This window comes from Vibrio sp. TRT 29B02, assembly GCF_050113655.1.
Classification (GTDB): domain Bacteria; phylum Pseudomonadota; class Gammaproteobacteria; order Enterobacterales; family Vibrionaceae; genus Vibrio.
The window spans coordinates 1-57,671 of sequence record NZ_JBNJOJ010000023.1 but is presented as its reverse complement, the minus strand read 5'-3'; the positions used below and the strand labels follow the sequence as shown (position 1 = coordinate 57,671).

Below are 57,671 nucleotides of genomic sequence, written 5' to 3'. Positions count from 1 at the left end.
TTTCTTGTTCTAACGGTTTAACCATCAATAAAAAAGCCAGCGATACGCTGGCTTTTTAAGTTGTTTGACCGTGATTAAAGAACCGCAGCGATACCTTTACAAAGAGGTAACATGTTTGAACGAGTCATACCTGCAACACTGATGCGGCCAGAACCTACGATGTAGATAGCGAACTCATCTTTTAGGCGTTCAACTTGCTCTTTGCTCAATCCAGAGAAGGAGAACATGCCGTTTTGACGTTCGATAAAGCTAAAGTCTGCATCAACACCTTGCTCTTTTAGTGTCACTACGAATAGTTCACGCATTTGTTGAATACGGTCACGCATCTCTTTCACTTCTTGCTCCCATTCTGCACGAAGTTCTGGGTTGTTCAGAATGTGAGTAACAACCGCACTGCCGTGTGCTGGTGGGTTTGAGTAGATAGAGCGGATAATCGCTTTAACTTGTGAGAATGCTGTAGTCGCGACTTCTTCAGATGCTGCTACGATTGTGAATGCACCGACACGCTCGTTGTACAGGCCAAAGTTTTTAGAGAACGAGCTAGCAACCAGAATCTCTTGGTTATACTGAGCAAAAATACGTAGGCCTTGAGCGTCTTCCTCAACGCCTTTTGCAAAACCTTGGTATGCGAAGTCGAACAGAGGTAGAAGCTTTTTATCCGCAACCAATTTCGCCAGCTCTTGCCACTCTGCTTCCGTTGGGTCGATACCCGTTGGGTTGTGACAGCAGCCGTGCAGTAGAACAACATCGCCTTCAGCCGCTTTTTCTAGGTCGGCTAGCATTGCAGCAAAGTCTTTGTCTTTCGTTTCTGCGTTGTAGTAAGTGTATTGAGCTGTTTCAAGACCAGCAGCAGTGAATACACCGTTGTGGTTTGCCCAAGTAGGGTTGCTGATCCAGATTTTAGCGCCGCCTAGTTGGCGTTTGATAAACTCACCTGCAACGCGAAGTGCACCTGTACCACCTGGTGCTTGTGCAGTTTTTGCCAATTTGTTGGCAACAATCGCAGAATCAGCACCGAAAAGCAGTTTTTGAACTGCCAGTGCGTACTCAGCCGTGCCTTCGATAGTTAAGTATGATTTGGTTTTCTCTGTTTCGACAAGCGCTTTTTCCGCTTTCTTAACAGTTGCAAGAACAGGGGTTTCACCTTGTTCAGTTTTGTAGATACCAACGCCAAGGTTAATCTTTTCAGCACGGGGATCTTTTTTAAATTCTTCAGTAAGGCCAAGAATAGGGTCTGCGGGAGCAGCAACTACTTTTTCAAACATAATCATCGTCCATGTTTATCGAAGGGAGGATATAAGTAACTCGGTTATTTATACCTGTCAAAACGGAGTGAGACAACAACCAATGTAAATAAAATTTCAAAAACAATGCGATTTTGTTGCATTGGCAAATCAAATATATATTTCTATATAAAAAGTCCCTTTAATCAAACGATAAAAGGGACATTAGTCTAGCGAAAATAGAACCACTATCAGGGGATTAGGCGTGCATCAGTTTTTCGAGTTCGTTTTCCTTTGCTTCCATACTGCGATACTTATCTGCTATCGCAACGAATTCGTCTTCAATCGCAAGAAAAGCCTCAACAATCTCGGGATCAAAATGAGAGCCATTCCCTTCAAGGATAATCGATTTTGCTTTTTCATGGCTGAAGGCTTTTTTGTATACACGTTCAGAGATAAGTGCGTCATAAACGTCCGCTAGTGCCATTAATCGACCTGAAATAGGGATTTCTTGCTCTTTAAGTCCATTGGGATAGCCGCTACCGTTCCACTTTTCGTGATGAGTGAGCGAAATTTCTTTAGCCAGTTTTAGAAACGAATTACTACCGAGTTGCTTTTCTGCCATTGATAACGCTTTAGCGCCAATCTCTGGGTGGTCCTTCATGACCTCGAACTCTTCATCGGTCAGTTTTCCGGGCTTGAGCAGGATGTTATCTGGGATACCCACTTTACCCACATCATGGAGCGGTGCGGATTTATAAAGCAATTCAATATAGTTATCGGTCAACAGCGCTTGATGGTGTTCAAACTGTGCCAAATGCTTAGCCAGCGCTCGCACATATTCCTGAGTTCTTAGAATATGTGCGCCTGTTTCGTTGTCACGCGATTCTGCCAAAGCTGACAAACTGACAATCGCGACATCACGAGTTGTTTTCACTTCATCTTGAGAGGATTCCAAACTATCAAGCATTTGGTTGGTCAGTGAGGCCATAGAACCAAGCTCATCATGTTCAAAGATAGGAACGCGGGCAGAAGTGTTGCCTTCAGTCACCGCCAGTAATGAGCATTCCTGAGCACTGAGTACACGACGCATGAGCTTACTCCACTGCACCATGATGGCAATGGTGTAGGCACCCAATACCACTGAGATATAGACAAATTCCTTAATTACGCTGACCTTGCCTGTGCCATCCAACACACGTTGTGGGTTATGTTCAAGCCAGAAAATATCTTTAACAGCGACCATGGCAAGCATGGTTGTCAAAGTGAAGATGAGTAAGCTGATAAGGCCGATCATTTGTTTGACGATCGATTGTCTCTTACCGCTCAATTCAAAATCGAATCGTTCAGACCGGTTTAACATGTCTAAGCTGGTGATTTTCGCATCGAGTTGCAGCAACAACCCGGTGAAAAAGCCGAACAAGGTCATCCCAAACAGAACTTTCAAGTTACTGTCGATAGTGAAGTCGTAGTAAGTGTTATAGAAGGTAGCGAGAATAATGCTGCCAACTAGCATTAAAGTGCTATCGAGTTGCGCGAATCGATGCTCTTTAACCATAGGGTGATTTTGCAGCAGAAAATGTCGCACTAAATAGACGCTACCAAAAGTGATAGAGATATGTAAGAACAGTTCACCAAAGGTCAGTGTTTCCAACATTGGGCAGACTCGTCCACCATAAAGTCCGAAGACGACAGCAGCAAGCACGTAGAGCTTTAGGGTTAAGGGGGCGTTGTAATGTGAGTTAACCATGTTAAGCCTTAATTACGTTATCAATGTGACTAAAACTAGTCGAACAACAGCAAGTTGACTAAAGTATGTATTTGCTTAGTCAATAAAAGACCGAGCATATTATCGATTTGTTTCGATTATTGATACAGTTTTACAACTTTAGCATTAGATTGAGTGAAAGGCTTAAAGCGGCGGGAAAGTAAAACGCACCCAGATAGGTGCGTTAAAAGGAGAGAGTTACTTTTTAAGGTTTAGCTGCGATTCAACCGCGTTGGCCTCGATGTCTGGACTTTTGCTGAGTTTGTCAGCTGCCCATTGATTGAGATGGGATAGAATTGCTTTAACGGCATGCTGCTGCGTGGCTTCTTCTCCTTTTGGTAACTCAAGGTCTTGTTTAGGATGTGAGCCAGTCGCATCTTCAGCAATGTGGAGCCAATCTGGGTGCCAGTAATATGGTTGACCACTTGGTGTTATCCAGCTATGAACGCCATTGCTTTCGCCTTTGTATTCAATGTGTGACGAATTGTACTTTGTCATTATTATCATCCCTTGTAAGGTTATTTGGATCACTTTAACCTGATAAATGTAACAGACTTACTGATATTTAATGTGATGAATCTCTATAAACAGAATGCGCTAAAGCGAATCTTTGTTAGTGAGATGTGGCGAAGCTCATCGATAGAGCTGTTGTGGTATCTTTGCCGCTCACATAAGAGGGTAATATGCATCGCTATCAACAATTAGCAAGTCAACTCAAGCAACAAATTGAAGCGAATACATGGCGTTCGGGCGAGAAAATCCCATCATTAAGAGCGACCAGTAGAAGTTTTTCGGTCAGTTCTGCAACGGTTCTTCAGGCTTATCAAATCCTCGAATCTGAAGGATGGATTAAGGCGCGTCCCCAATCTGGTTATTATGTTACTTCACGCCTTGGTATAGAGACTCCCCAACGTGAAGAGGCATCGATTCGCCCTGAATACCACGATGAGTTGTATGCGTTTTTAAAAAGTAATACACAGGCAGAAACGGCTTTAGGTTCTGCGTTTCCCTCACCGAATCTGTTTCCTATTGCAGATCTCAATCGTCATTTAGCCGCTGCGGGTCGTAAGTTGCCTGCCGAAGCCATTATTCACAATATGCCTCCTGGTAATGAAGCTCTGCGCCGATTGATTGCCCAGCGGTACATTACCGAAGGGATCAATGTATCGCACCAAGACATAGTGTTGACGTCCGGAGCGATGGAAGCTTTGAACTTGAGCCTCGAAGCGGTGTGTGAGCCTGGTGATACGGTAATCATTGAGTCGCCGGCTTTTTATGGTGCACTCCAAGCTATAGAGCGTCTAAAACTGAAGGCGATCGAAGTGGTCGTCGATCCCGAGACTGGGCTTTGTATTGACTCTCTGGCAACAGCGTTAGCAGAGAATGATGTCAAGGCTTGCTGGCTGATGGCAAACTTTCACAATCCAACCGGAGTCTCTCTTTGTGACGAGAAAAAGCGCAAAGTCATAGAGTTGGCAGACCAGCACGACGTCTATATCGTGGAAGACGATGTCTATTCAGAGCTTTACTTTGGTGACGACAAACCTTCACCGATTAAACTGTGGGATCGCAATGATAACGTCTTGCTATGTGGGTCATTTTCTAAGTCTCTCTGTCCCGGATATCGTATAGGTTGGGTCGTGAATAGGGCGCTCAATGAAAAGCTGCAAAAGCAACAGATGATTTCCACACTAGCGGGTAGTGCACCGATTCAGCAGGGCGTTGCTCACTATCTCCAATATGAAAGCTACGACAACCATTTACGTAAACTGCGCAAGCAGCTCAGTCATCGACTGGCGGCTTTCATCACGTCAATTCAGCAAGAATTCCCAGCGGATACTGTGATTTATGAACCTAAAGGTGGGTATTTTGTGTGGTTGCAGTTTTCTCAACATATTGATACCCATAAAATTTACCAACAGTTATGTGAGTTAGGTATCTCTATCGGTTACGGTCAGCTGTTCAGTTCAAAACAGCAGTATCAAAACTGTATGCGCCTAAACATTTCATTTGAGCACAGCGAGACGTTGTCGCAGGCGATAAGGCAGCTTGGCATACTGTTAATGGAACAGAGTAACAACTGATAGGGTGTTTTTGTTTTAAACTGTAGTGCTGCCAAAAAGTGAAGATGTGTTGCAATTGTCCCAATAGTCAAACAAGGGATAAGTTATGGAAAAACAACACTATCGGCATGAGTCTCGGCTACTTATCGTGGCTGTAGTATGCGCGGCGCTGCTAGTATTTGGGCATGTTATTCTGGCCAAATCTTTTGCGCAGCTGGCGTGGACGGAGTACACCGCGGCGGCGATTCCGTTTGTTATGCTGGGGTTATGTCTGTTTGGCATCTACTACGCTGCTAAAGCTAGCGACTGAGCATACCGTCAACGAGACATCTTGGGCCGCCCACAAAATGGGAGGCCTAACTTAACTTAGCTATTATTCTTGTTATTGAGGTGATCGACAATTGCTTGTTTGGCATGTTGCTCGTTCGCCGTTTCCCCGTCTTTCAAATCTAACGGCTGTCTACCGTGCAACCCAGTAATGTCTTCAGCAACGTGTAACCAATCTGGATGCCAATAGTAGGGTTGCTCACCCTGAGGATGGTCCCAGCTATGAACGCCTTCTTTTACGCCATTGTAAGAGAGGTCTTCAATTTTAAATAGTTTCATAATCATCACTCTACTGCGTTGAAGATACTTTTACATTAGCTCTTTTGGTGGTGCTTTTCTAATACCAGCTATGATAAGTAAGTGTTCAAATTTCTATACTTGAATTGCAACTGGCATAAAAAAACCTCCGCGTTGGCGGAGGTTTTTATAGATTGAGTTAACTTCGATGATTAGAAGTTTGCAGAGCGTGGTGTACGTGGGAATGGGATCACGTCACGAACGTTGCCCATGCCTGTTACGTAAGACACAAGACGCTCAAAACCTAGACCGAAACCAGCGTGTGGCACAGTGCCGTAACGACGCAGGTCACGGTACCAGCTCATGTGCTCAGGGTCGATTCCCATTTCACGCATACGTGCATCAAGAACATCTAGACGCTCTTCACGTTGAGAGCCACCAATGATTTCACCGATACCCGGAGCTAGAACATCCATCGCTGCAACTGTTTTGCCATCGTTGTTAAGACGCATGTAGAACGCTTTAATGTCTTTCGGGTAGTTCTTAACGATTACTGGCGCTTTGAAGTGTTCTTCTGCTAGGTAACGCTCATGCTCAGAAGACATGTCGATACCCCATTCAACAGGGAACTCAAACTCACGACCAGAATCCAGAAGGATTTGAATTGCGTCGGTGTAGTCTACCTGTGCGAAGTCTGAAGATACAAACTGTTCAAGGCGAGTAATCGCTTGTTTGTCGATACGTTGGGCAAAGAACTCTAGGTCATCACGACGCTCTTCTAGTACCGCTTTGAATACGTACTTCAGCATGTCTTCGGCAAGCTTCGCTACGTCGTCTAGTTCTGCAAATGCCACTTCAGGCTCTACCATCCAGAACTCCGCTAGGTGGCGACTGGTGTTAGAGTTTTCAGCGCGGAACGTTGGGCCGAAAGTGTAAACTTTGCTTAGTGCACAAGCGTAAGCTTCTGCGTTTAGCTGACCGGATACAGTCAGGAAAGTCTCTTTACCGAAAAAGTCTTCGTTGTAGTCAACTTTACCTGCGTCAGTACGAGGTAGGTTTTCCATGTCTAGCGTAGATACGCGGAACATTTCACCTGCACCTTCCGCATCTGAAGCCGTGATCAGTGGTGCTGATACCCAGAAGTAACCTTGTTCGTGGTAGAAACGGTGGATCGCTTGAGAAAGACAGTTACGAACACGTGCAACTGCACCGATGACGTTAGTGCGAGGGCGTAGATGCGCTACTTCACGTAAGTATTCGATAGAGTGACGAGTTTTTGCCATTGGGTAAGTTTCAGCATCTTCAACCCAACCAACAACTTTAACGTCAGTCGCGGCAAGCTCAAAGTCTTGACCACTTGCTGGAGATTCAACAATCTTACCTGTTACTTCGACAGAGCAGCCTGTTGTAAGCTTTAGTACTTCGTCGTTGTAATTATTAAGATTATTAGGGACCACGGCCTGAATCGGGTCGAAACAAGAGCCGTCATAAATGGCAAGGAAAGAGATTCCAGCTTTGGAATCACGACGTGAACGGATCCAGCCACGAACAGTCACTTCACTGTCTACTGCTAGCTGACCTTTCAAAACGTCTGATACAGGCGCGTAAGTCATGTTTGAAATATTCTCCATTGAGGTAAAAATTCAACCCAATGCGTGATACTCAATAGAATAAATAATGAGCAAACATTGGGTTGGATAGAATTCTATAGATTCAATGGAACATATTACCTTTCAAATATTATGCTTCAACCTTTATTGTCACTTAGTCGAACAAAAAATCCCATTATTCGCCTATTTCTTGCCAGAAAGTGTGAATTGATCGAGTAGAGTCTCAAGATGTTCAGAAAGTTGCTCAAGATTCATACTGATATCGTGGGTCTTAGCCGCAGACTCTGATGTTTGATTGGCATGTCGGGTAATGACTTGTACTTTGTTTTGGACTTGGTGGCTCAGTTCTGCCGTATTGCTGGATTGTTGTTGGATGCTATTGGCATGAGCGAGAGCTTGTTTCATCTCTTGAACGACTTCAGACATAGCATGGGACAATGCTTCAATCTCTGTTGAACGTTCGTGAGCGGTTCCACAGACCGTGTCGACGGAAGCCAGCGAGGCCTCACTGTCTTGCTGGAACTGAGAAATGATTGCTTCGATACTGCTGGTCGCTTCAGCGGTGCGACTTGCTAGATTACGAACTTCCTCAGCAACCACTGCAAAACCACGACCTTGTTCGCCCGCTCGAGCGGCTTCGATAGCGGCATTAAGTGCCAACAAATTGGTTTGTTCCGCGACACCTTTAATGACTTCGAGAATGCTAGATACCTCAGCAGTCTGGTTGTTGAGTTCGACAATGCTATCTTTGACTTGCTCGATATCGGTTACTAGTCCCTTGATCTCATGGCTGGCACTATGTGCTTTCTCAGCACTTTGCTCCGCGATACGCGTGGTGTGCTTGATCAACGATGAGGCGTTTTCGGTCGCTTGTTCAACCTGAACCTGCTGAGACTGCATCTGTTCAATGTTGTATTGCACCTCAGCGGTTTCAGTTTGCTGATTGGTCGCTGCACTGTCTGTCACTTGAGCAACTTGGGTCAGTTCAGATGCGCTACTTGCGACTTTATGCGACGTGGATTGAACCTGAACTAGGCTATCGTTGACGGTGTCCATAAAAGAGTTAATCGCACCAGATAGCTGGCCGATCTCGTCATTTTGCTTACTATCAAGACGCTGAGAGAGATCTTTGGTTTCGCTAAGGCTTTGCATAAAGCCGGAGGTTTTCTGAATCGGTCTAACGATGATTTTACGGATGAGACCCAGAGTGATCAGAAAGCCAACAAAACCGAATGCAGACATGATGGCTAGAGCGATCAGCGCTCGGTCCTTAATGAGGTCGTTAACATGAGAGAGGTTGTATTCGAGACGAATTGCACCTAGGACTTCGCCTTCTGGCGCTATATGACAGGCAACACAGTTGGTGCCGCGATAGTTTTCGCTTGCTTTCATTGGCAAGGCAACAACGATGCCTTTGCCCCAATCGGCAGAGAAAGGTTCTATAACCAACTCACCGTTAAGTGCACGCTGGTCGATATCATCGACAGGTTTCTGGTTCTCTTGACCAGCGCCGTATAACTTACTGACGGCTTCACCGCGCAAAACCCTAACTTGTTCAATACCGTCTTGCGCTAATGCTTTTTGTCGTAAAGTCTCTTTTTGTGCCATTGTGCCCGTTAACATCATCATGTTCAGGCTGTCGAAATAGTTGCTTGCTTTGTCGTGTAGTTGTTCACTCAGCACCGAGTTTATTAACTCTCGCTGCTGTAAATATTGGTAGGTGGTAGATGCAACAAGTACTAAGCCGAAGACCGTAACCAGTGTGATGAGCAATTTATTTGTTATGGATATGCGCATTATCAGAAATAGTATTAATAATTGGAATAGACTTCAAAAAGTCTCGCTTATCTATCGACGGAAGGGAAGACGGTAAATTTTATACTGTGACCTTACTCTCTGTGAGGCTTTTGTAAATGTGATGTAAGGGGACTGTAAACAAGTAATTGACGTGCGACATTATTTCGACGTTCTAGAGGGGTTTTTCTGCGGGCAAGCGATTTCCTTATTGCAATCTGACCTGCAAAGCTTGTCACTACTATACTTATTCCTTAGTATTGCGCCTCTTTCGAAAAGCCTGAGAATCAAAATGAAAACTGAATTATACAAAGAGTTTATGTTTGAAGCGGCACACCACCTTCCACACGTTCCTGAAGGGCATAAGTGTGGGCGCTTGCACGGCCACTCTTTCTTAGTTCGCCTCTATGTTGAAGGTGAAGTTGACCCACATACAGGCTGGGTTGTCGACTTCGCTGAAATCAAAGCTGCGTTTAAGCCTATTTATGATCGACTAGACCACTACTATCTAAATGATATTGAGGGGTTAGAGAACCCGACCAGTGAGGTGCTGGCAAAGTGGATCTGGAACGAGCTTAAGCCGAGTCTGCCGCTTCTCAGCAAAGTAGAAATAAAAGAAACCTGCACCGCGGGATGTATTTACAAGGGTGAATAATCTCCTGATGTAGAGTAAAAAAGCGAAGCTATCTTCGCTTTTTTTGTGCCTGATTTAGGCTATGATTGGCAATGTTGAGTGACCTGTAAGGGATATATATGGCCGTGAAAACCGATCAGATCATGGATAAGAGTCAAGAGATCGCCAAGCAGGCGACTCAGGGAGCAGTGAAAGGGGTCATCCTCTCTCCGATAGATCTAATAAGAGAAGCGGGCAATGAGATCAAAGGGCGAGTAGTGAGTGAATAGTAACACTGTCACTTTGAACTGCTGATGGTTCTTTGACCACTTGGTAGTTAGGCCATTGCAATTGACGTCCTAGTCTATAAGATGGATTTATCTCACTTTGAGATAACGTAACTCAGGAAGGGTTACGCGTTTCCAATGGATTGTCTGTTGTATTAGGACATCTAAATGATTTTCAAGATTACTACACCTATTTTGGAGCCCACTGAAGGGTCGCCCCATCAAGCGGTATCGTCACGCATTTCTCTCTCTTCTTTTTTTGCTTTTCCCCCTCTTAGCAATTCCTTATTGCAGCCATATTCGTTTTCTCGATTTTATTTTTCGTATTGATTCCTGATTAGGACCATTACGTCTGTGCATCTGCACGTCTCAATAAATTTAAATAATTACGGTTTTACAGAAAATGAATACAAAACTTATCGGCAGCGCTTTAATTATCGCTGGCACAGCGCTTGGCGCCGGCATGCTTGCAATTCCTATGGTGCTTGCTCAATTTGGTCTACTTTACGGCACTGTGTTGATGGTGCTTATTTGGTTTGGAACCACATACTCCGCCTTACTATTACTAGAAGCAACCATCAAATCAGGTGGTGGATTGGGGCTAAACTCTATCGCACGTAAGACGCTAGGAAAAGGGGGGCAACTGTTAACGAATGCTTTGCTATACGCACTGCTTATCTGTCTGTTGATGGCTTATATTCTTGGCGCCGCAGATCTGCTCGTTCAGGCGATGAAAGTGGTTGGTGTCGAGCTCAGTTTTATCCATAGCCAAATCGTTTTCACTCTTACAACAGGCTTAATTGTTGCTTGCGGTACAGGCGTGATAGACAAGCTAAATCGTCTGCTATTCCTTGTGATGGTTGTCAGTCTATTGATGACATTGGCAGTATTACTACCTGAGTTTTCATTTGCCAATTTGAGCCAAGTGAGCAATGAGGATCATCTGGGCCTAATCCAAACTAGCGCAGTACTGTTTACGAGCTTCGGTTTTATGGTGGTGATTCCGAGTCTGGTCTCCTACAACAATGAAGCAACAGATAAACAGTTACGAAATATGGTGATAATCGGTTCGGTCATTCCATTGGTGTGTTACTTGTGTTGGTTGTTTGCGGTGGTTGGTAATTTGCCGTCAGACCAATTAAAACAGTTTGCGAGTGTTTCGCAGTTGATGGCTGGATTTGAGCATCAGGCTCCATGGGTGGGTGGATTCCTTTCTGTGTTCACTGGCTTGGCGTTATTGACCTCATTCTTTGGCGTAGCGATGTCGCTATTCCACCAAAACAGCGATACGTTCAACCAGAATAGAGTCATGACTTACGTTCTGACTTTTGTATTGCCATTAGTTGGTGCTATATGGGCTGCTGACCAGTTCTTATCTGTATTGGCTTACGCGGGTATAATACTAGTATTCCTTGCGGTATTTGTACCGCTGGCTATGGTTTACAAGCTACGTTTAGCAAAGACGTTAGATGAAAGATACACGGCTGAAGGTGGCGCTGTAATGATGATCTTTGGTTTTGTCTTTGGTGGTTTCTTACTGGTATCGCAAGTTATTTAAGCGTACTTAACGTCTAGACAATAAAAAGCCCGAGCAAATATGCTCGGGCTTTTTTCATCAGTAAAGTTTAGCAAATAACTTTAATTGCTAGGCCACCTTGAGATGTTTCACGGTACTTAGCATTCATGTCTTTACCTGTCTCTAGCATTGTTTCGATAACTTTATCTAGAGAAACTGTTGGAGCTGACGAGCGACGTAGCGCCATACGCGTAGAGTTAATTGCTTTAACCGCTGCGATGCCGTTACGTTCAATACATGGTACCTGAACCTGACCCGCTACTGGGTCACATGTTAGACCTAGGTTGTGTTCCATCGCGATTTCAGCTGCCATACAAACTTGCTCTGGGCTACCACCCATCAGTTCGGCTAGACCAGCTGCTGCCATTGAACATGCAACACCGACTTCGCCTTGACAACCTACTTCAGCACCTGAGATTGAAGCGTTACGCTTATAAAGACCGCCGATTGCGCCAGAAGCCGCGAAGTAACGGATGTAGTCTTTTTCAGTCACAGTCTGAATGAACTTATCGTAGTAAGCCAGTACCGCAGGAATGATGCCACAAGCACCGTTAGTTGGCGCTGTTACAACACGGCCACCTGCTGCATTCTCTTCGTTAACTGCGAAAGCAAACATGTTTACCCAGTCAACAACAGACATTGGGTCGTTAGTGGTTTTTTCAGAAGTCAGCAACTGTTGACGTAGTGCCGCTGCACGACGTGGCACACGCAGTGGACCAGGTAGGATACCTTCTGTATTCATACCGCGATCCATACAGTCACGCATTGTCTTCCAAATATTGGCGAAGTAAGTACGTGACTCTTCATCTGAGTGCAGAACCGCTTGGTTTTTCATCACTAGTGTACTGATAGATAAACCGTGTTCTTTACACTGATTCACAAGCTCTTCAGCGGTTGTGAATTCGTAAGGTGTTTTAATCGGGTTTTCTTCTTCTTTGCCGAAGTTTTCTTCATCAACAATGAAGCCACCACCGATAGAGTAGTAAGTCTTTGAGTACACTTTTTCGTCACCGATCCAAGCGTGGATCTGCATGCCGTTTTCATGTAGCTCTAGGTTGGTCGTATGGAAGTTCATACCACCTTCTTTCGGGAACGATACTGTATGACAGTGCATGCCAACAGGAAGGCGCTCAGTTTCTTCTACGCGTGCAATAAAGCCCGGAATAGAATCAATATCCACTTTCTCAGGGGTGTTGCCTGCAAGACCCATGATGATGGCGATATCTGTATGGTGACCTTTCCCTGTCAGTGATAGTGATCCATAAACGTCCACGGTGATTTTAGTGATGTCGCGCAATTTTCCCATTGAGCGTAAGTCATCAATAAACTCTTTACCCGCTTTCATTGGTCCCACTGTATGTGAGCTTGAAGGACCAACGCCGATCTTATAGATGTCAAAAACACTAATCATATCGATTACCTCAAAAGTAAGCCTCCCAGGGGGATAGGGAGGCTTTTTATTATCGTTATATTCTTGGATTAATCAGACTAAATTTAGTCTTTAGATTAAAGAGCGCCGTAGATTACAGAACTAATTGCCGCAAGACCACAGATTGTTGTGAAAATCTGTACTGGAGCAGAAGTTTTGTACTTAGCCATTGCAGGAACTTTCTGCATCGCGAATACAGGCATTAGGAACAAGATAGCTGCAATCATTGGAGCGCCCATTGTCTCAATCATGCCTAGGATGCTCGGGTTAACGATAGCAACGATCCAAGTAGTGATAACGATGAACAGCAGAGAACCTTTTTCGATCTTGCTTACAGGCGATTTAGCGCGAGACTTGATTAGACCAACTAGACCTTCATGTGCACCTAGGAAGTGACCGAAGTAGCTAGAAGTAATCGCTGCAAATGCAACTAGAGGACCCATGTAAGAAATCAGTGGAGATTCATGCACGTTCGCTAGGTAAGAAAGAACAGAGATGTTTTGCTCTTTAGCCAGCGATAGCTGCTCTGGAGATAGAGAAAGTACTACAGAGAACACGAAGAACATTACGAAGCCCATAAGCATCATCGCAGCACCACCAGTGATAGAGTCAGTTTTTTTAACTGCATCTTCACCGTACTGTAGGCGTTGTTCTTTAGAGAACTGAGAAATGATAGGACTGTGGTTGAAAGAGAACACGATGATAGGAATTGCTAGCCATACAACTGTTGGCATTGAGCTCCAGTCTGGTGCTACTTCAATCATCGACGTGTTCCAATCAGGGATAAGGTAGAAAGAAAGAGCAAGAAGGATTGCAACAAGTGGGTAAACCATTGCTGAAGTCGCTTTTAGCATCAATTCTTTACCAAATACCACACCCGCAGTCATTGCTGCGATAAGTGCGCCTGATAGTAACCAACGAGGAATGGATTCCATACCCATTTGGTTTACTAGGAATGAATCGACCGTGTTTGTAATACCAACACCGTAAATTAGAACGATTGGGTAGATAGCGAAGAAGTAAGCAAAAGTAATAAGGTTTGCGCCAGTCTTACCAAAATGTTCTTCAACAGTGTCTGTAATGTCAGCTTCAGGGTTTTTCGCTGATAGTACAAAACGTGCTAGAGATTTATGAGCGAACCAAGTCATTGGTGCCGCGATTAGAGCAAGGATAACTAATGGCCAAAAACCACCAGCACCCGCTTTAATAGGAAGGAAAAGCACGCCAGCACCTACCGCAGTACCGAAAAGCGACAGACACCAAGTGAAGTCTTTGTAAGTAAACTTACTAGACGATTGTGCGGTTGAAGCCGCAGAAGTTGTAGTATTCATTTTGTGATACTCATTTTTGGGAACAGGAAATAAGTCGGGGGCAATTTTGCATAAAAATCTTGCAGGAAAACTAGATCTAAATCATGAATTGATGCGAGCTATGTAATGATATGTCAAAAACAGGTTTTTGCTCACGAAAATGATGTGCTACTAGTGATTTATGCTAATGTGTGACATTAGAAAATCTAATATTGTTATTATTTTGTTTTATCTTTGTCGCAAGAAAACGGTTGCCTTATTGATAGTTAATTTAACTAATGTGAACAGAATATGTTGTTGTATGAGTAAATTAGTATTGATGCATTATATGATTCTGCATGGCGTGAATGATTTGCGCGGTCATTCCCCATATAAAGTGGTGTTGATATGACAAACCAAAGACACGATGTGAAAAATTGTTAACCTTAAATTTCTGACTATGGAGGTGATTTTTATCCAGAATGATCGAAGCAGGGACTTCAAACAGCTCGTCGACCTCATTCGCATCGATCTGGATTTCGTAGTCAGGCGAGATAAACGCTAAAAAAGGCGTGACCGTAAACTTACTAATGGTCACCAGTTCCGGCATTTGACCAAAGATCTCTATTTTATTCCTATCTATACCGACCTCTTCAAAGGTTTCTCTTAACGCTGTCTCTGCTAAGTTCGAATCGGAAGCCTCGTATTTACCGCCAGGAAAACTGATTTGACCAGGGTGGTGTTTGAGGTGTCGTGCTCGGCGAGTAAAAATGATGTTTAATCCGTGCTCGCGTTCAACGAACCCAATCAGAACGGATGCTTTACGAAGATGACTCTGTTTTAGGTGCGCGACTCGTTTTAATGCCTCTTGGTTATAATCGACAGTCTGCAGCAACTGAAAGCGTTGAATAATGTGGTTTTTATTTAGTTCTGACAACACGTTAGCTCCTTCATGTATTTGAAAAAGGCGTAAATATGACTCATGCTTTCTACTATACTCAAACAAGCAAGGATAGCGCTAAATATGAAAGGGATTATCTTCACTGAGTTTATGGATCTTGTGGAGCAAAAGTTTGGTTTAGATGAGTTGGATAGCTTACTTTTAGCTGCGGAAGATAGCGGTGTGTACACCACAGTCGGTAGCTATGATCATCGCAAACTTGTTCGACTCATTGTACACCTCAGTAAACGCACAGGAATATCACCAGAAGAACTGCAGCGTTTATTCGGACAATCCGTTTTTAAGAACCTGTATAACACTCTACCTAATAATTTTAGCCTAGAAGATTGCAAATCGTCTTTTCAATTCATTAAGTTAGTCGAGGACTACATTCATATTGAGGTCAAAAAACTCTACCCAGAGGCTAACCCGCCAAGATTTGACTTTATTAGCCAATCCAACACGGAATTGGTTTTTGACTATGTGAGTGTTCGTTGCATGTCTCATGTCTGCTTTGGTCTTATTGAAGGATGCGCTCAGTTTTACAATGAAGAATTGGCAATCTCTATGGATAAGGTTACAAGTGATGGCAGCCAAGTTAGATTTAAGGTGGAGCTGATTGGACAAGCATAATCAAAGTGGCTCGCCATTGGAGCGTAAGCTGCAGCGTGCGATAGAGGCGCGTAAGCAAGCCGAACAGTTGCTCGAAAGTAAGAGTTTGGAGCTATACCAAGCCAACCAACAATTAGAGTTAGTGTTGACGCAGCTTAAACACCAGACGCGCAGTGACCTCGATAAATTAGAGTTTGAGCAACAGATCAATGAAGCGCTAATTCACTACGGGCGAGCCTTCCTTAGACGTACCTTAGATGATGGTATGATTGCTAGCCTATTAGAGCGATTATCCTCAACGAAAGCCATTGAACGTGCAGCACTTTTTATTGAATCCAATTTAATTTCGACCATCGAGGGAACTGAGTTTGGTCCGGTGTCTGCGCGTGAGATTAGTACGGTAAAACCCTACTCAGTTTGGCAAGGCGATGTGTTGTGTTTGCCGATCGAAATTGATCATAAAACTGCTGGCGAGCTATCTGTGCGTGTCAGCGGCACTGAGATTGACCGGGATTTTATCACTAGCCAGATTACGCTCATTGGCGAACTGCTTTGTAGTGCGATTAGTCGCCAGATTATTGTAACCCGCCATCAAGAAGCACGTGCTCGGGCAGAGGAATCTGAGCGTTCAACTAAAGAGTTCGTCGCGATGATAAATCATGAGCTACGAACCCCTCTAAATGGCTTACTTGGCAGTGCTGAACTGCTTGCCAGCACTCCTCTCGATGAAGAGCAGCAAACCCTGCTTTCTAATCTCAGTCACTCAGGCGATCTGCTGCGCCACATTATCAACGATATTCTCGATTTCAGTAAAATGAATGCCGGAATGATGGAGCTCATCCCTTCACAGTTTACGTGGCAAGATCTGCACGACATGATTAATGGGATTTTCCAGCCAAAAGCTCAGGAGAAGGGTGTCGGATTTACAATTGAACGAGCAACGGAGATGCCTGCGGCGTTTATCGGTGACTTCGAACGAATAGGACAGATTTTGGTGAACCTTGTCGGCAATGCGATTAAGTTTACCGCGCAGGGAGAGGTCAAGTTAGTTGCCAAATGGCAAGCGGGTAGCTTGTGTGTCGCCATTATTGACAGCGGTGTTGGTATCAGTAAGGAATTACACAACAAGCTGTTTACCCCTTTTGTTCAGGTTGATAGGTCGGCAAAACGAAATTTTGAAGGGACAGGCCTTGGACTGGCGATTTGCAAAAACCTTGTTGATCTGATGGCGGGTGAGATCTCTCTGACTAGCGAACTGGGGCAGGGAAGCTGTTTTGAAGTCAAGCTCCCGCTTAAAGTGACACAAGCCGAGCCTCATAAAGAGGCGATAAAGGAGGCGGGACTAAGTAATAAATCGTTCGACAATTTAGCGATATTGGTTGTCGACGATATTCGTATGAACCAAGTCATCATCAATCAGATGTTGAAAAAACTGTCTATTACCCCAGATATTGCCACCAATGGTATTGAAGCGATCAAAGCGGTCGCTATCGGTCACTACGATATCGTCTTCATGGATTGCCGAATGCCTGAGATGGATGGCTTTGAAGCAACGACCTATCTTCGTCAGCAGGAGTGTACCTTGCCCATTATTGCGCTAACGGCAGGGACGACGTTAGAAGAGCGCGAAAAATGCATCCAATGTGGGATGGATGACATCTTAACCAAACCCTATACCGCCAAAGACTTGAAACTGATGCTCGAAAAGTGGACTTGAGATCTGTCCACTTATTCAGTAAGGATTGGAAGTATGCGGCTCAGTTTGTCGAGCGTTTCTTGATATTCGCAATCACACTGACTGTCAGCAACTAGGCCACCACCGGCCCAGACATGCAATAGCCCTTGTTCAGCGACCAGTGTTCGTATTGTGATGCTGGTATCCATTTGTCCATGACGACTGATGTAACCAATGCTGCCACAGTAGGCGTTACGACGATGGGGTTCCAGCTCTTCGATGATTTCCATCGCTCGGACTTTAGGTGCGCCGGTGATAGAGCCTCCCGGAAAGGACGCGCGCAGTAAATCAGCGGCGCTATATTGGTCATCAAGTTGAGCGCGAATAGTACTCACTAAGTGGTGAACGGCGGGAAAGCTTTCAATGTCGAACAATTTAGGGACATGTACAGTGCCAGGTTTGGCAACTCGCCCGACATCATTGCGCAGTAAGTCAACAATCATGAGATTCTCAGCTTGATCTTTTTCAGCATTGGCTAAGTCGTTTGCAGCTTGCTGATCAATGCTAGGGTCATCGCTACGTGGGCGAGTCCCTTTGATCGGTTTGGTCTCGATAAGACGCGCTTTGACTTGGAGGAAACGCTCAGGAGAAACACTTATTATTGCGCCTTGCTCGGTACGAATAAATGCCGAGAAAGGCCCTTGATTGACCTGCTCAAGCTTTTGATAAGCCTGCCACTCACTCCCTTGATAAGGTGCTGTAAATCGCTGTGCCAAATTGATCTGATAGCAATCTCCTGAACGAAGGTACTCCTGAACTTGTTCAAATTTGCCACGGTAGTCCGCTTTGGTCATGTTAGAGCACCAAGGACCAACAAGTGCGAACGGGTTACTTTTTTCTGGTGCGTGTTGGTTCAACCATTGCCAGTGCTTGTCAACATTTTGTCCGACAATACTTGCGTTCTGAAGTTGATGATCGACGATCAGCGCCCAGTCATATAATCCAACCGCCATATCGGGTGTTTTCAGGTCATGCTCCGCCAACACGGGCATGCGCTCGACGCGACGACCCAAGTCATACGCAAAATAACCCAGAGCCCCACCAATAAAAGGGAGCTCTCCATCGTACTCAATATCGGGCAACACGCGTGCCTGAACGTGTTTGATTAGCTCAAACGGGTTGGTGTCGGAGATTTCGATCTTATCGGCCATTTTTATGGTACTTCTCTCGCCCGTAGTAATGATTGTAGCGATGGGCTGTGCGACCAATATGTCAAAACGGCTATCAACATGAGTGGTTGAAGGTGAGCGAAGCAACATTGCCCAAGGCAAAGATTCGATGTGATTAAACAGCGAAACCGCTAGGTCATTTTTATAAGGGATCGGTTTGATTTCTAAGCGATTTGGCTTGATGTTATTCATTTGTTTAATTTGTGACAAAGAGATCGTTGATTACGTGGCGTGTTGAGAAAAGCAAGAGTATCATAATGGCATCAAAGGTCGCTACACCAGTGTTTCGCAAATATAAAATCAATAAGCAAACGCTTGTGTTCGGCTAGAAAAGGAAGCACAAAAATAACGAGGCATGCAATGACCGTAATTCGTCAACAGGATGTGATCAGCAGTGTAGCTGATGCGCTCCAGTACATTTCTTATTACCACCCATTAGACTTTGTCCAAGCCCTAGAAAAAGCCTATCAACGTGAAGAGAGCCAAGCGGCTAAAGACGCAATTGCTCAGATTCTGATTAACTCTCGTATGTCTGCGGAAGGGCATCGCCCAATCTGCCAAGATACTGGTATCGTCACTTGTTTCGTCAATATCGGTATGGCTGTGCAGTGGGACTCTACGGATCTAACGGTACAACAGATGGTCGATGAAGGTGTTCGTCAGGCTTACACTAACCCTGATAACCCACTTCGTGCATCGGTTCTCATGGATCCTGCGGGTAAACGTATTAACACCAAAGACAATACACCTGCGGTTGTTCATATCAACATGGTTCCGGGCGATAAAGTTGAGATTCAAATCGCGGCAAAAGGCGGCGGTAGTGAAAACAAAACCAAGATGGTTATGCTGAACCCATCAGATGACATTGCTGAATGGGTTGAAAAAACGTTGCCAACCATGGGTGCAGGCTGGTGTCCACCGGGCATGCTTGGTATCGGTATCGGTGGTACCGCTGAAAAAGCGGCGGTGCTGGCAAAAGAATCACTGATGGAGCACATCGATATCCAAGAGCTTATCGACCGTGGACCACAAAATGCAGAAGAAGAGCTCCGTCTTGATATCTTCAACCGCGTGAACAAGTTGGGTATTGGTGCGCAAGGTCTTGGCGGCTTAACCACAGTTGTTGATGTGAAAATCAAAACAGCACCCACTCATGCAGCATCCAAACCGGTATGTTTGATCCCTAACTGTGCGGCGACTCGTCACGTGCATTTCACTCTAGATGGTTCTGGTCCTGCTGATCTGACGCCACCGAAATTGGAAGAGTGGCCAGATATTACTTGGGAAGCGGGAGCGAACACGCGTCGTGTTAATCTCGACGAAGTGACACAGGCTGATGTTGAACAGTGGAAAACGGGTGAAACGGTACTGCTTTCAGGCAAGATACTCACTGGTCGTGATGCTGCGCATAAACGTATTCAAACGATGCTTGCAAACGGAGAAGGTCTACCAGAAGGTGTCGACTTCAAAGGCAAGTTTATCTACTACGTAGGCCCAGTTGACGCGGTCGGTGACGAAGCCGTAGGTCCAGCAGGTCCGACAACGTCGACACGTATGGATAAGTTCACAGACATGATGCTGGAAGAAACGGGCATCATGGGTATGATTGGTAAAGCTGAGCGTGGTCCAGCAACGGTTGAGTCAATCAAGAAACACAAAGCGGTTTACTTGATGGCGGTTGGTGGTGCGGCTTACTTGGTTGCTAAAGCGATTAAGAAAGCACGTGTTGTCGCGTTTGAAGACTTAGGTATGGAAGCGATCTACGAGTTTGAAGTGGAAGATATGCCTGTCACCGTCGCGGTTGACTCTAACGGTGCAAACGCTCACCAAATCGGCCCTGATACGTGGAAGGTGAAGATTCAGGAAATGGAATCTCAATCTTAATCACGTTTGTTAAGTTTGTGAGAAATCACAGATTTAATTGGCAGATATTTGACAAAGGTGGAGCAAAAGCTGCACCTTTTGTCTATATACTCTAATTTATTCTTATTCTAAACGTCAGGAGAGCACATGCCTCGCTTTATTCAAATTCTTCAGATAATCATTGCTGTGGTTATCGGCGCATTCGTCGGATATGACCTCATTCTTCATGGCATCAGTATCTTTGATGAAAAATATGTGACTATCACTTGTGCTTTGTTTGTGTTGCTTGAAATCGCACTGTTTGTTGTTTACAAGTTGATTGAAGACGATTAGTGCTCAACCGTAGTTTTACAACTTTAAGCCTCTGATTTTTATCAGAGGCTTTTTTGTTCATCTAGGATTAAGGTTACAATCAGTAAGCTAGTGGTCAGTGTGTATAAAAGAGATAGTGAATGAAGCATATTACTCAAGAAGTGAATGATTTAATCAGCAGAAGCGTCGATTCCCATGTTCGTATTGCCGTAACGGGTTTATCTCGAGCAGGTAAAACGGCGTTTATCAGTTCGCTAGTCAACCAGCTTCTTCATACTTCCACTCACGATAACTTACCTCTGTTAAGTGCTGCGCGTGACAAGCGTTTGGTTGGCGCAAAACGTGAACCGCAAACCAATATGCTCGTTCCTCGTTTTGGTTATGATGAGGCGATGGAACATGTCCTTGCTTTGCCACCGCAATGGCCTGAGCCAACGCGAGACGTCAGTGAAATACGTTTAGCGCTCAAGTATAAGCCAACCAAGAAAACCAAGAAGCTGTTTGGCAATACAGCAAAGTTACATATCGACATTATCGATTATCCGGGCGAATGGCTGCTGGATTTACCCCTGTTGGATATGAATTTTCATCAATGGTCTCAAAAGCAATTTGAGGCGTTAAAGGGGGGGCGTAAAGAGTTGGCCGAGGTTTGGTTAGCGCAATTAGATAAGCTGGATCTTTCAGCGCCACTGAACGAAAAAGAACTCGCTCTCATCTCTCAGAGCTATACGGAGTTTCTTTTCTCATGCAAAGAACAAGGATTGCACTGGGTACAGCCGGGGCGATTTGTGTTACCCGGCGAACTGGAAGGGGCGCCTGTGTTGCAGTTTTTCCCTTGTTCCTTTGATGACAATGCCAAGGTAGCGAAAGGCTCAAACTTGGCTATGTTGAAGGCTCGCTATCAGGAGTATCAGCAAAAAGTGGTTAAGGCGTTTTATAAGCACCACTTTTCAACGTTCGATCGTCAAATTGTGCTGGTGGACTGTTTGCAACCACTTAACGCGGGTTATGAGTCCTTTCACGATATGCGCCAAGCGTTAGAGCAAATCATGCATAGCTTCCGTTATGGTCGTAGCAGCATGCTCAAGCGTCTGTTTGCTCCGCGTATCGATAAAGTATTGTTTGCCGCAACCAAAGCAGATCATGTGACACCAGAACAGCATCCGCATCTCGTTTCTCTATTACAACAAATGGTGCATCCTGCATGGCAAACCGCCTCTTATGAAAACATAGAGATGAATTGCATGACGATGGCGTCAATACAGGCAACGGAGACGGGTTATATCAGTCAGGGTGAGCAGTCTTGCCCTGCCATTCGTGGAACGACGCTTGATGGAGAGACCATGACGGTGTTTCCTGGTGAGGTACCGAGAAAGCTTCCTGCAGCGGATTATTGGCAGCAGCAAGGGTTTGAGTTTACATCATTCAGACCGAGAGAGTGGGGTGGAGATGACCCGTTACCGCATATCCGTATGGACAAGGCACTAGAGTATTTGATTGGGGATAAGCTGAGATGAGTATGTCAGATAAAACGCAACTAAAACAGAAACACGTCTTCGACCAGACGTTTGGCGATGAGTCGTCCCCCATTCAACAAGAACTGACCTCACAGAAGCACTTTGAGCCGCAAGAAAAATTTGTGCCCGTTGAAATTGAAGTCGAACATCAAGATGACCGGACAGAGCAAAATCTAGAGCAAATTATTCGACCCCAAAAGGGTTCAAAGTGGTTTTCGATAGGCTTGTTAACTGCATTTTCAGGCTTGGTCGGGTGGCAAGCGATAGATAGCGTTGTCACTGCGATTCAAAGCGCAGATTGGCTCTCATTGGGGTGGTCAGGGTTTATCGCGACCATCGCTATGTTTGGAATTGGTTCCATTGGACGCGAACTCTATAAGCTGCGTAAGCTACGCAATCACTTTAGTGTACAAGAGCAAAGTGAGGCGTTGCTTGCTGCCAATAGTGTTGGCCAAGGGAAAGCATTTTGTCAGTCAGTGGCGAAACAGTCAGGTATTGGTACTGAGTCACCAAGTTATGACCGTTGGATCAATAGCATCAATGGTTCACATAGTGATAGTGAAGTGCTTGAAATGTATGACGCCATGGTGGTGGCAGAGCAAGATAAAATAGCCACTAAGATAGTCTCACAGCATGCAACGGAATCGGCGGCTTTGGTGGCGATTAGTCCACTTGCCATTGCTGATATGTTACTTGTCGCGTGGCGAAACTTCAAAATGATCGACAACCTCGCAGACGTTTATGGAGTAGAGCTGGGTTACTGGTCTAGACTCAAATTGTTCAAAGCGACTCTGGTCAACATAGCCGCTGCTGGAGCGAGCGAACTGGCGGTTGATGCAGGTATGGATCTGATGTCGATGGATCTCGCTGGAAGAGTCTCTGCCAGAGCGGGTCAAGGATTGGGTGTTGGCATTCTGACCGCAAGGTTGGGGCTCAAAGCGATGGCTTTACTTAGACCTTTACCGTGGAACAAAGAGCGCCAAGTTAGGTTAGGGGCGATCCGCAAGCAAATCGTTGAAAAAGTCGCCGCTATTACAATCAAATAGTGCGAATGTGAAGCAAGTAATATCAGTTTGCTTGACGAGGATCTAGGCTTAGTAGAAACTACTGTCAACTTTTCGTGACACCTTAGTTAGGAACTCATACGTGCGTCTAGAAGTTTTTTGTGAAGACAGACTTGGTTTGACTCGTGAATTGCTCGATATTCTTGCTTCGAAAAACATTGATCTTCGCGGTATCGAAATCGATGTGAGCGGTATTATCTACCTCAACTGTCCGGATATCGACTTTGATACCTTTAGTGAGCTTATGGCTGAAATTCGCCGTATCTCAGGTGTTAATGACGTTCGAAAAATCCAATTCATGCCAATTGAACGCCACAATAATGAGCTGATTTCTCTGCTTAACAACCTGCCAGAACCGGTATTGGCTATCGATTTAAAAGGCAATGTGGATATGGCAAACCACGCCGCGTTGACCCTATTTAGTCGTGAAGAAGCGGAAATCATTGGTCATCAGATCACCTCGTTGTTGCCTAACTTCAATTTCGCTAAGTGGGTTGAAGGTAAGATAACTCGATTGAGAGAAAATATCGTCATCGGTGGTTTGGATTACATGATGGAAATCATGCCTGTCTATATCAGTGATGAGTCAAATGAGTCTGTGCTGGCGAGTACGGTGATGATCATCCGTTCCGTACAGGAAAAAGCGATATTTGATGACTCTTTACCACTACACAATAACCTTGGGTTTGAGCATTTTGTCGGGGTGTCAAATAGACATAAGGCGCTGATTAGCCAAGCTAAGAAGCTGTCAATGCTTGACCAACCGCTACTCATTCAAGGTGAAACGGGAACCGGTAAAGAGATGCTAGCTCGTGCATGTCATAACCGTTCAAATCGCGCTGCTAAGCCGTTCTTGGTTTTGAGCTGTGCTTCGATGCCTGACGATGTTGCTGAAACTGAATTATTTGGTCACGCACCGGGTTCATTCAACCATGAGCAAGGCCATAAAGGTATATTTGAGCAAGCGAATGGCGGCACGGTTTTCCTTGATGAAATTGGGGAGATGAGCCCGCATCTGCAAATCAAATTACTGCGATTGCTACAAGATGGCACGTTTAGACGTGTCGGAGAAGAGCATGAAGTTCATGTCGATGTTAGGGTGATTGCTTCAACCAGACATCAACTGGCTGATTTAGCCGAGTCAGGCGTGTTCCGTGAAGATCTTTTTTATCGTCTCAACGTGCTTACATTACTTATTCCACCGTTAAGGGAACGCTCAAACGATATTGCACCGCTGCTTGAATTGTTTGTTGCTAAGTACGTAAAACAACTAGGCATATCGAAGCCGATCATCGCAGAGGATCTGGCTGACCAGTTAGTGACGTATCAATGGCCAGGTAACATGCGCCAGCTTGAAAACATGGTGCTTCGCGCTTTGACCGAGCTTGAAACGGACGACTTGACGGCGGATCTTTTCCATCTTCCTCAGCTCGAAACTCCGACATCAAATGGGCCGATATTGAGTTTGGATGGTTCACTTGATGAGATCATGAAAGAGTACGAATCTCAGGTGCTAGAACGCTTATATCACTCATTCCCGTCTAGTCGTAAACTCGCCAAGAGACTCAATGTTTCTCACACCTCGGTGGCAAACAAGTTACGTGAATATGGAATAAGAAAAAATTAAATGGAAAGAGTGAGTACCCCTACCCAAGTCTTTGAGTGGGATGAGGACATCGTCGTTCGTAGTGCAGAGCCTATGGATGGAAAACTGATCTCAGATTACTTTATTGCAAACAGAGAGCATTTAAAACCGTGGGAACCCAAGCGAGACGAAGCCTTTTTTGATGAATCCGGATGGACTCAGCGACTCATCAAACTCGCTGAGCTTCATCGAATGGGGCTGGGCTACTATTTGCTGATCCTTGACCGTTCGACAAATGAAATGTTAGGCACAATCTCGTTTAGCAATATCGCTCGGTTCCCATTCCATGCGTGTAATGTCGGTTACTCCCTAGCGCACTGTGCACAGGGAAGAGGCGCGATGACACGAGGATTAAAATTAGCGGTCAATTACATGTTCAACATTCAGAACATGCATCGCATTATGGCGAGTTATATGCCGCGCAATGTTCGCAGTGAAGCGGTATTGGAAAGGGTAGGATTTCAAAAAGAAGGCTTTGCGAAAGACTACTTGCTCATTGATGGGCAATGGGAAGATCATTGTTTAACGTCATTAGTTAATCCGAATTGGACACAAGTATGAGCGCTTCAAGATTAGAACAACAGTTGGCTCTGCTCATGGAGCTTGACCAGCTTAAATCCGTACTGAGACGCACCCGAGTCAAAAGCGCGGAAGGAAGGCTAGAAAATAGTGCTGAACACAGTTGGCATGTTGCTTTGATGGCGATCTTAATGGAAGAACATGCCAATCAACCGGTAGATATTTCTCGCGTGGTGAAAATGTTGCTTCTTCACGATGTGGTAGAAATTGATGCAGGTGATACCTTTGTCTATGATGTTGGCGCGTCGGCACAGCAAGAGCAGAAAGAGCTTGAAGCAGCCCAACGTTTGTTCGGTATGCTGCCAAGTGACCAAGGTCAGTCTTTGCTAGAACTGTGGCTAGAATTTGAATCTGCGACGTCAGCAGATGCTAAATTTGCCAAAGCATTGGACAGGATTATTCCAATGCTTTTGAACTACCATAACCAGGGGCAAAGCTGGCAAGAGCATGGTGTTACACGACAACAAGCGCTAACAGTGAATCAAAAAATAGAGTACGGCTCTGAGGCTCTATGGGAAAAAGCGCAGCAAATTATTAATGATGCGACTCTCAATGGCTGGCTAAAAGCATAACGCTTTAAGAGGAATATTAATGTCATACCAAACTTTGGACCAATACCAAAGAAAATGGATTTTTACTCACCAATCTATGCCAGTACCCGAGGCTGACTTAGAATCAATCAAACCGATGTCGCAAGCCCGAGCGTCTCAGTTATGGAAAGAAAACATCAGTGCTCAAAGTCCTGACTCAGAGCGTTTTAGCTCTAGTGACTGGCCGATGAAAGAATCTAACTGGAAAGAGACGGTGGACTGGATGTCTGCTTGGGAGTCCGATGATGAAGCGTTGCCTGCGGCAGTTGACGCTTTTATTGACTGGCAAGACGACGTTACGGTGTACTTTTGCTATGAGAAGTACAATATCATTGAGACCAAATGGTCGGTGTTTAAGAAGCATTGGAAGAATTTTCTTTTTTACGATGATGGCCCAATTTTAATTGGCCGCCGCCGTGGCGAAGCGCTTTGGTTTGATACCCAAGGCAATGTCAAAATGGGATTTCGAAAATAAAAAGAGCAGCCAATGGCTGCTCTTTTTATGTGCTATATGTGTCACTGTCTCAAAGTCGGGTCTATACTCGTCCCGATGGGGAACTGTTTTAAAAGATCATTGCTGGATCCAATAAGTGCCGGAAAAGTAAAGAGTTTGATCAATGAAATGATGTGATTTTAATCCCAAAAATGAACCTATATTTTGCGTGGATTTGGTATTTTGGTATCATTTTTTAGACAAATTAATTCAATGTGTAGTTTCTACAAACCATAGAGTCTTAGGGAAAAGCAGTGGCCATGAACATATCTAAATTACGCGAAGATTTTTATGCTCATATAAGTGCAATTCAAGCTTACGCGCTTCCGCAATCCAAGCCGACCTTATCGCTGCTGACAGATGAAGAGGTGCGAGAGTTAGAAGCATGTTGGATTGAACTTTCTGTGTGGAAGAACCAACAAGATTAAACACCTCTGCCCCTGTAGTCATATCATTGAATATTGATAACCTCGCGATTTCTGATCGTCGAGGTTTTTTATTGCCATAAATATCAAGTGTTATATTATAACAATTGTGATCTAATCGTTGAATTCTAGAGTAAGAGTCCCCATAGTTATCATCAAGTGGAGCATTATCAATGAATGCAGCGACAGAATTAAAATATCAAGAAACCCAAGTGAGTAAAAATATGGCGGAAGTAAGAGCCAGAGTCGAATTCAAAGTCGGTGCTAACAGCAGTATCGATGCAGAACTTCTTTCTTTCCATGGATTGAAAACCGAAAAAGAGCATGTTGCGGTCATTTTTAAACATGCCGATCAAACTCAGCAAACCCCGCTGGTTCGCATGCATTCTGAATGTCTTACAGGCGATGTATTCCATTCATCCCGCTGCGATTGCGGCGAGCAACTTGATGAGACGATTAATCGCATGGCGGAATCTGGCGGTATTATCCTTTACTTGAGACAAGAAGGTCGCGGTATTGGTCTATACAACAAGATAGACGCATACAAGCTGCAAAGCGAAGGCATGAACACCTACGAAGCGAACAATCACCTTGGTTTTGGTGATGATTTGCGTGATTTTACCGAAGCCGCACAGATGCTAAAGGCACTCGGCATTGATAAAATTCGCTTAGTGACTAATAACCCTAAGAAAGTAAACGATCTTAAGCAATTCGGCATTGAGATCGAACAGGTTGTCAACACTTCTGCTCACGTTAAAGACGGTAACCAAGGTTACCTGAAAGCGAAAATGTCTCACGGTAAGCATAACCTAGACTTGTAATCCCACGAATCACGTATGTTGATAAAAGCCTCACTTCTGTGAGGCTTTTTTGTTTGCTACTTGCAAAAAAATTGTAACTTTGTATTATTCGCATCTAGTAGTGCAAATGATAATAATTAGCACTAGCAATAAAGAATAATTATTAAGCTCAACAAGGATGCTTTTCAAATGAATGTAAAATCTCTATTGGCTCAATCAGTCGCAGCGTCGTTACTGATGGCAAGTGGCTCAGTATTCGCAGCAAATGTAACCAAAGAACAAGTTGTTGAGCACTATGCTGACGTTGCTCATGCTGTGTTTGCCGATTCATTGACTACAGCGCAATCGCTAGAGAAGTCGATCGAAGTCTTTCTGGCTAACCCAACGGCCGAAAAATTCCAGCAAGTAAAACAAGCTTGGCTTGAGTCTCGCGTTCCATACCAACAGTCTGAAGTTTTCCGTTTTGGTAACGCTGTTGTCGATGATTGGGAAGGTCAGCTAAATGCGTGGCCGCTGGATGAGGGCCTCATTGACTACGTATCATCTGAATACCAATACGAACTGGGTAATGAAGGCGCAAATGCCAACATCGTTGCTAATAAGCAGCTAACGATCGGTGCAACAAGGTTAGATGTAGCGAAAATTACACCAGAGCTGATTGCTGATCTAAACGAAGTCGGTGGTTCGGAAGCGAACGTCGCATCTGGTTACCATGCGATTGAGTTCCTTCTTTGGGGGCAAGATTTAAACGGAACTAATGCAGGAGCAGGTGCGCGTGCATACACAGATTTTGTGGTCGGTGAAAACTGTACCAACGGCAACTGTGACCGTCGTGGTGACTATCTAAAAGCCGCCGCTGAGTTACTCGTTCAGGACTTAGAGTGGATGGAAAATCAGTGGTCAGCGGATGTTAAAGGCAACTACCGTGAAGAGTTGATCAACGATTCCGCAGATAAAGGGTTACGTAAAATGTTGTTTGGTATGGGGTCACTTTCTCTTGGCGAATTGGCTGGTGAGCGTATGAAAGTAGCTCTAGAAGCCAACTCAACGGAAGATGAGCACGACTGTTTCTCGGACAATACGCACAATTCACACTACTACAATGAGCAAGGCATCTACAACGTCTACACTGGCACATACCAGCGTCAAGACGGTACATTGTTAGCTGGTCCTAGTATTCACGAACTTGTTGCTCAGAAAGACAAACAGGCAGCCAAAGAGATTCAAAAGCAATTTGATGTCACTCGTGCACAAGTGGGTCAGTTAGTGACTTCTGCTGAAAAGAACAACCAGTTCTTTGACCAGTTGATTGCTGCTGGTAACACGCAAGGTAACGCATTGGTCAATGAAACCATCATGTCGCTAGTGACGCAGACAGCTCAAATTGAACGAGCGGCAAAAATTGTCGGTATCACGAGTTTGAATCCAGACACCGCAGATCACGAGTTTTAATCGCTCGATGACTTAAACCGAAGGGCTCATTAGAGCCCTTTTGCCGTTTTTTTATCTAATGTGTTTTTGAGAATTATTCCCATTTAATCTGTGCGGTTATAGCGCCTTATGAGAGCTATCAGAATGAAGTTGTACTTGAAACCAGTTTTAACCTGTTTGCTAATGCTTAGCACCTCCATGTCATCCTTTGCTTATGATGTAACGTCGGGAGGCAAAACAACGGTCGAGAAAGAAGGCCCCAATGCGTTCTCGCTGCCAGCGGGCAATTTGCCTATGTCAAAACGTCTGGACTTTAGTGTCGGAAACAGTTTTTTCCGTAACCCTTGGGTTCAGGCTCCAGCGTCTACCGATGCACGTGATGGGTTAGGGCCGCTGTTTAATACAAATGGGTGCCAAAACTGTCACATTAAAGATGGGCGAGGCCATCCGCCAGAGGCCAATGATCTTCACGCGGTCTCGATGTTGGTGCGATTAAGTATTCCGCCAATGACTGCTGAGCAGAAAAAGGCGTATATCAAAGATGGCACTATTCCTGAGCCAACTTATGGTGGTCAACTACAAGACTTTGCTCTGCAAGATCAAACGGTGGAAGGCCAAGTAAGAATTACATACCAAGAGGTTCCGGTGACTTTTGCTGACGGAACACGCGTGTCATTGCGCAAACCGAATTTATCGATTGTTGAGTTGGGTTACGGAGAGATGCACCCACAAACGCAAATGTCTGCTCGTGTTGCGCCGCCAATGATAGGTCTTGGATTGCTAGAAAGTATTCCTGCTGCAACACTAAAAGCATGGGCAGATGAGCAAGACAAGGACGGAGATGGTATCTCAGGAAAACTGAATATCGTCTGGGACGTTCGTGGCAATGATTTTGCTATCGGTCGATTTGGCTGGAAAGCGGGACAGCCGAACTTAATGCAGCAGAATGCTGCGGCTTTTAACGGCGACGTGGGTCTAACTAGCTCGCTATTTCCAAATGAGAACTGTACTGCTAAGCAGACACTTTGTCGCGAGTTACCTAACGGTGGTTCACCTGAGGTCAGTGATAACATTCTTGATTTCGTAGAGTTCTATTCACAGCACTTAGCGGTCCCAGCAAGACGTAATATCAACAAGCCGGAAGTTAAATTAGGGCAACAATTGTTTGCAAAAGTGGGTTGTGAAAGCTGTCATAAAACCAATGTAAAGACGGCAACACGCGAAGAACTGCCATCGTTGTCTAACCAAACCATTCACCCATACACTGACATGTTACTGCATGATATGGGGCCAGGGCTTGCTGACAATCGCCCTGAATATCTGGCGAATGGGCAGGAGTGGAGAACACAACCTCTATGGGGTATTGGTTATACCAAAGAAGTCAATGGCCACACTTATTTTCTGCATGACGGACGTGCACGTAACCTGATGGAAGCAGTACTGTGGCATGGCGGAGAAGCTGAAGCCGCAAAACAGAAGGTGTTGCAGTTTAATCAGACAGAACGAGATGCACTGATTGCATTTCTTAACTCGCTATAGGAATTACCGATGAACTATACCAAGCTTGTTTTAGCCTCATCATTTTCGTTGTCACTCTTGGGGTGCCAAAGTATTGGAAATGATGCAAATCAGCCTCAACTGACTGATCACTATAGTCAGGCCGTTTATCAAGTCGAGTTTATGTCTGCGCAGAAGTTTAGAACAGAGGCCGATAAGCTCACTGACTCGATATCAAGCTATTGTGCTTCGACCACAGGTATTGAAGCAGTCAAATCTCAATGGCATCAGACTATGCTGAGTTGGATGGCGCTCCAAGGACAAGAGCGTGGCCCAGAAGCGGCTTTGGCCCAAAGCTGGAACGTACAGTTTTGGCCCGACAAAAAAAATACCACTGGGCTTAAAATGAGTGCATTGATTAAGCAGCCCAATGCTTGGTCAGCGCAAGCGATTGCGCTTCAGAGTGTTACCGTTCAGGGACTAGGTTCAGTCGAATGGTTATTGTTTGATCAAGCCTCTGATTTGACGGGGAATCCTCGAACTTGTCAGACCGCGACGTCGATTGCAGAAAATCTTCAAAGTAATGCCAATAAAATTGCTGACGCATGGACGTTGAACCCATGGGTTGAGCTTAACGAGCAGCAATGGCAATCAGAGTATATTGCGCTGCTGTCTAACCAGCTCGAATACAGCATGAAAAAAATGAGCCGCCCGCTGGCGAATTTTGGTCAACCTCGCCCATATTTTTCAGAGTCTTGGCGCTCTAAAACATCGATGCAAAACCTTCGTGCCAATATAGTAGCGATAGAAAAACTCTATTTTTCCGAGGGCAATGGACTGGATGCCATACTGCGTCAGCAAGACAAATCGGATCTTGCCGATCGAGTGGCTAATCAGTTTGCAATGACCATTGAGACTTGGCCAACGGACATGAGCTTGTTCGATATGTTGCAAACCAAGCAAGGCTACCAAAACGCCTACTCTCAATACAATAAACTAGAGCAATTGCAATATCTGATTCATGAAGAAGTCGCGATTGAACTAGGCGTAATTATAGGATTCAACGCAACTGATGGTGACTGATAGTACTCGTCGTAAATTGCTAAAGGCGGCTCTATTTGCAGCGGCTTATCCGCTTGTTGGATGTGTTTCTACCAAACCGAAAATGAAGCAACCCTCTCTGGTTGGGTGCGCAATTGTAGGTCGAGATCGTTACAGTGCAGTGGTTGCAGATTCATATGGTATGCCAATCCACTCAGTATCTCTTCCGCAAAGAGGGCACGGTGTCGCCACTTTAGCGCAACTGAATCACGCCGTGGCCTTTGGACGTCGGCCAGGGACCTTCTTTCAGGTGTTTGACTTTCAGACCGGTGATGTGATCAAACTGAGAGCTGCGGACAGCAACCGTCATTATTACGGACATGGTGTCTACTCAAATGACGGGCAGTGGTTATATGCCACTGAAGGTGAGCGTGGTACCAGCCGAGGCATTATTGGTATTTATGATGTTGCTGCCGGTTACAAAAAAGTCGCTGAGTTTAGCGGGTTTGGCGTCGGCCCTCATGAAGTGATCGTGATGCCAAATGATATCTTGGTTATCGGTGTCGGCGGGGTGCACACTAATGGGCGTGAGCCGCTCAACTTGGCTACAATGATGCCGAGTCTGAGTTACTTAAATCACAATGGCGAGCTTATTGAGCAAGTGGGACTGAGCGACCACAAACTCAGTATCCGACATTTGGCCCACGATGGTTCAGACACGGTACTTTGTGGGCAGCAGTACCGAGGTGAGGCGGATGAATATCCTTCGCTGTTGGCTATGCATAAAGTGGGAGGAGAGCTTGTGCCGTTACAAGCAGAGCCTGAGCAGTGGGCTCGCTTTGATCATTACATTGCGAGTATCGCGGCAACGCAAGAGTGGATTTTAGCGACTTCTCCTCGCGGCAACTGCTACGGCATCTGGTCGAAAGAGACGCACCAGCTGGTTGAGTTGGCTCCACTGCCTGATGCCTCTGGAGTCGTCGTTGAAAGTGATCAGTTTAAAGTGAGCTCAGGTAGCGGTGGTGTGATTAGCCAGTCAGCGCCAGGCGCTAAGGAGATCGTTCAATCTGGCGTGCAGTGGGACAACCATTGGGCGAAACTGAGCGGCTAATTTCTGAAAAACTTAGACACTCCCGTCAGTCTTAAAAACAAGTCATACCGAGCGCTTTCATCTCTGCCATACTTTACCTAAACGTATGGCAGGGATGTGACAATGCGAAGATGGGCTTATTGGTTGATATTATTGTGTCTGACTCCTTCAGCGGTGCTATCTGCCCCTTATTTTAATCAGATAGGATGGTTGAAGTCGGACAGTCAACTGCACCGATTGTTGCAATACCCTGCTGTGGTTGAAGATATTTACCGCAATAACAACGATCAGATGATCTGGTTCGATCTGCAACAAAGTAGCAAGTTAGAGTTTCAGCTAGAAGTCATCGATCTCGCTGGCTTTAGCGCGTTGTTTTCCCGTCAGCTAAGCTATTTGCAGTTTTACCGCAAGAGCAATCGCTGGTACGAGTATGACTTACTTGCGACCGATACCTTACTGCTTTACATGAGTTATGCCGAAGTGGCGAAGACTCGTGGGCAAGACTGGTTCTTTGAACGCAAAATGACGCAACCTCTGCCTCTTCCTCCCAACAGTGCACTAATTGCTACCCACAGAGCGATTGGGCAGCAGCAACTGGGTGAGTTGATCGAAGCGTATACTCCTGACTCTTCAGGTTATCAGGATCTCGTTGACACTTACCTGCATATGGTCAAATACCAAAAAATCGATACGCCAGTGTATCGACAGTCAGGTTTGGTTAAGGTTGGAGATAAGCTGGACAATCGGGATGTACTGCTTCAAAGGCTAGAAATAGTCGACGTTAACCTCTTGGATGTACGCAAGGACGTCAGTTGGTATGACCGTTCACTAGAAAATGCGGTGAAAGAGTTTCAGCGACTACATGGCTTAAAGGCAGACGGCATAATTGGCCCAGAAACCATTAAGTGGATTAACTTACCGATCGAGAAGCGGCTAGCCATTTTAGCGATTAACGCTGAGCGTATTCGTTACTGGCCAGCAGAACGAGACACGATTATCGTGGTCAATGTGCCGAGCTTCCAAATGAAATACTGGAATTCGGGACAAACGGTATTCGAATCAAAAGTAGTGGTGGGTAAAAAGGCTCGTCCAACACCCCTAATGATGACGAAGTTAGATTCCTTGATTCTCAATCCTACCTGGAATGTCCCTTGGAAAATCATGGTGGAAGATATTATCCCGAAAGTGCAGCAGGACAGGGATTATCTCGTCAATCATAATATCCAGATTATTCCCAAATGGGGCTCACAAGAAGTGATAGACCCAAACGATATTGACTGGGAGAACCTCAAGCCAGAGACGTTTCCTTATCGTATGACGCAGCTTTCAGGGAGCGCTAACGCGTTAGGCCTTTATAAATTTAATACGCCTAATCGACGAGCGATATATCTGCACGATACACCAAGTAAAAACCTGTTTGCTGAAACACAACGAGCGTTTAGCTCAGGATGTATTCGAGTTGAGAACGCTGATGTGTTTGCGGATACCTTACTGCAAACACAGGGTTTAGTGATGGATGAACAAGCTCAACAGACACCGAGACCCAATCAGTCGATCCCTCTCAAAAATCGTATACCAGTCCATATCATTTACCAAACGGCATGGTATGAGGAAGGCAATGTCCACTACAGGGAAGACATTTACCGCCTCGACAGATTTAGTTACACAAAGGGATAAACTTGACCAAACCTTTACCGAGGCAATTCGAAACTATTTTTATCAATAGGTTCAACAATTAAGCAAAAAGATCGTGCTCAAGTGCCACCTTGAGCACGTTTTATGCATTTGCACTTCACAACAGAGTTAGGTAGTGTCACCAGTCGACACGTTAGAGCAACAATTATTGTGAAGGTATTTGAAAGTGGCATTATCCCGACGAGATTTTATTAAACTGGCCGGAAGTGGTTTGGTAGTAGCGAGTTGTATTCCTAGTATCGCTTTGGCGAAATACCCAGATCAACCTCGAACTCTTGCACTGACAAACCTCCATACACGAGAAGCGCTTGAAACATGTTATTTTGATGGTACCCGTTACGTTTCACGAGAACTTAACCGACTGAATCACCTTTGCCGCGATTTTAGACGTGACGAAGTCTATCCAATGGATAAGAAACTGTTCGATCACATTAGCTTGATTCAGAAAGCGCTAAGTGTCGAAGCAGAAGTTCAGATTATCTCAGGCTACCGCTCTCCAGCGACGAATGAATCATTGCGCGGTAAGTCAAAGGGTGTGGCAAAGAAGAGCTATCATATGCTGGGTCAAGCGATAGATTTTCGTCTTGACGGTGTCAGTCTGAAGCGCGTGCGAGACGTTTCTAGAGAGCTACAACTTGGTGGCGTAGGTTACTATCCAAGTAGTAATTTTGTTCATATTGACACTGGTCCAGTTCGCTATTGGTCATAGCTTTATCACTAGGGCGCGGGTCGAGTGTTGTCAAAGCGCTTGGCAAATGTCATAGTTCAGCGAGTTAAGACGTTTATCAAGGTTTATTTATGTCACTTAAGTATCAAGTCGTTCCTGTCACTTCGTTTTCTCAAAACTGCTCTATTGTTTGGTGTGACCAAACAATGGAAGGTATCGTTGTTGATCCAGGCGGCGACGTGAAACAGCTCGCGATGCTAATCAAAGAACTTGGTGTCAAAGTGGTTAACCTTGTTTTGACCCATGGTCACTTAGATCATGTTGGCGGTACAGAACCGTTGGCTGATGAGCTAGGCGGTGTAGAAATCGTTGGTCCGCATAAAGATGATAACTTTTGGTTACAAGGTCTTGAAGGGCAGAGCCAAATGTTTGGTTTCCCTTTGACTCAAGCGTTTGAGCCAAATCAATGGCTTAATGACGGCGATAAAATTGTGTTTGGTCAACAGGTTATGAATGTCATTCACACTCCGGGACACACTCCGGGCCATGTTGTGCTTTACAGCGAAGAGGCGAAACTGGCTTTTGTTGGCGATGTTCTGTTCAATGGCTCAGTGGGGCGTACCGATTTCCCGAAAGGGGATTTTGATACCCTAATTAACTCGATTAAGAGCAAGCTATGGCCACTAGGTAACGATGTGCGCTTTGTCCCTGGTCATGGGCCAGAGTCAACGTTTGGTCGTGAACGCGCTTCGAATCCATTCGTTGCGGATGAAATGCCTCTTTACTAACGGAATACACAGAAAAGGTCGCTTATGCGACCTTTTTTTTGGGCAGGAGATTGCCGACTAGCCATTCCATCACTCCTCAGGCTCGGCAGCGGCTAAATAACGTCGAGCAAGGCCGACAAAGTCTTTGGCATCTCTATCAAGGTCATTTGCTGAGATAAAAATATCGTAATCGAAATACTCACGTTGATATCTCATTCGATTAGCTAACATCGCTTGCAATCCCTTAAATTCCTTACCACTTGAGTTTCGATAAGATTGTGAGTCTAAAACGATCTCTTCAAAACGTTCACTTTGATGATGCTGGCGAGCGCCCAGATAGAGCAGGGCGCGTTGACTGAGCAGAATTTCAGTCGCTATTCGCGGGCATATGCTCTCTAAGTAAGGGGAGTAGTGTTTAATCTTAATTCCAATCCAAGGAAGAGGCTGTTGCCATCCCTCCTGATCATAATGGCAGATACCTATCTTTTGAATGTTGTTCCACTTGAGTACCCAGCCACCTTTAAACAGGTGTTGCTGAAAGTGACTGGCTGTCAGGGTAAATTGAACGGTACTTTTTAGCACTAACAAGTAGCCGAATCCGAGCAGACAAAGAACCGCAATCACGGTTAAAACGGCTTGTTGCCATCCTGGCGCATAGAGCATAAGAAACAGGAAGCCGATGACAAAAAGTCCGACTAACCAGCGACTCGTAATCGGTGAAATGAGGAAAGGGTGATTGGTTAAGTGTACCGTTTGCATATTCCACAACCCGTAAGTGTAATACCTCTGTTTATATACTCAGTAGTGACGAATTTGATCACTGGAGAGACTGATTAAATTGTAGTCTGATCCAAGCATATCGCGCATTTTTGTGGCATAAAACCCCCCATGCTCTGTAAATGGGTGCAAAATTTTGGTATAAATCGCGCTTCAAATTTTCACCACTGCTCCGTATGCAGTGAAATGGAGAGATACTCGATGAGACTTGCTCACAAGCGCAAAGTGCAGGCAAAACTGCAAAAACGCATCAAAGCGACAGTTGCAAATGTACAAGCAACAAAGAAAGCTAAGCCTGCAGTTGAGAAGAAAGTAGCTGTAAAACCAGCAGCGGAGAAAGTAGTCGTTGCTGCAACAGCAACAACTGACGTTGCGCTTACTCCAAAGCAGCAACAAGTTCTAGAAATCGTTGTTAGCAACGCAGAAGGCATCAACCCTAAAGGTATCGGTCTGGCAGCAGGTCAAGACGATGCTAAAGCAGCATCTTGGGCAACGGGTGCGCTGAAGAAACTATTAGAAGAAAATCTAGTAGTCAAAGAGCAACTAGCGGGCAACAAAGTTATTTATAAAGCAGTTTAATTGCCGCTGGAAAAATCACTGCAAGCCTAAGTGCTTTGCTGATTAATGTGTATTAGCCTCGACTTATGTCGGGGCTTTTTCATATCTAGTGGTAATTTTATCTGTCCAAGTCACACTTTTTATCAATATATTTATTTTCTATCGCGTACGACTTACTAAGTATATCCTCATAGTGCTGAGTCGATGCCTCAATTTAATACTATGTTTTTAAAGGTATTTATTTATTTATGGACTTTTGGCTACGTATTAATACGTAATTCATTAGTCGAATTTTACGTGTCGCTGTTAAATTTTATCAGTGTTCTCGCTGATTTTATCTTGTTAATAGATGACTCAATCTATAAGTGAAACAAAAGGTACCTAGATGGGTATGACCGTTAAACAAAGGACGTGAACATGAGTCTTATTAAACAATCTCTAAAAAGAGTATTAAAAGTGACGGCGATGGCAGCAGCTCTCGCGGTTATGTCGACTTCAGTATCCGCAGCTGAAAAAGTTTATCGCTTAAAGCTTGCTGAAACTTGGGGACCAAATTTCCCAGTGTTTGGTGACGCAACAAAGAATATGGCGGCAATGGCTGAGAAAATGTCTAATGGCCGTTTGCAAATTCGTATCGACTCAGCGAACAAACACAAAGCGCCGTTAGGTATTTTCGATATGGTTAAGTCTGGTCAATATGACATGGGTCACTCAGGCTCTTACTACTGGAAAGGCAAAGTACCTAACACTCTTTACTTCACTTCTATGCCTTTCGGTATGACACCAGCAGAGCAGTACGCGTGGTTCTACCATGGTGGTGGTATGGAACTGATGGATAAAGTCTATTCCCCTCACAACTTACTCTCGTTCCCTGGTGGTAACACTGATATTCAGATGGGCGGCTGGTTCCAGAAAGAGATCAATTCAGTCGAAGATTTGCAAGGTCTTAAAATGCGTATCCCAGGTTTTGCTGGTGAAATCTTAGCTGAATTGGGCGCAAAACCAACCAACATCGCACCTGGTGAACTGTACACGTCGCTTGAACGTCGTACGATTGATGCGTTGGAATGGGTTGGACCTTCACTAGACCTACGTATGGGCTTCCACAAAATTGCACCTTACTACTACACGGGTTGGCATGAGCCAGGTTCAGAACTTCAATTCCTAGTGAACAAACGTGTATGGGAGGGATTGCCAGAAGATCTACAAGAAATCCTACGTGTGGCTATGCGTACAGCGGCTTACGATATGTACACGCAAGCAACGCACGAAAGTGGCAAAAACTGGGTTTCTATCAAGTCTGAATATCCTGATGTTCAGGTTAAAGACTTCCCACCTGAGGTAATGAATGCACTGCATGAAGCGAATGACCGTCTACTGGCTAAGCATGCTGAGTCTGACGACCTTGCGAAAGAGATTCAGAAATCTCAAGCAGATTACCTAAAACAAGTTCGTTCGTGGACAGATATTTCACACCGTGCTTACCTGAACAGCCAAGCACAATAATAATTAGAATTGCCATGCGTGACGGTGTCACGCATGGTGCTAAGCCCAAGAAAAACCTCTAATAAACGCCATGCCAATCAGCATGGCGTACATTCAAAATTCCATGGAGTAGGGAATGAGAAGCCTAATTTATATCGAGCGAGTATTTAATCGCTTTGGTGACTTCCTCGGATGGTTATCAAGTATATTGTTCATTTTGTTATTGGCTAACGTCGTGTATGACGTAGTAATGCGCTATGCCTTTAATGATGTTTCAATTGCCTTTCAGGAAATGGAATGGCATCTATTCTCAGCGGTTTTCCTACTCGGCATTCCTTATGCCATTAAAGCGGGTGGCCATGTTCGAGTAGACCTGTTCTATGAGCGCTTGTCTCATAAAGCTCAGTCAATCATCGATATGCTTGGAACACTCTTTTTCTTACTACCATTTTGTATCCTTGTGACTTACTACGGTATCGACTTCGCCAAAGAGAGTTACGCACTGGGAGAAACATCGGGCGATCCGGGTGGCTTACCTTACCGCTGGATTATCAAGGCTATGATTCCATTGTCTTTCTTGTTCATGGCTATTAGCGGTATTGGTCTATTTCTTCATTCATTAAACAAGATCGTTAACCCGCATCTAATCTACGCAGAAAAACAGAAGTAAGGAGACAGGAAAATGGTTGGTATTGTAATGTTTTTTGTTGCCTTGTTTGCTCTGCTACTTGGCTTCCCTGTCGCGTTTACCTTTGGTGGTATCGCTCTTATCTTTGGTGTTTGGGCTGAAGGTTGGGATATGTTTGCCTTTATGCCTTACCGCGTTCAGTCGATAATGGAAAATACGGTTCTGATGGCCGTTCCGCTGTTTGTTTTTATGGGCTTGGTTCTGCAAAAAACACGTCTAGCAGAACAGTTACTTGAGTCCATGGGCAAACTGTTCGGTGGGGTACGTGGTGGTATTGCGATTTCTACCGTTTTGGTTGGTGCCTTACTTGCTGCGTCTACTGGTGTGGTGGGTGCTTCCGTGGTGGCAATGGGCTTAATCTCTCTCCCTGTTATGCTCAAGTACAATTACGACAAAGGGTTAGCATGCGGCACCATCTGTGCGTCTGGTACTTTAGGACAAATCATTCCGCCATCTATCGTATTGATTCTATTGGGTGATGTGCTCGGTGTCCCTGTAGGCGACTTGTTTCAAGCAGCGGTTTGGCCTGGTCTCGCCCTCGTAGGTGCGTATGTGGTCTATATCTTGATTTACGCCAAGTTAAATCCAGAAGCGGCTCAACCGATTCCGAGTGATGGTGATATCAGCCGCAAAGAGGAAGTCATTAAAGCGTTAAAAGCGGTTGTTCCGCCGCTCGCTCTAATCGTTGTCGTGTTAGGTTCAATTTTTGCTGGCATCGCGACACCAACAGAGTCTGCGGCGCTAGGTGGTGCGGGTGCTATCGTACTGGCTCTACTATACCGCCAGTTCAGTTGGTCTATGGTCTACGAAGCGTCAAAAGAGACGGTGAAAGTGACGGCGATGGTATTTGCGATCTTGTTGGGTGCGACTGCATTCTCTATGGCATTTACTTACACTGGCGGTGACTATTTAGTCGAAGAGTGGATGCTGCAATTACCTGGAGAGAAGTGGGGCTTCCTCATCATTACCATGCTGGTTATTCTGATCCTCGGCTTCTTTATCGACTTCGTAGAAATCTGTTTCATTATCGTACCGATTCTTGCGCCTGTTGCAGAAATCCTTGGCATCAATATGACTTGGTTTGCGATTCTGATTGCGATGAACTTACAGACATCCTTCTTGACGCCACCCTTTGGTTTCAGTCTGTTTTATCTCAAAGGCGTTGCGCCAAAAGGAGTGACGACAAGAGATATCTATCGCGGTGTAATGCCATTCATCGGCATACAAATCGCGGTATTGATAACCCTGCTTGTCTTCCCACAATTTTACGGAATGTGATCATTTAATTACAGTTAGTCTACAACTCCTGTTAAAGTTAGGTTGCTTGCCCACTAGGGTAAGCAACCTATGTTGTTTTAAAGGGGGAAGGGAATGCCTCTACAAGCCAAGCTGATTGTACTCAGCTTATTGCCACTACTCCTAGTTACGGCTTTGACCAGTTGGATCTCCATTCATCAAGCAAAAACATTGGGTGAGAAAGAGATCCAAATATTTGAAGATGGACTGATTCGTTCAAAAGAAACGGCACTTAAAGACAAAGTGGACTTGGCGTTTGACGCGATTTCGCACATCTACAATGATGAAGAGTTGCCAGAAGAAGCAGCGAAACAACAGGTGAAAGAAGTCTTGACTAAGCTTCGCTACGGTAAAGATAAAGACGGTTATTTCTTTGCCTACGACGAAAGCGGTACCAATCTTGTTCATCCTGTTATGCCAGACCTCGTTGGACAAAATCTATTGCATATTCGAGATAAGAATGGCGACTACCTGATTAAAGCGCTGTTGGCTGAAGCACAGAATGGTGGCGGCTTTCATCAATATTTGTGGCAAAAACCTTCAACAGGGGAAAATGTCACCAAGTTAAGCTACGCCGCATGGTTAGATAAATGGAATTGGATGGTCGGCACTGGGCTTTATATCGAAGATATCACCTATGAAGTCGCCAATCTGAAATCTGAAGTTAACCGCAATATAGAGACGACCTTTTTCTCAGTAATTGTGATTGTGGTGGTTACCGTGGGTGTCATTGTGGTGATTACCTTGGCGGTTAATCTGCATGAACACAAACTGGCTGATAGAAGCTTGAAACAGCTAGCGCACCAAACAGTGATGTTCCAAGAGGATGAGAAGAAACATTTAGCTCGGGAGTTGCATGATGGCATCAATCAGCTTCTGGTATCGAGCAAATGCCATTTGGAGTTGCTGGCGAGCAAAATTGACGATGCCGCATTGCAGCAACACCTTCAAAAGTCTCAGCAGTCGCTGACCACAGCAATTAATGAAGTTCGCCATATTTCTCATAACTTGCGTCCTAGCGCCCTTGATGATATTGGTTTGGAAGCCGCACTTAATAGTTTGTTGCTCGATTTTAAATCACACTCTGGCGTCGAAATCGAAGCGTCACTATCGACTCAACCTGGTAAGTTACAATCCGATGCTGCAACGACGTTATACCGTGTGGCTCAGGAATCACTGACTAATATAGAAAAACATTCACATGCCAATAATGTCAGTGTGATACTGCAGCAAATGGGCAATATGTTGCAACTGATTATCCGTGATGATGGCGTTGGCTTTGATGTCGGAAGCGCCCTTAGGAAAAGCGGTATCGGGCTGAGAAATATGCGCGAAAGGGTTGAATTTATTGGCGGTGACTTCGAAGTAGAAAGTGAGCCGGGGTTCGGAACGGAAATAACTGTGTTACTGGAATTGGACGGATTAGTTTATGGATAAACCGATAAAAGTGGTGATTGTCGATGATCACCAAGTTGTTTTAGATGGATTTATCGCTCGTTTAGAAACTGAAGATGATATTGAGGTGGTTGGTTCTGCCAGCAACGGTGTGGAAGCGATAACAGTGGTCAAAGCTTTAATGCCCGACGTTGTATTGATGGACGTGAGTATGCCACTGATGAATGGGATTGATGCGACAGCTCTAATCAAAGAAGAGATGCCTGATGTAAAGGTGTTAATGCTCACAATGCATGACAATCGTGAGTACATTATGAAAGTGATGCAGGTGGGAGCTGTCGGTTATATGCTCAAGGAAATCTGTGCACGTCGTATGGTTCAAGCGATTAAAACAGTCTATCAAGGATCGACCTACTTTTGTGAATCAGTAACTCAGACCTTGTTTTCTCAACAAGTGATCCCGAGTAGTAAGAAACCCAATCCACTTAGCCGACGTGAAGAGGCGATTTTGAAGTTGGTGGCGGAAGGCAAGAGCAGTAAGGAAATTGCCTCTTTGTTGAGCATTAGCTATCGAACAGTGGAAACCCATCGTCAGAATATAAAGCATAAGCTTGACCTGCATAGTACGGCGGAGCTGGCTAAGTACGCTTTTGAGAAGGGTATTGTTGCCTGATTTGTAATGAACGTAAGTATGCGCGACTGTGGCGAAGTGCAGTGTTAAGGTAAATGTCGATTTTTTAATAGCAGTGCATGTATGTCTCAAATAATAAATGCTCATCAACACTACCACGCTCATGTCTATTTCGATGAGACAAGTCGTGAGTTTGCTCGTCAGTTACGTGAAAAGGTTAAAAATACCTATACGCTGCCGGTAGGACGCTTCAATGAAAGGCTAGTCGGGCCTCATACAATGTGGAGTTTTTCGGTAAGTTTTACCGATAAAGACTTCAACAACCTCATTCCTTGGTTAGATCAACAACGCAACGGTCACTCAATCTTAATACATGGTGTGACGGGCGATGACTTAAAAGATCACACCGATTATGCCGACTGGCTAGGCGATGCGATTGATCTGAATCTTACGATTTTTGCTCTCGACAAATAGGGCTTGTCCATTCGGTAAATAACCTGAGTTGTTCCAATGGCGCCGCTTGTGTAAAAGCGTTCACTTATTTCATCATTGGGCAGAATTGGCAATGGAGCAACTCATCGATGCGTTGTTTACGCACGGTTATTATGTATGGGACGATTTTTTAAATGAAGATGAAGTTGCACAGTTAAGGGAATGTATTCCAGCAGATTGGAGAAATGCTCGAATTGGACGTAACGAAGAAAGGGCACTAGAACGTAAGATTCGTAGCGACAAAATTCAGTGGTTACAGCCTACAATGGGATTTCCAGTCGAATGTTACCTAGCGAAAATGGAGCAGATTCGGCTTGAAGCCAATCGCTACTTCTTCTTAGGTCTTTTCGAATATGAAGCACATTTCGCGAAATACGAAAAAGGCGATTTTTATCAAAAGCACTTAGACAGTTTTAATGGTAATGAAAACCGTCGACTAACGACGGTTTTTTACATGAATGAATCTTGGAGCGAACAAGACGCAGGTGAGTTGGTGGTGTACGATCTGGATGATAATAAGCTCGCTCAGATATCACCAAAGTCAGGACGCTTACTGGTCTTTTTCTCTGAACAGTTTCCGCATGAAGTGTTGCCTACAAACGCGGATCGTTACAGTATTGCTGGATGGTTCCGCGTTAACGGGGTTAAAGACAACCTGCTCGATATTGCCCGTTAATCCTCTAAAAACAGAAGTGACAATTGTCTGCTGTTAACCCATGAACACCTTGTCGACTTGCAAGGTGTTCTTCGCCTTGTTTCCGTCCCATCGTATACCCCTCATCGCGCCACCTTCAACAACAAGTGCTCTCATAATTTCCTCAACTCAAAACGACCGATAACCGGAGTCTAACCAGTTGTAACGCAGGAGGATAATGGATGGTCTATATCGTTGTGATAGCTTCAATCTATCAAGGTGTAGCAATACATTATGCGACTTTAAGTTTTGCCTGTTTTTTTATACAGTATTTTCTTGACGTAGTGAATTGAGTACCTATACTGTTTATAAATACAGTTGTATAGGAGGCTAGTATGTTGTCAGAAACCATTGAACGCGTTAACCGCCTACGTCAACAGGCTTTGTGTGATCCAAAATTCATTCAATCAGCCAAAGCACATGAAAAGGCGCTCAAAGCTCAAGAGCAGCAGAATAGTGCTGCGAAAAAACTCAAATCTAAAGTGAGAAGAGACAAGAGTCTCGCTGAGATCTATCATCAAGCTGAGTTTGGTCAGCGCTCTGATAGCTCGACACACTAACTAAACGCCGAAGCAGCCTAACTGGCTGCTTTTTTGCGCAAAAAAATGGCCGCTTTACAGCGACCGCACAAACAGGAAGTAATGGATATAATAGGTAAGCAATGCGCATTCAGCCATTGATACCTTTATTGAGTCTAGTCCATGATCTTAGTTTGGCGAGCTGTCGTTCTATAAATTGCGTCAATTTCTGATTGGGGCATTGATTTTTCTTCTGAATTTCAATGGTTCCAATACTGTATTTACTATATTTTTTAGGCTATATATCTGTAGTGTAGTTATGAATCCGACGATTATTGTTGTTGATTTGCATTTATTTGGACTAATTCACTGCTATTGATTCCAACCATTGATCGATGACAATGAAAGGTGAGATTTGTTTGCTATGTATGCGATATGCCTCACATCAGGTCTGCCTATTCAAAGTTAATCGTCGTAAAATCCCTTCCTTCTGATTGCGTCCCGTGGAAACAACATGGATAACAAACTTGGCTTGAGCTCCCTGACCGCCATCGTCATCGGTTCGATGATTGGAGCTGGTGTGTTTAGCTTGCCACAAAATATGGCTTCGGTAGCTAGCCCTGCTGCTGTAATGATTGGCTGGACAATCACTGGCGTGGGTATGATCTTTCTTGCGCTCTCTTTCCAAACGCTTGCCTCACATCGACCAAATGTCGACAGCGGTGTTTTTGGCTACGCAAAAGCGGGATTTGGGGATTTTGTCGGTTTTTGCTCAGCATGGGGCTACTGGCTAAGCGCAATGTTGGCCAACGTCTCTTATCTGGTTATCGTATTCAGCACTCTGGGGATGCTATTTGATACTCCGGATAACGTTATTTTTGGTCAAGGCAACACGGTAATTTCGATTATTGGTGCATCTTGCTTGCTGTGGATGGTGCATGCGCTGGTGTTGCGCGGTGTCCAAACTGCCGCATTGATTAATATGGTGACAACGTACGCAAAACTGGTCCCGCTGATGGCGTTTATTGTCTGTACGATGCTTGCCTTTAGTTGGAACACTTTCACTCTTGATTTTACCGGCGTTCATTTTGGTGAGGAGCACAGTCTGTGGTCGCAAGTGAAGAGTACGATGCTTGTGACGGTATGGGTGTTTATCGGCATTGAAGGCGCTGTTGTCGTCTCAGGTAGAGCTCGAAACAGAAAGGACATCGGGCGAGCGACGATTCTAGGGCTGCTTACCGCGTTAGCAATCTATGTATTCGTCACCTTACTTTCAATGGGTGTGGTAAAGCCGGTTGAACTGGCTCAATATCAAAACCCATCTATGGCGCGAGTATTGACGGTCATTTTAGGTCCATGGGGACAATACATCATCAGTATTGGGTTACTGATCTCCGTGTGTGGCGCATTTCTTAGCTGGACAGTTCTTGCGTCTGAAGCGCCTTATCTATGCGCTAAGGAGAAGATGTTTCCTAAAAGTTATGCGCGACTGAACGAAGCGGGGAGTCCGGTTAAGCCGCTGACCTTAACGAATATCTGGATTCAGGTTTCTCTGATCTTTGTCATGTTCGCTGGTAGTACTTACGACACCTTGCTGATTATCGCTTCAGAGATGATTTTGGTACCGTATTTCTTAGTAGGAGCGTTTGTCCTAAAAATAGCCATTGAAGAGAAGAATCGAGGCAGCCTACTTTTGATCGGTCTCGGTGCATCTGTTTACGGACTATGGCTGTTGTACGCGTCTGGTCTCAACTATTTACTGTTGTCCGCAATACTCTATCTGCCCGGACTGTATTTCTACATCAAGGCCAAAAGCGAACAAGGCGTGAATCCATTCGCAGGAAAGGAAAAGCTTGGAGCAAGCATGCTTGGAGTAACAGCGCTGTTCTCGATGGCTCTTCTGTGGCAAGGCAGCCTTAGTCTCGGATTTTGACACTTTCCCCCGCGTTATTGCGGGGGATTTTTTTATCGGCTCTTGGCTGTATAGCGGTATCGTGCGCTTTCCAGCACAGTGAATGCTAAACCCACCCAAATGAGCCCAAAGCTGATGAGTTTTACTTCATCGAAGAGTTCGCCAAATAGATAAACGGCAAGAAGAAACTGGATAGATGGTTCGATATATTGCATCAAGCCAATTGTTGTTAAAGAGGTCAGTCGTATTGCGATCGAATAGAAGACCAAAGGGAGTAGCGTTGCTGGAGCTGAACCAAGATACAGCATAAGAGTCGTCGTATCTGAGTGAAGGGATACGGCCCCAAAAGTAATCTCTTTAACCAGGATGTAGATCGCTGCGATAGGGAGTAAAACCAAGGCTTCGACAAACAGACTCGTAGCCCAATCGAAACCGATTTGCTTTTTCAGCCAGCCGTAGAGTGAGAAAAACACAGCGATCGAAATGGCAACAAGGGGGATCTCACCATAATGAATGATTTGATAAATAAGCCCAATGCATGCCAACAGGAGCGCGACTTTTTTGCCTAGTGACAGGCATTCGCCAAGCAAAATTACCCCAAGCGCCATTGTTACAATCGGACTGATGAAAAAGCCCAGACTTGATTCCATCACTCTTTCATTAGTTAACGCCCAAGTGAACGCAAGCCACGAACAAGACATAACAATAGCGGCAGCAAAGGTATATACGAGAGAGCGTTTATCTAACCAGATAGCGGTTAAATTAGGTAAGTGTTTGTTAGACATGAGGACGATGAGCACGCCGAGAGGAACAGAGGCGATCAACCGTATCGCCAGTAACTCATCGCTCGCAGCGTTGGGTAGGTATTGATAGTACAAAGGCAACAACCCCCATACTACGAAAGAGAAGGCTGCCATTCCGTTGCCTAGACGATGGTCAGACATAATGACCTCATGACAATGAATCGTTAGAAAAATCTATTACCTCTAAGCTAGAGTGTAAAGAAATTAGTCACTCAGTGAGTAATGTTTGGAGCATTGTTCTGTTGTCATACAAGGCTGGTAGAATAATAAGTAATAAAAATGTTAAATTTCAGAGGTGTGGTCAGCAAGACACTCAACTGCCGACTGAGAAACGGGGATTCGCTCTCAGTAGAAAGAGAACAACGGCAATAGGTCTGTAGATGTAAGTCCTTGTATGTTAGATTATTATCACCTTAAGTACTGACTAAATAGGAAGTACTATAATGAATGTATATAGCTGGATGCTGAGTTGTAGGGAGCAAGAGCATGAAGGACTTAGATCAGAAACGGAAATATTACCGTTTAAAATACCCAAAGCGTGCAAGGCCGTTTGTAAAGTTCGCAGATGAAATGTTTCAAGTCACAGAGGTGTCCGAGGGTGGGATAAGAATGGTGATGAACAACTTCACTTCTATGTACAAGGGCTTAACCGTCAAAGGTGTTCTAAACCTCCATGATGAAAACTCAGTGGACATAGAGGGAGCGGTACTGCGTTTTGACAACGACGAAGTGATAATTCAACTTCGCGTTGGCCCAACCTTCAAAATTATGGTCGATGAACAGCGTCATATTAAAAACAAATATCCAGTCTTCTTCGCACGTTTAAGAGAACGAGTTGCGTAACATCAGCGGCATGACTTTTCTCTCTTTTAAGAGATCACACTCTGTTTAATCATCAATCCAGCCATACTGAACCTTGCAACAAACGTTCTCCTATTCAAACCGACCGTCTATAGTTCAAAGCGTTAACTAGATAGAATTATCTATTCTCGCAGTGAATCGTCATAGAGATCAATAGCGTGTCATATATTTTAATTAAGGTGCTCAACTTCGGACTGGATTGCCCGTTTTCAATTCTACAAATATGAGAAGGGGAAGTATTACACAGTTGAGCCAAGTCATCTTGAGTCATTCCAAGGAGCTGTCTCTTATTTCTTATAGTACTAATTAGTTCTTGTTCATTCATAATTTATCAAACTATGTGTCGAGTTGCTCAATATCGATATGCTGAGTGATCTTGTCTTCTTTCTCAACAATAGTCTCAAACTAGACAATGGAAACTGAGATTCTTAGCCCACTAGTCACTGTTGATTCCTATTTGAAACACAATTAAATATTTTTTATAAATCTGATTTTATTATTTTAGCTTGAATAAACTAACAATTTAGATGCTTGGCATTCTAATCTAAAGTTTATGATGCTTGTGGGTGGATTGGAATATTCCGACAATTTTTTACTTTATGCTCTAAATGGCAATTTGGCTGGGATTCTGCGCAATGTATGGGGTATTCGTCACTGATGGTATCTCGGTCGTTGATATAAAATTATTTTTAAATTCAATGGCTTGACGTTAATTCTTTATGCCAATAGAGGGTTATCTAGTTGTTGTTACTATGTTGATACAAAATAACAGAGGCTTTTGGTAATATTGTGTCAAAATTACCTAATATGATAAGACGGCCCAATGAAACTTAACTTTCGAAATCTATCCACTAAAACGAAATCTATCCATTAAAACAGAGTTAATCAGTCTGTTTTTACTAGTATTTCTGACCATTTCACTACTATTTTCCATGTATTGTCAGTATGTAGTGAGTTCGAAGAAAGCAACGCTAATCGCCAGCATTCTCTTGATTCGATTAAAAAATATATGGGAAGAATGTTATCGCAACATACAATATCAGATTGATGTTATTGAAAGCCTCTGCGAGGGATATCGATGAAGCGGACTATACAGATAGAATAGACCGCTGGTATGAGAGTAGTCTGAAAAATCTTACTGACATTGCTGGTAATGCGAAAAGCCAAGTCGTCATTTGGTCAGATTGGTATGGATAGATCAAGAGAGATCACTAAGATGATTTCTTTATCAATCGACAAAGCGGCGGAACTGGTTTTGGAGCTAAAGAATAGCTCTTGAAACATTAGCCAGGTCATCGAAGTGATTAATAACATCTCGGAGCAAACGAATTAAATGTCACTCTTCTCCTTAATATATGCAACGTGTGTAATGAAACAACCTATATCTTAGGTAAGATAAGTCTGAAAATTATCTGTTACTGATACATAATTGTATGACTTTGTTACAATAAAGACATTAAAAGGTAAACGGGTATTTTGTCAGAAAATACTTAACTAAATTGTTGCCTAAGAGTGTATGTTGAATGGTTTAATCTTTGTTTGGTCAAAGTTGTAAACATTCAATGGCCGATAGTTCTGATTGATGGTTTATAGATAACTTTTGATTGGACAGATTTAAGGCGTCTTCCTTCCGATTTTATTAATCGTAAGGCCTCTTAGTAAAATTAAGACAGTGGTGCTAGTTGCATTTCAATAGGGGAAGAGTCTTGAAGCGAATCCTATTATTAGAAGATGACCTTTTTACTTCTAGGCTAATAAAAGGAGCATTGGAAAAGGTTGGATTTATAGTTGTACAATCATTTGATGTTTCCTCTGCTTTTCATGCTGCGGTGGGGAATCATTTTGATCTTGCTATTTTTGATGTTCAGTTACCTTCTGGGTCAAGTTTGGATTCATTTTCTCGGTTAACGAAAATACTCGATTGCCCGGTAATCGTCTATACCGCCAAACAAAGTACCAGAATCGAATTAAAAAGCTTTGAGATGGGGGCATCTGATTTTTTATTAAAGCAGAGAGGAGTGGATATCCTGATAAGTCGAGTTAAGCGACTTGTCAATATGGAAGATACTGAGCAATTTAAAGCTTATCACGAAGAGGAAGATACGCCTTGTTTTGAAATTAATAAGGATCAGCGTACGTTCGAATATAACGGTACTGTGTTGGAGTTGACAAAAAATGAAGCCAATATTTTGTTCTTTATTTTGTCACAGGATAACTTCTTTGCTGACCGGGAAGAATTAAGCTATTCAACAAAAGGGCATGGCTATGATGGTTGGAGTCGGGCGCTCGATCTTGCGATTAGTCGCCTGAGAAAGAAAATCAGTCAACAAACCTGCGGAAAAGTAGAGCTACAGTCAGTCAGGGGCAAGGGATACAAAGTGAATTTCAATAGATAGAAATAGATAGTGAAAAGGCCCAATGAAATACCGATGCGAGGAGCTAACCTACTTAATTGACAACGTCTGCTTTGGGAATAAAGCGGACGCAATGACACTCATCCAAAGTTTAAGAGAAGAGATTTTAAAGTTGGGGCGATGTTGCTCGTTTGGCCACTCATCGTTTGTTCTCATTGATGACATGAGCCGCAGAAGACATAAGTTGGTTGGTAGTTCAGGTTTGTTGGGGCTGTACTCACTTTCCAATCATCTGAGACAAATGGTCTTTATCGACGAAAAATATGAATACAACTATCTGATAATAATGAGTTCGTTGAGATTTTCAATTTATTATCTAGATGAGCTTATTTTCTATCTTCGCCGAGAGATCATCTAAGTACATATGTAATCAATCATGAATTTTCAAGATATAAACGTCCTAATTGCGGAGGATTATCCTCTCAATGCTATTGTGCTAATCAAGATGTTGACACATCTTGGCGCGAAATTTATGCATTATGAGGATGGAGAAAGCCTCGTTTTGCACTATCGAAATAACCGTAACTACGATCTGATTTTTATGGATCTAGAAATGCCTTATCTAAATGGATTTGAAGCCAGCGATTTGATTAGAGAGTTTGATGTCGATATTCCTATCATCGCATGCAGTGCACATTGTTACGATGATATAAAAAATGAACTCAATAATAGTCAAATGAATGGTTGCTTGAAGAAACCTTATACCATCGGAGAATTGGCTGACGTCATTGTTAGGTTTTGCTGATTGCTTATAGATAGGTATTAAATTCGGACTTAACTATTTTGGATGTTTTTAATGTTCGACATGAACTGTTTTTATTAAATGAATGGAACGGTAGTTGGTGTTTAATATGGATATGTTGCAATTATGATACACATCTCTAATTTTAATTCCTATTGTTACATGAATGATACCTTGGTTAGTTAATGGTATGTGAATATCGTTAAATTATTGGCCTGGTTATTTAAATTGAAATTACTCACTTACATCAGTTTCAAGGTTTTATAGATGTCTCTATTGTTAAATATATTTTTTCTACTAGGTAGCGTATCATTGATTAATACCGCTTATGCCGCCTCTATGGACCCAATGTCACAGGAGGATTATCAGTACATAGATAACCTAGGAGATGTGAATATCGCTGTACTGTCCGAAAAAGGGCGGCCAGTTTATCCGACATCTGGACGCGGTGAGTTTTATAACCTTAACGTGACCTATCTGAAAAAAATTGCCAATGAACTCGGTCTGAAGATCGAATTTGTCGAGTTTGAAAATACCTCGCAAGTGATGTCTGCTCTGCATGCAAAGGAAGCGGACTTGATACTCGATTTTAACGATAAAGCGATTAAAGATAAGCAAGGATTGTTCTACTCAGCACCTATATTTAAAAGCACAGTTGCCTATTGGAGTAATAGTTATGTTGACCAAGAAAACTTAGAAAAGCGACCATGGGTGTGCGTTGTTGGAACGGTGTATTGTAATATTTTGGATAGCCGTGGAATAGAGAATGTGACTCGCGTGGCTAACTTTAGACAGGGTACGGAAAGTGTTCTCAAGAGTGACGATAAGATATTTATTGATAGCTATATTAGCTTTGCCGAGTATCTGAACGCGACAGATAATGTCTCCAGCTCTATTTCAACGCCTCCTTGGGGAGGATTTGTTTACGCGCAGATCGTTTCACTCGATGAAAACAAGCGTTTAGTCGAGATCATCAATAAGATTATCAAGCGTTCGATTGAAAGTGACCACCTCATAAACAGCATCAGTCCTTATTATTTTTCGGACATGATTAATAGGGCATTTCGTAATAGCAATTACAGCAATATCATCAAGTACTCATTCGACGACGATACGTTTCCTCTACTTTTTAGGAATCAAGATGGAAGTCTTTCTGGCTATCTCAAGGATGTTCTAGACCTGATATCATCAAGGACGACGCTCGAATTTGAGTATGTTCCCTTAAGGCAGTCTGTGTCAACTTACGATATGCTGGCGTCAAATGAGATTGATCTCGTTCCTTATTCATCGATAACCATGGGCTCCAACGAGAGTGTCGAGTTTACCGACACCTTCATGTCGTTTACTTATTACACTGTCAGCCTCGCACATTCGGCTGAACCCAAAAAAGAGTCGAAAGGCGTTCTGTTATCTGAAAGCAAAAAGCATGTTGACGTGAAAAATCAGTTATTTGGCGAGAGCACCAAAGTGTTTAGGGATTCTAAAAAAATCCTAAGGGCGTTAGAAACGGGTGAGATTGACATCGCTTACATTCGTGAAGATATCATTGAGATGATTATATCGTCTCATGCTGACGACGAGTACTTTGTCGATCGTACCAAACCGATTGTCGTGAATCTGGCAATGGCCGTTTCGTCAGATAAGCTTTCACTCATTAATGTGCTGAACAGCATTTTCAGAACCTGGGATCAAAACGAATTAAACAAAATTAAGAATTCCTATGACCCGTTTAATGTCGTCTATGGCTATGAAGAAAAATACCTCTATCAGGTGACGTTTGGTTTTGTGTTTGTCTTTCTGTTTAGCGTCGTGATTTTCTATTTGTTGCAGAAGAATATGAAGCTCAACGTTATCATCAAGGAGAAAGATGCCGCTGCAACGAGAATCGAAAATGAGTTTTTAAACTCTGTGATTCGTCAGATCCCTTCAATTGTTTTTATCTACGACGGCAGATCCAATATCCGCTACACAAACTGCAGCAAATATTTGAGTAATCAGTGTAATGCTTGCCACATTTCCGAAAGCGGTATGGGCTACAAAAATAAGAAAGTATTTGACGACATGTTCCACAATGATCTGACGATCAATGATGTTTGCCGCACATATAACTGTCCGCTAGACATGGAAATGATGGAGTATGTCAGTAAGAAAATCACGCTCAACGACAAGGAATACATCCTAACGGTCATTAATGATATTACCGAGAAAAACCAACGAGAAAACGATCTGAAGAATGCTAAGAAAAAGGCGGAATCGGCGATTCAGGCACGCGATAAGTTTCTCGCCTCGATGACGCATGAGCTAAGAACGCCAATCGCTGGCATGGTCGGGTTGATTGAAATGCTAGGTGCAAAAATCGAAGATGAAGAGGAAACTTTGCTCATCAACAACATCTCGTCATCAGCAAGACAACTGAATGTTCTGGTGAATGATATTCTGGATTTCTCGAAGCTCGAGGCTGACCAACTCAAGCTTTCCCCTTTTGATTGTGATGTCTTGCGAGAGACCAGTGAGGTTCTGCGCGTCCACAAAATTGCCGCAGATAAGAAAGGCATCCGCCTACACTATGACTTTAAACCTACCAATGTCAGGTTGGTCTCTATTGATGGTCTCAGGTATTCGCAAATACTTAACAACCTCCTGTCCAATGCGATTAAATTTACCGACATAGGCACGGTGACATTAGAAGTTGAACTTAGCGATACATCAATCAACTTTTTGGTGACAGATACTGGCTGTGGTATGTCGACAAAAGTTCTTGCCACTGTGTTTAGTCCATTTGTTCAAGCGGATAGCTCAATTGCACGGAAGTACGGTGGCACTGGGTTAGGTTTGTCCATTGTTTCTGAGTTGGTCGAACTCATGAATGGGCAACTTAATGTTGAGAGTATTGAAAATCTTGGTACTAAGATGTCGGTTTCGCTACCGCATCAGCTCGTTAGCACCTACAAAGGACAGCTCAGCAGCTTGGATATTCAGTTCGGTGACGTGAGTGACAACATCAAAGAGTGGGTCGCTATCTGGTCGACGCTAACCGGCTACCGAGAGTTAGAAATTCCAGATAAGGGACACAGCATTCTGATCACTTCTGACTACAGCAATGTCGACAGTGAGATACCTTTCGAAAGACGTATTGTCTTCAAGGATGGTGTTGAGGGGTTTAAGCAAGTGGAGCAACAACAGATTGTTTTGTCTAATTCGCCGATATTTCCAGACTTACTATTTGAATGCTTGTATCAGCATACAGAAAAAGCCTCGACATTAACGCCCTTAAGATTCGAGCAATTGCAAGGAACGGTACTCGTTGCGGAAGATAACCCTATCAACCAACTTGTGATTCGTAAGCAGCTAGAGCAGTTGGGGCTGACGGTCAATATGGTTGACGATGGTGAAGCCGCTTACCACGCGATCATGGAGCATCCTGATGGCTTTGATCTACTTATTACAGATTGCCATATGCCCAATATGGATGGGTTCGAACTCTCTAGCAAACTGCGCAATGAAGCCAATCTAGATAAACACCTAACCATTATTGGCTGTACAGCAGAGGATTCGAGCATTGTTCGAAGTAAGTCTAATGAATCGGGGTTCGATCATATCTTGTTCAAACCTTATGGAATAGAGAAACTAAGGAATCTATTGGAGGCATGCTTGTTAGATAATGGAACTAAAATCGCCCCTATCACGCATTGGTTAGACAAATACAATGAAGAGGAGGTTGAGCAATTAAGGAAGATTTCGGTAGCGTGCCTATCAAGCGATCTCAAGTTATTAGAAGAGCAGCAAGAGGATTTACCCGCGCTCCAGAAAACGGTACACAAGATCAAAGGTGGTGCGTTAAGTTTAGGCATCGATGATCTTGCCAAGATTATTTACAAGGTAGAACGCTCGATTAAAGGAGGGAGAAAAGTCGAGCTTAAGTCACAGCTAGAGATTCTGGCCGATGTAATGCAGAAAAACATTGCGCTTATCGAGAACTATCAAAGGTCGAAGAAATGAACATACTTATCCTTGACGATAGTCCTCTAGAGCTTATCTTACTTGGCTACAAACTGAAAAATATTGGCTGCAAGAATGTCCACTCTGCGACTTCGGTAGAGAAGGCTATGGCGTTACTAAGCAGGATCCAATTCGACTTAATCATTAGTGACCTCGACTTGCCTGATAAAGACGGACTGATGTTTTTATCGGAGCTAAAGAAAAACCATTATAACAATGCTGTGTGTATCTCTAGCTGTGTTGATGAAGGCATTATTGCTTTAGCGAGCAAGATGGCGACAACTCTTGGCCTTAATGTGGTCGGAACCTTAGTTAAACCTGTCTATGAAGATAGCCTGTGTAATCTTATACAGATGACAAGTGAGTTATTGTCTTGCGCACCAGTGAAGAAGGACCTCGATTTCTCTATAAATGAAGTCTTATATGGTTTAGAGAACGAACAATTTCACAATGTTTATCAGCCGCAAGTTTGTTTTAAGACGAACAAGCTTATTGGGTTCGAAGTATTGGTGCGCTGGCAGCATCCCCTTAAAGGAACACTGACCCCCAACTACTTTATCCCGCTACTAGAAACGAACCAACACACGGACTTGCTTCTTGATGCCGTCATGAATCGACTCAAAGTGGATTTTGTCTATATTCCTGATGGTATGAAAATATCCATAAATCTGACCGCAGACAACTTTATGGAACCCGACCTCGTCGACAAATTGGTTAGCATGGTAGATGAAGTCGGCATGGACATATCTCTATTGACCCTTGAAATCACGGAAAGCCAAATTTTTCAGCCATCGACAACAATGCTAAGTAACATCGCTCGGCTGAGGATGCTCGGTGTAAAAATATCCATCGATGACTTTGGCACTGGTTACTCCAGCTTCGGTAATCTCGTGGACATCCCGTTTACTGAACTCAAGATTGATCGCCAATTTACTAAGCGTTACTTTTCGGACTTGAAGTCGAGGCATATCGTCGATTTAACGACAGAACTGTGCCGCAGAACCGAAATAATAGTTGTCGCGGAAGGGGTAGAAACAAAAGAAGAATTTGAAGCACTGCGTATGCTAGGCGTGGATGTCTGCCAAGGCTTTTACATTGGCAGGCCATTAGCGATTGAAAAACTCAAATCGTTTAAAGTTCTTAGCTAAGCCTATCTAAGGTAAGTTTGATTCTCGTCGCTCTATATGGCTGACGGCGAGAATCAACCCATCGCGTCGTTATCCTGTCATTTGAAATGCATGCGTATATATCTCAACCAATGGCTGAGCTCATTAGGGGGAGGGGAGTTATTAAGAGATGGAACCTTGGAAGGAGATTATTTCGATAATGGATTTGGCATTGTATTTATTTAATATTCTAGATTTGTAAGTACTTACCGTTTTATTGCTCAAAGAGAGAAGTTCAGATATTTTTTTATTAGAGTATCCTTTCGCCAAATAGGACAACACCAACGCCTCGCGGGCAGATAGGTTCGAAGTTTTTTGGGCAGGTATTGCTACACTGGATTCGAACGCGTCTTTGCCCTGACTGACGAGTAATATCGCAGCTCGAATTGTCTTTATATCTTGCGTTTTGTACACCAATCCATTAGCTCGGTTGGTACGAGCGATCTGCGAGTACATTTTTGAATTACATGAAGATATGAACAATATTGCACCTTCAAAACCCAGTGAGCGCAATCTTTTGGCATAGTCGATGCCGCTACCGTTGCTGATTTCAGTATCCAAAATCACAGTTTCGATACGTTTGTTGCGTATGACCTGGCTCGATTTCGCTGCGCAGCTCTCTTTGTATACAGTACAGTTTGGGTAGATGGTTCTAATTAAACTTTCTAACGCTTTTTGAAATAATGGTTGAGCATCTATTAATAGGAAATTCATTTTGCAAAAAATCCTTATTCACTATTATTTTTACTAAAAAAAATAGCTCGCCTAGCAGGGAGGCCGTTTAGCGAGCTTAAAACGTGAAAGCTATTGGGTACTTTCACAAACTGAGTATCTTTTTAGATACTAGTAAGAACGTGATAGGCTTTTGTAACAATAGTGAATCAATAGTGCTTTTATTAAGATTTATATGAATAAGTGTTAATATCGTTTTATCACTTTCGCTACATTTCATTTTTGTGTTTTGTATAAAAAGCAATCTTTGAGGTGACGATTCTTTGATTTGAGGTGACTGTCCCTGAGGGATCCCCACAAAATCATATAGTCGCCTCTTGAGCTTTAGCGAGTTTTATAAGGAAGCTTTCTATACCTTTC

General features: G+C 43.9%; 54 protein-coding genes (1 of these 54 running past the window's edge). 40 read left to right on the top strand and 14 right to left on the bottom strand.

Going from position 1 to position 57,671, the window contains the following annotated elements; genetic code table 11:
• A protein-coding gene (locus ACQEXT_RS14630; protein WP_426952741.1) for an outer membrane beta-barrel protein crosses the window boundary here: on the top strand, positions 1 to 13 show its 3' portion. It extends 641 nt beyond the left edge of the window; the window shows 13 of its 654 coding nt (coding positions 642-654); its start codon lies beyond the left edge, outside the window; the stop codon is at positions 11 to 13.
• 61 nt (positions 14 to 74) lie between these two features.
• On the opposite strand, the gene ACQEXT_RS14625 is transcribed toward ACQEXT_RS14630, so the two are convergent.
• From ACQEXT_RS14625 to ACQEXT_RS14615, 3 genes are all read right to left on the bottom strand, one after another.
• On the bottom strand, positions 75 to 1,265 hold the full coding sequence (locus ACQEXT_RS14625; RefSeq protein ID WP_426952739.1) for an amino acid aminotransferase: 1,191 nt from the start codon (positions 1,263 to 1,265) through the stop codon (positions 75 to 77).
• A gap of 217 nt (positions 1,266 to 1,482) precedes the next feature.
• Positions 1,483 to 2,973 (bottom strand): HD-GYP domain-containing protein, encoded by a 1,491-nt coding sequence (locus ACQEXT_RS14620; protein WP_426952737.1) that lies wholly within the window; start codon positions 2,971 to 2,973, stop codon positions 1,483 to 1,485.
• A gap of 216 nt (positions 2,974 to 3,189) precedes the next feature.
• Positions 3,190 to 3,489, bottom strand: a complete 300-nt coding sequence (locus ACQEXT_RS14615) for a hypothetical protein (RefSeq protein WP_426952735.1) — start codon at positions 3,487 to 3,489, stop codon at positions 3,190 to 3,192.
• Positions 3,490 to 3,674: 185 nt separating this feature from the next.
• On the opposite strand from ACQEXT_RS14615, the gene ACQEXT_RS14610 reads away from it, so the two are divergent.
• Together ACQEXT_RS14610 and ACQEXT_RS14605 are read left to right on the top strand one after the other, a co-directional pair.
• Positions 3,675 to 5,075 (top strand): PLP-dependent aminotransferase family protein, encoded by a 1,401-nt coding sequence (locus tag ACQEXT_RS14610; protein ID WP_426952734.1) that lies wholly within the window; start codon positions 3,675 to 3,677, stop codon positions 5,073 to 5,075.
• Positions 5,076 to 5,160: 85 nt separating this feature from the next.
• A complete protein-coding gene (locus ACQEXT_RS14605; RefSeq protein WP_426952732.1) occupies positions 5,161 to 5,364 on the top strand; it encodes a hypothetical protein in 204 nt (67 codons plus the stop codon).
• A gap of 56 nt (positions 5,365 to 5,420) precedes the next feature.
• On the opposite strand, the gene ACQEXT_RS14600 is transcribed toward ACQEXT_RS14605, so the two are convergent.
• The 3 genes from ACQEXT_RS14600 to ACQEXT_RS14590 all read right to left on the bottom strand — a co-directional run bounded on the left by ACQEXT_RS14600 (position 5,421) and on the right by ACQEXT_RS14590 (position 9,025).
• Complete coding sequence (locus ACQEXT_RS14600; protein ID WP_426952730.1) at positions 5,421 to 5,660, bottom strand: hypothetical protein; 240 nt, start codon at positions 5,658 to 5,660, stop codon at positions 5,421 to 5,423.
• Between the two features lie 170 nt (positions 5,661 to 5,830).
• Positions 5,831 to 7,231, bottom strand: a complete 1,401-nt coding sequence (asnS, locus tag ACQEXT_RS14595; protein ID WP_138971177.1) for an asparagine--tRNA ligase — start codon at positions 7,229 to 7,231, stop codon at positions 5,831 to 5,833.
• A gap of 180 nt (positions 7,232 to 7,411) precedes the next feature.
• The gene (locus ACQEXT_RS14590) at positions 7,412 to 9,025 is read right to left on the bottom strand and encodes a methyl-accepting chemotaxis protein (protein WP_426952728.1); all 1,614 of its coding nucleotides are present in this window, start codon (positions 9,023 to 9,025) and stop codon (positions 7,412 to 7,414) included.
• 289 nt (positions 9,026 to 9,314) lie between these two features.
• Here ACQEXT_RS14590 and queD point away from each other — a divergent pair, with 289 nt between their 5' ends.
• The 3 genes from queD to ACQEXT_RS14575 all read left to right on the top strand — a co-directional run bounded on the left by queD (position 9,315) and on the right by ACQEXT_RS14575 (position 11,480).
• Complete coding sequence (gene queD, locus ACQEXT_RS14585) at positions 9,315 to 9,677, top strand: 6-carboxytetrahydropterin synthase QueD (protein ID WP_171052143.1); 363 nt, start codon at positions 9,315 to 9,317, stop codon at positions 9,675 to 9,677.
• A gap of 98 nt (positions 9,678 to 9,775) precedes the next feature.
• A complete protein-coding gene (locus ACQEXT_RS14580; protein WP_426952761.1) occupies positions 9,776 to 9,925 on the top strand; it encodes a hypothetical protein in 150 nt (49 codons plus the stop codon).
• Positions 9,926 to 10,325: 400 nt separating this feature from the next.
• Positions 10,326 to 11,480 (top strand): amino acid permease, encoded by a 1,155-nt coding sequence (locus ACQEXT_RS14575; protein ID WP_426952726.1) that lies wholly within the window; start codon positions 10,326 to 10,328, stop codon positions 11,478 to 11,480.
• A gap of 67 nt (positions 11,481 to 11,547) precedes the next feature.
• Here ACQEXT_RS14575 and ACQEXT_RS14570 read toward each other — a convergent pair whose 3' ends face one another.
• The 3 genes from ACQEXT_RS14570 to ACQEXT_RS14560 all read right to left on the bottom strand — a co-directional run bounded on the left by ACQEXT_RS14570 (position 11,548) and on the right by ACQEXT_RS14560 (position 15,156).
• Positions 11,548 to 12,909 carry an L-serine ammonia-lyase gene (locus ACQEXT_RS14570; RefSeq protein ID WP_138971179.1) on the bottom strand — a complete coding sequence of 454 codons (1,362 nt, stop codon included), beginning with the start codon at positions 12,907 to 12,909 and terminating at the stop codon, positions 11,548 to 11,550.
• A gap of 95 nt (positions 12,910 to 13,004) precedes the next feature.
• Positions 13,005 to 14,258, bottom strand: coding sequence for an aromatic amino acid transport family protein (locus ACQEXT_RS14565; protein WP_426952724.1), 1,254 nt, complete (start codon positions 14,256 to 14,258; stop codon positions 13,005 to 13,007).
• 289 nt (positions 14,259 to 14,547) lie between these two features.
• A complete protein-coding gene (locus ACQEXT_RS14560) occupies positions 14,548 to 15,156 on the bottom strand; it encodes a CoA pyrophosphatase (protein ID WP_426952722.1) in 609 nt (202 codons plus the stop codon).
• A gap of 84 nt (positions 15,157 to 15,240) precedes the next feature.
• On the opposite strand from ACQEXT_RS14560, the gene ACQEXT_RS14555 reads away from it, so the two are divergent.
• Positions 15,241 to 15,789 carry a heme NO-binding domain-containing protein gene (locus ACQEXT_RS14555; RefSeq protein ID WP_426952721.1) on the top strand — a complete coding sequence of 183 codons (549 nt, stop codon included), beginning with the start codon at positions 15,241 to 15,243 and terminating at the stop codon, positions 15,787 to 15,789.
• On the top strand, positions 15,776 to 17,485 hold the full coding sequence (locus ACQEXT_RS14550; protein ID WP_426952719.1) for an ATP-binding protein: 1,710 nt from the start codon (positions 15,776 to 15,778) through the stop codon (positions 17,483 to 17,485). Before ACQEXT_RS14555 ends, ACQEXT_RS14550 begins: the two co-directional genes overlap by 14 nt.
• A gap of 11 nt (positions 17,486 to 17,496) precedes the next feature.
• Here ACQEXT_RS14550 and pabB read toward each other — a convergent pair whose 3' ends face one another.
• Positions 17,497 to 18,864, bottom strand: a complete 1,368-nt coding sequence (pabB, locus tag ACQEXT_RS14545) for an aminodeoxychorismate synthase component I (protein WP_426952717.1) — start codon at positions 18,862 to 18,864, stop codon at positions 17,497 to 17,499.
• Between the two features lie 168 nt (positions 18,865 to 19,032).
• On the opposite strand from pabB, the gene ACQEXT_RS14540 reads away from it, so the two are divergent.
• The 17 genes from ACQEXT_RS14540 (at position 19,033) to ACQEXT_RS14460 (ending at position 36,169) form a co-directional block, all read left to right on the top strand.
• The gene (locus ACQEXT_RS14540; protein ID WP_138971185.1) at positions 19,033 to 20,556 is read left to right on the top strand and encodes a fumarate hydratase; all 1,524 of its coding nucleotides are present in this window, start codon (positions 19,033 to 19,035) and stop codon (positions 20,554 to 20,556) included.
• A 126-nt stretch (positions 20,557 to 20,682) separates the two neighbouring features.
• A complete protein-coding gene (locus ACQEXT_RS14535) occupies positions 20,683 to 20,868 on the top strand; it encodes a hypothetical protein (RefSeq protein WP_138971186.1) in 186 nt (61 codons plus the stop codon).
• A gap of 119 nt (positions 20,869 to 20,987) precedes the next feature.
• Positions 20,988 to 22,364 carry a YcjX family protein gene (locus tag ACQEXT_RS14530; RefSeq protein ID WP_426952715.1) on the top strand — a complete coding sequence of 459 codons (1,377 nt, stop codon included), beginning with the start codon at positions 20,988 to 20,990 and terminating at the stop codon, positions 22,362 to 22,364.
• Positions 22,361 to 23,410 carry a YcjF family protein gene (locus ACQEXT_RS14525; RefSeq protein WP_426952713.1) on the top strand — a complete coding sequence of 350 codons (1,050 nt, stop codon included), beginning with the start codon at positions 22,361 to 22,363 and terminating at the stop codon, positions 23,408 to 23,410. Before ACQEXT_RS14530 ends, ACQEXT_RS14525 begins: the two co-directional genes overlap by 4 nt.
• 100 nt (positions 23,411 to 23,510) lie before the next feature.
• Complete coding sequence (tyrR, locus tag ACQEXT_RS14520) at positions 23,511 to 25,055, top strand: transcriptional regulator TyrR (RefSeq protein WP_426952711.1); 1,545 nt, start codon at positions 23,511 to 23,513, stop codon at positions 25,053 to 25,055.
• Positions 25,056 to 25,634, top strand: coding sequence for a ribosomal protein S5-alanine N-acetyltransferase (gene rimJ, locus ACQEXT_RS14515; RefSeq protein ID WP_138971190.1), 579 nt, complete (start codon positions 25,056 to 25,058; stop codon positions 25,632 to 25,634).
• Entirely contained in the window at positions 25,631 to 26,224 is a 594-nt protein-coding gene (locus ACQEXT_RS14510; protein WP_426952710.1) for an HD domain-containing protein, read from the top strand. Before rimJ ends, ACQEXT_RS14510 begins: the two co-directional genes overlap by 4 nt.
• Before the next feature lie 19 nt (positions 26,225 to 26,243).
• Complete coding sequence (locus ACQEXT_RS14505) at positions 26,244 to 26,717, top strand: DUF2947 domain-containing protein (RefSeq protein ID WP_138971192.1); 474 nt, start codon at positions 26,244 to 26,246, stop codon at positions 26,715 to 26,717.
• Positions 26,718 to 26,995: 278 nt separating this feature from the next.
• Complete coding sequence (locus ACQEXT_RS14500; protein ID WP_171052144.1) at positions 26,996 to 27,163, top strand: hypothetical protein; 168 nt, start codon at positions 26,996 to 26,998, stop codon at positions 27,161 to 27,163.
• Positions 27,164 to 27,333: 170 nt separating this feature from the next.
• Positions 27,334 to 27,981 carry a GTP cyclohydrolase II gene (locus ACQEXT_RS14495; RefSeq protein ID WP_171052261.1) on the top strand — a complete coding sequence of 216 codons (648 nt, stop codon included), beginning with the start codon at positions 27,334 to 27,336 and terminating at the stop codon, positions 27,979 to 27,981.
• 168 nt (positions 27,982 to 28,149) lie between these two features.
• Positions 28,150 to 29,412 (top strand): imelysin family protein, encoded by a 1,263-nt coding sequence (locus ACQEXT_RS14490; RefSeq protein ID WP_426952708.1) that lies wholly within the window; start codon positions 28,150 to 28,152, stop codon positions 29,410 to 29,412.
• 123 nt (positions 29,413 to 29,535) lie between these two features.
• Positions 29,536 to 30,930, top strand: a complete 1,395-nt coding sequence (locus ACQEXT_RS14485; RefSeq protein WP_426952706.1) for a di-heme oxidoredictase family protein — start codon at positions 29,536 to 29,538, stop codon at positions 30,928 to 30,930.
• 9 nt (positions 30,931 to 30,939) lie between these two features.
• Complete coding sequence (locus tag ACQEXT_RS14480; RefSeq protein WP_426952704.1) at positions 30,940 to 31,971, top strand: imelysin family protein; 1,032 nt, start codon at positions 30,940 to 30,942, stop codon at positions 31,969 to 31,971.
• Positions 31,961 to 33,040 (top strand): DUF1513 domain-containing protein, encoded by a 1,080-nt coding sequence (locus tag ACQEXT_RS14475; protein ID WP_426952702.1) that lies wholly within the window; start codon positions 31,961 to 31,963, stop codon positions 33,038 to 33,040. The genes ACQEXT_RS14480 and ACQEXT_RS14475 overlap by 11 nt, the downstream gene beginning before the upstream one ends.
• A gap of 102 nt (positions 33,041 to 33,142) precedes the next feature.
• Entirely contained in the window at positions 33,143 to 34,696 is a 1,554-nt protein-coding gene (locus ACQEXT_RS14470; RefSeq protein WP_426952700.1) for a L,D-transpeptidase family protein, read from the top strand.
• Between the two features lie 184 nt (positions 34,697 to 34,880).
• Complete coding sequence (locus ACQEXT_RS14465) at positions 34,881 to 35,423, top strand: DUF882 domain-containing protein (protein ID WP_138971330.1); 543 nt, start codon at positions 34,881 to 34,883, stop codon at positions 35,421 to 35,423.
• Positions 35,424 to 35,512: 89 nt separating this feature from the next.
• On the top strand, positions 35,513 to 36,169 hold the full coding sequence (locus tag ACQEXT_RS14460; RefSeq protein ID WP_426952698.1) for an MBL fold metallo-hydrolase: 657 nt from the start codon (positions 35,513 to 35,515) through the stop codon (positions 36,167 to 36,169).
• A 69-nt stretch (positions 36,170 to 36,238) separates the two neighbouring features.
• Here the strand turns inward: ACQEXT_RS14460 and ACQEXT_RS14455 are convergent, their stop codons facing one another.
• Positions 36,239 to 36,907 carry a DUF2982 domain-containing protein gene (locus ACQEXT_RS14455; protein WP_426952697.1) on the bottom strand — a complete coding sequence of 223 codons (669 nt, stop codon included), beginning with the start codon at positions 36,905 to 36,907 and terminating at the stop codon, positions 36,239 to 36,241.
• A gap of 219 nt (positions 36,908 to 37,126) precedes the next feature.
• Here ACQEXT_RS14455 and ACQEXT_RS14450 point away from each other — a divergent pair, with 219 nt between their 5' ends.
• The 10 genes from ACQEXT_RS14450 to ACQEXT_RS14405 all read left to right on the top strand — a co-directional run bounded on the left by ACQEXT_RS14450 (position 37,127) and on the right by ACQEXT_RS14405 (position 46,615).
• On the top strand, positions 37,127 to 37,504 hold the full coding sequence (locus ACQEXT_RS14450) for a MarR family transcriptional regulator (RefSeq protein WP_138971333.1): 378 nt from the start codon (positions 37,127 to 37,129) through the stop codon (positions 37,502 to 37,504).
• A 396-nt stretch (positions 37,505 to 37,900) separates the two neighbouring features.
• Positions 37,901 to 38,989: a TRAP transporter substrate-binding protein gene (locus tag ACQEXT_RS14445; protein WP_138971334.1), complete on the top strand. Its 1,089-nt coding sequence runs from the start codon at positions 37,901 to 37,903 to the stop codon at positions 38,987 to 38,989.
• Between the two features lie 115 nt (positions 38,990 to 39,104).
• Positions 39,105 to 39,638: a TRAP transporter small permease subunit gene (locus tag ACQEXT_RS14440; RefSeq protein WP_138971335.1), complete on the top strand. Its 534-nt coding sequence runs from the start codon at positions 39,105 to 39,107 to the stop codon at positions 39,636 to 39,638.
• 12 nt (positions 39,639 to 39,650) lie between these two features.
• On the top strand, positions 39,651 to 40,934 hold the full coding sequence (locus ACQEXT_RS14435) for a TRAP transporter large permease (protein ID WP_138971336.1): 1,284 nt from the start codon (positions 39,651 to 39,653) through the stop codon (positions 40,932 to 40,934).
• Positions 40,935 to 41,027: 93 nt separating this feature from the next.
• Positions 41,028 to 42,389, top strand: coding sequence for a cache domain-containing protein (locus ACQEXT_RS14430; RefSeq protein WP_138971337.1), 1,362 nt, complete (start codon positions 41,028 to 41,030; stop codon positions 42,387 to 42,389).
• A complete protein-coding gene (locus tag ACQEXT_RS14425; RefSeq protein ID WP_426952693.1) occupies positions 42,382 to 43,020 on the top strand; it encodes a response regulator in 639 nt (212 codons plus the stop codon). Before ACQEXT_RS14430 ends, ACQEXT_RS14425 begins: the two co-directional genes overlap by 8 nt.
• Positions 43,021 to 43,101: 81 nt before the next feature.
• Positions 43,102 to 43,452 carry a DOPA 4,5-dioxygenase family protein gene (locus ACQEXT_RS14420; RefSeq protein ID WP_426952691.1) on the top strand — a complete coding sequence of 117 codons (351 nt, stop codon included), beginning with the start codon at positions 43,102 to 43,104 and terminating at the stop codon, positions 43,450 to 43,452.
• Positions 43,453 to 43,543: 91 nt separating this feature from the next.
• Positions 43,544 to 44,146 carry a 2OG-Fe(II) oxygenase gene (locus tag ACQEXT_RS14415; protein WP_426952690.1) on the top strand — a complete coding sequence of 201 codons (603 nt, stop codon included), beginning with the start codon at positions 43,544 to 43,546 and terminating at the stop codon, positions 44,144 to 44,146.
• 353 nt (positions 44,147 to 44,499) lie between these two features.
• Positions 44,500 to 44,724 carry a hypothetical protein gene (locus ACQEXT_RS14410; protein ID WP_138971340.1) on the top strand — a complete coding sequence of 75 codons (225 nt, stop codon included), beginning with the start codon at positions 44,500 to 44,502 and terminating at the stop codon, positions 44,722 to 44,724.
• A 472-nt stretch (positions 44,725 to 45,196) separates the two neighbouring features.
• Positions 45,197 to 46,615, top strand: a complete 1,419-nt coding sequence (locus ACQEXT_RS14405; protein WP_426952687.1) for a basic amino acid/polyamine antiporter — start codon at positions 45,197 to 45,199, stop codon at positions 46,613 to 46,615.
• Positions 46,616 to 46,647: 32 nt separating this feature from the next.
• On the opposite strand, the gene rarD is transcribed toward ACQEXT_RS14405, so the two are convergent.
• Positions 46,648 to 47,538: an EamA family transporter RarD gene (rarD, locus tag ACQEXT_RS14400; protein WP_426952685.1), complete on the bottom strand. Its 891-nt coding sequence runs from the start codon at positions 47,536 to 47,538 to the stop codon at positions 46,648 to 46,650.
• A gap of 345 nt (positions 47,539 to 47,883) precedes the next feature.
• Here rarD and ACQEXT_RS14395 point away from each other — a divergent pair, with 345 nt between their 5' ends.
• The gene (locus ACQEXT_RS14395) at positions 47,884 to 48,240 is read left to right on the top strand and encodes a PilZ domain-containing protein (RefSeq protein ID WP_426952684.1); all 357 of its coding nucleotides are present in this window, start codon (positions 47,884 to 47,886) and stop codon (positions 48,238 to 48,240) included.
• 136 nt (positions 48,241 to 48,376) lie between these two features.
• Here the strand turns inward: ACQEXT_RS14395 and ACQEXT_RS14390 are convergent, their stop codons facing one another.
• Complete coding sequence (locus tag ACQEXT_RS14390) at positions 48,377 to 48,583, bottom strand: helix-turn-helix domain-containing protein (protein WP_138971344.1); 207 nt, start codon at positions 48,581 to 48,583, stop codon at positions 48,377 to 48,379.
• A gap of 1,381 nt (positions 48,584 to 49,964) precedes the next feature.
• Here ACQEXT_RS14390 and ACQEXT_RS14385 point away from each other — a divergent pair.
• The 4 genes from ACQEXT_RS14385 (at position 49,965) to ACQEXT_RS14370 (ending at position 56,561) form a co-directional block, all read left to right on the top strand.
• Entirely contained in the window at positions 49,965 to 50,654 is a 690-nt protein-coding gene (locus ACQEXT_RS14385) for a response regulator transcription factor (RefSeq protein ID WP_426952682.1), read from the top strand.
• A 394-nt stretch (positions 50,655 to 51,048) separates the two neighbouring features.
• Positions 51,049 to 51,417, top strand: coding sequence for a response regulator (locus tag ACQEXT_RS14380; RefSeq protein ID WP_426952680.1), 369 nt, complete (start codon positions 51,049 to 51,051; stop codon positions 51,415 to 51,417).
• Positions 51,418 to 51,681: 264 nt separating this feature from the next.
• A complete protein-coding gene (locus tag ACQEXT_RS14375) occupies positions 51,682 to 55,413 on the top strand; it encodes an ATP-binding protein (RefSeq protein WP_426952678.1) in 3,732 nt (1,243 codons plus the stop codon).
• Entirely contained in the window at positions 55,410 to 56,561 is a 1,152-nt protein-coding gene (locus ACQEXT_RS14370; RefSeq protein ID WP_138971349.1) for an EAL domain-containing response regulator, read from the top strand. The genes ACQEXT_RS14375 and ACQEXT_RS14370 overlap by 4 nt, the downstream gene beginning before the upstream one ends.
• A 141-nt stretch (positions 56,562 to 56,702) precedes the next feature.
• On the opposite strand, the gene ACQEXT_RS14365 is transcribed toward ACQEXT_RS14370, so the two are convergent.
• On the bottom strand, positions 56,703 to 57,293 hold the full coding sequence (locus tag ACQEXT_RS14365) for a LuxR C-terminal-related transcriptional regulator (RefSeq protein WP_426952676.1): 591 nt from the start codon (positions 57,291 to 57,293) through the stop codon (positions 56,703 to 56,705).
• Positions 57,294 to 57,671: the final 378 nt, after the last annotated feature.

Excerpts from the sequence above, each read along its gene's own strand:
- ACQEXT_RS14625 (WP_426952739.1), bottom strand. The coding sequence starts at position 1,265 with ATGTTTGAAAAAGTAGTTGCTGCTCCCGCAGACCCTATTCTTGGCCTT.
- ACQEXT_RS14620 (WP_426952737.1), bottom strand. The coding sequence starts at position 2,973 with ATGGTTAACTCACATTACAACGCCCCCTTAACCCTAAAGCTCTACGTG.
- ACQEXT_RS14615 (WP_426952735.1), bottom strand. The coding sequence starts at position 3,489 with ATGACAAAGTACAATTCGTCACACATTGAATACAAAGGCGAAAGCAAT.
- ACQEXT_RS14610 (WP_426952734.1), top strand. The coding sequence starts at position 3,675 with ATGCATCGCTATCAACAATTAGCAAGTCAACTCAAGCAACAAATTGAA.
- ACQEXT_RS14605 (WP_426952732.1), top strand. The coding sequence starts at position 5,161 with ATGGAAAAACAACACTATCGGCATGAGTCTCGGCTACTTATCGTGGCT.
- ACQEXT_RS14600 (WP_426952730.1), bottom strand. The coding sequence starts at position 5,660 with ATGAAACTATTTAAAATTGAAGACCTCTCTTACAATGGCGTAAAAGAA.
- asnS (WP_138971177.1), bottom strand. The coding sequence starts at position 7,231 with ATGACTTACGCGCCTGTATCAGACGTTTTGAAAGGTCAGCTAGCAGTA.
- ACQEXT_RS14590 (WP_426952728.1), bottom strand. The coding sequence starts at position 9,025 with ATGCGCATATCCATAACAAATAAATTGCTCATCACACTGGTTACGGTC.
- queD (WP_171052143.1), top strand. The coding sequence starts at position 9,315 with ATGAAAACTGAATTATACAAAGAGTTTATGTTTGAAGCGGCACACCAC.
- ACQEXT_RS14580 (WP_426952761.1), top strand. The coding sequence starts at position 9,776 with ATGGCCGTGAAAACCGATCAGATCATGGATAAGAGTCAAGAGATCGCC.
- ACQEXT_RS14575 (WP_426952726.1), top strand. The coding sequence starts at position 10,326 with ATGAATACAAAACTTATCGGCAGCGCTTTAATTATCGCTGGCACAGCG.
- ACQEXT_RS14570 (WP_138971179.1), bottom strand. The coding sequence starts at position 12,909 with ATGATTAGTGTTTTTGACATCTATAAGATCGGCGTTGGTCCTTCAAGC.
- ACQEXT_RS14565 (WP_426952724.1), bottom strand. The coding sequence starts at position 14,258 with ATGAATACTACAACTTCTGCGGCTTCAACCGCACAATCGTCTAGTAAG.
- ACQEXT_RS14555 (WP_426952721.1), top strand. The coding sequence starts at position 15,241 with ATGAAAGGGATTATCTTCACTGAGTTTATGGATCTTGTGGAGCAAAAG.
- pabB (WP_426952717.1), bottom strand. The coding sequence starts at position 18,864 with ATGAATAACATCAAGCCAAATCGCTTAGAAATCAAACCGATCCCTTAT.
- ACQEXT_RS14540 (WP_138971185.1), top strand. The coding sequence starts at position 19,033 with ATGACCGTAATTCGTCAACAGGATGTGATCAGCAGTGTAGCTGATGCG.
- ACQEXT_RS14535 (WP_138971186.1), top strand. The coding sequence starts at position 20,683 with ATGCCTCGCTTTATTCAAATTCTTCAGATAATCATTGCTGTGGTTATC.
- ACQEXT_RS14530 (WP_426952715.1), top strand. The coding sequence starts at position 20,988 with ATGAAGCATATTACTCAAGAAGTGAATGATTTAATCAGCAGAAGCGTC.
- ACQEXT_RS14525 (WP_426952713.1), top strand. The coding sequence starts at position 22,361 with ATGAGTATGTCAGATAAAACGCAACTAAAACAGAAACACGTCTTCGAC.
- rimJ (WP_138971190.1), top strand. The coding sequence starts at position 25,056 with ATGGAAAGAGTGAGTACCCCTACCCAAGTCTTTGAGTGGGATGAGGAC.
- ACQEXT_RS14510 (WP_426952710.1), top strand. The coding sequence starts at position 25,631 with ATGAGCGCTTCAAGATTAGAACAACAGTTGGCTCTGCTCATGGAGCTT.
- ACQEXT_RS14505 (WP_138971192.1), top strand. The coding sequence starts at position 26,244 with ATGTCATACCAAACTTTGGACCAATACCAAAGAAAATGGATTTTTACT.
- ACQEXT_RS14500 (WP_171052144.1), top strand. The coding sequence starts at position 26,996 with ATGAACATATCTAAATTACGCGAAGATTTTTATGCTCATATAAGTGCA.
- ACQEXT_RS14495 (WP_171052261.1), top strand. The coding sequence starts at position 27,334 with ATGAATGCAGCGACAGAATTAAAATATCAAGAAACCCAAGTGAGTAAA.
- ACQEXT_RS14490 (WP_426952708.1), top strand. The coding sequence starts at position 28,150 with ATGAATGTAAAATCTCTATTGGCTCAATCAGTCGCAGCGTCGTTACTG.
- ACQEXT_RS14485 (WP_426952706.1), top strand. The coding sequence starts at position 29,536 with ATGAAGTTGTACTTGAAACCAGTTTTAACCTGTTTGCTAATGCTTAGC.
- ACQEXT_RS14480 (WP_426952704.1), top strand. The coding sequence starts at position 30,940 with ATGAACTATACCAAGCTTGTTTTAGCCTCATCATTTTCGTTGTCACTC.
- ACQEXT_RS14475 (WP_426952702.1), top strand. The coding sequence starts at position 31,961 with ATGGTGACTGATAGTACTCGTCGTAAATTGCTAAAGGCGGCTCTATTT.
- ACQEXT_RS14470 (WP_426952700.1), top strand. The coding sequence starts at position 33,143 with ATGCGAAGATGGGCTTATTGGTTGATATTATTGTGTCTGACTCCTTCA.
- ACQEXT_RS14460 (WP_426952698.1), top strand. The coding sequence starts at position 35,513 with ATGTCACTTAAGTATCAAGTCGTTCCTGTCACTTCGTTTTCTCAAAAC.
- ACQEXT_RS14455 (WP_426952697.1), bottom strand. The coding sequence starts at position 36,907 with ATGCAAACGGTACACTTAACCAATCACCCTTTCCTCATTTCACCGATT.
- ACQEXT_RS14450 (WP_138971333.1), top strand. The coding sequence starts at position 37,127 with ATGAGACTTGCTCACAAGCGCAAAGTGCAGGCAAAACTGCAAAAACGC.
- ACQEXT_RS14445 (WP_138971334.1), top strand. The coding sequence starts at position 37,901 with ATGAGTCTTATTAAACAATCTCTAAAAAGAGTATTAAAAGTGACGGCG.
- ACQEXT_RS14440 (WP_138971335.1), top strand. The coding sequence starts at position 39,105 with ATGAGAAGCCTAATTTATATCGAGCGAGTATTTAATCGCTTTGGTGAC.
- ACQEXT_RS14435 (WP_138971336.1), top strand. The coding sequence starts at position 39,651 with ATGGTTGGTATTGTAATGTTTTTTGTTGCCTTGTTTGCTCTGCTACTT.
- ACQEXT_RS14430 (WP_138971337.1), top strand. The coding sequence starts at position 41,028 with ATGCCTCTACAAGCCAAGCTGATTGTACTCAGCTTATTGCCACTACTC.
- ACQEXT_RS14425 (WP_426952693.1), top strand. The coding sequence starts at position 42,382 with ATGGATAAACCGATAAAAGTGGTGATTGTCGATGATCACCAAGTTGTT.
- ACQEXT_RS14420 (WP_426952691.1), top strand. The coding sequence starts at position 43,102 with ATGTCTCAAATAATAAATGCTCATCAACACTACCACGCTCATGTCTAT.
- ACQEXT_RS14415 (WP_426952690.1), top strand. The coding sequence starts at position 43,544 with ATGGAGCAACTCATCGATGCGTTGTTTACGCACGGTTATTATGTATGG.
- ACQEXT_RS14410 (WP_138971340.1), top strand. The coding sequence starts at position 44,500 with ATGTTGTCAGAAACCATTGAACGCGTTAACCGCCTACGTCAACAGGCT.
- ACQEXT_RS14405 (WP_426952687.1), top strand. The coding sequence starts at position 45,197 with ATGGATAACAAACTTGGCTTGAGCTCCCTGACCGCCATCGTCATCGGT.
- rarD (WP_426952685.1), bottom strand. The coding sequence starts at position 47,538 with ATGTCTGACCATCGTCTAGGCAACGGAATGGCAGCCTTCTCTTTCGTA.
- ACQEXT_RS14395 (WP_426952684.1), top strand. The coding sequence starts at position 47,884 with ATGAAGGACTTAGATCAGAAACGGAAATATTACCGTTTAAAATACCCA.
- ACQEXT_RS14390 (WP_138971344.1), bottom strand. The coding sequence starts at position 48,583 with ATGAATGAACAAGAACTAATTAGTACTATAAGAAATAAGAGACAGCTC.
- ACQEXT_RS14380 (WP_426952680.1), top strand. The coding sequence starts at position 51,049 with ATGAATTTTCAAGATATAAACGTCCTAATTGCGGAGGATTATCCTCTC.
- ACQEXT_RS14375 (WP_426952678.1), top strand. The coding sequence starts at position 51,682 with ATGTCTCTATTGTTAAATATATTTTTTCTACTAGGTAGCGTATCATTG.
- ACQEXT_RS14370 (WP_138971349.1), top strand. The coding sequence starts at position 55,410 with ATGAACATACTTATCCTTGACGATAGTCCTCTAGAGCTTATCTTACTT.
- ACQEXT_RS14365 (WP_426952676.1), bottom strand. The coding sequence starts at position 57,293 with ATGAATTTCCTATTAATAGATGCTCAACCATTATTTCAAAAAGCGTTA.